The organism is Stenotrophomonas sp. STEN021 (assembly GCF_056760175.1).
This window is the reverse complement of record NZ_JBRREH010000005.1, coordinates 1-57,671: the sequence shown is the minus strand read 5'-3', so window position 1 is coordinate 57,671 and position 57,671 is coordinate 1. Positions and strand designations below refer to the sequence as shown.

42 protein-coding genes, 2 rRNA genes and 1 pseudogene (1 of these 45 running past the window's edge) are annotated in these 57,671 nt (G+C 64.4%); 28 read left to right on the top strand and 17 right to left on the bottom strand.

Going from position 1 to position 57,671, the window contains the following annotated elements:
- Nucleotides 1–246: the final stretch of an NAD-dependent epimerase/dehydratase family protein gene (locus ACVOL0_RS02025; RefSeq protein ID WP_481547671.1), read on the top strand. The gene continues 648 nt to the left of window position 1, outside the view; only the last 246 of its 894 coding nucleotides appear in the window; its start codon lies beyond the left edge, outside the window; it ends in the stop codon at nucleotides 244–246.
- A 111-nt stretch (nucleotides 247–357) separates the two neighbouring features.
- Here the strand turns inward: ACVOL0_RS02025 and ACVOL0_RS02020 are convergent, their stop codons facing one another.
- The 3 genes from ACVOL0_RS02020 to ACVOL0_RS02010 form a co-directional block, all read right to left on the bottom strand.
- Nucleotides 358–1,029, bottom strand: coding sequence for a hypothetical protein (locus ACVOL0_RS02020; protein ID WP_481547670.1), 672 nt, complete (start codon nucleotides 1,027–1,029; stop codon nucleotides 358–360).
- Nucleotides 1,030–1,176: 147 nt separating this feature from the next.
- Complete coding sequence (locus ACVOL0_RS02015) at nucleotides 1,177–1,443, bottom strand: hypothetical protein (RefSeq protein ID WP_481547669.1); 267 nt, start codon at nucleotides 1,441–1,443, stop codon at nucleotides 1,177–1,179.
- 559 nt (nucleotides 1,444–2,002) lie between these two features.
- A complete protein-coding gene (locus ACVOL0_RS02010; RefSeq protein ID WP_481547668.1) occupies nucleotides 2,003–2,956 on the bottom strand; it encodes a helix-turn-helix transcriptional regulator in 954 nt (317 codons plus the stop codon).
- A gap of 136 nt (nucleotides 2,957–3,092) precedes the next feature.
- Here ACVOL0_RS02010 and ACVOL0_RS02005 point away from each other — a divergent pair, with 136 nt between their 5' ends.
- The 3 genes from ACVOL0_RS02005 to ACVOL0_RS01995 are packed head-to-tail and all read left to right on the top strand — an operon-like array spanning nucleotide 3,093 to nucleotide 6,959.
- Nucleotides 3,093–3,479, top strand: coding sequence for a hypothetical protein (locus tag ACVOL0_RS02005; protein ID WP_481547667.1), 387 nt, complete (start codon nucleotides 3,093–3,095; stop codon nucleotides 3,477–3,479).
- Nucleotides 3,469–4,689 (top strand): MFS transporter, encoded by a 1,221-nt coding sequence (locus ACVOL0_RS02000; RefSeq protein ID WP_481547666.1) that lies wholly within the window; start codon nucleotides 3,469–3,471, stop codon nucleotides 4,687–4,689. Before ACVOL0_RS02005 ends, ACVOL0_RS02000 begins: the two co-directional genes overlap by 11 nt.
- Before the next feature lie 17 nt (nucleotides 4,690–4,706).
- The gene (locus ACVOL0_RS01995; RefSeq protein WP_481547665.1) at nucleotides 4,707–6,959 is read left to right on the top strand and encodes a TonB-dependent receptor; all 2,253 of its coding nucleotides are present in this window, start codon (nucleotides 4,707–4,709) and stop codon (nucleotides 6,957–6,959) included.
- 190 nt (nucleotides 6,960–7,149) lie between these two features.
- Here ACVOL0_RS01995 and ACVOL0_RS01990 read toward each other — a convergent pair whose 3' ends face one another.
- Together ACVOL0_RS01990 and ACVOL0_RS01985 are read right to left on the bottom strand one after the other, a co-directional pair.
- Complete coding sequence (locus tag ACVOL0_RS01990; protein WP_481547664.1) at nucleotides 7,150–9,051, bottom strand: M61 family metallopeptidase; 1,902 nt, start codon at nucleotides 9,049–9,051, stop codon at nucleotides 7,150–7,152.
- 48 nt (nucleotides 9,052–9,099) lie between these two features.
- Entirely contained in the window at nucleotides 9,100–9,735 is a 636-nt protein-coding gene (locus ACVOL0_RS01985) for a DUF938 domain-containing protein (protein WP_481547663.1), read from the bottom strand.
- A gap of 154 nt (nucleotides 9,736–9,889) precedes the next feature.
- Here ACVOL0_RS01985 and ACVOL0_RS01980 point away from each other — a divergent pair, with 154 nt between their 5' ends.
- Nucleotides 9,890–11,518 carry a TldD/PmbA family protein gene (locus ACVOL0_RS01980; RefSeq protein ID WP_481547662.1) on the top strand — a complete coding sequence of 543 codons (1,629 nt, stop codon included), beginning with the start codon at nucleotides 9,890–9,892 and terminating at the stop codon, nucleotides 11,516–11,518.
- Between the two features lie 215 nt (nucleotides 11,519–11,733).
- Here the strand turns inward: ACVOL0_RS01980 and ACVOL0_RS01975 are convergent, their stop codons facing one another.
- Nucleotides 11,734–12,507 carry an SDR family oxidoreductase gene (locus tag ACVOL0_RS01975; RefSeq protein ID WP_481547661.1) on the bottom strand — a complete coding sequence of 258 codons (774 nt, stop codon included), beginning with the start codon at nucleotides 12,505–12,507 and terminating at the stop codon, nucleotides 11,734–11,736.
- 106 nt (nucleotides 12,508–12,613) lie between these two features.
- Between ACVOL0_RS01975 and ACVOL0_RS01970 the strand changes: the two genes are divergently transcribed.
- The 10 genes from ACVOL0_RS01970 (at nucleotide 12,614) to ACVOL0_RS01925 (ending at nucleotide 26,886) form a co-directional block, all read left to right on the top strand.
- The gene (locus ACVOL0_RS01970) at nucleotides 12,614–13,513 is read left to right on the top strand and encodes a LysR family transcriptional regulator (RefSeq protein WP_481547660.1); all 900 of its coding nucleotides are present in this window, start codon (nucleotides 12,614–12,616) and stop codon (nucleotides 13,511–13,513) included.
- A 283-nt stretch (nucleotides 13,514–13,796) separates the two neighbouring features.
- Nucleotides 13,797–15,431: a TldD/PmbA family protein gene (locus ACVOL0_RS01965; protein WP_481547659.1), complete on the top strand. Its 1,635-nt coding sequence runs from the start codon at nucleotides 13,797–13,799 to the stop codon at nucleotides 15,429–15,431.
- 21 nt (nucleotides 15,432–15,452) lie between these two features.
- Complete coding sequence (locus tag ACVOL0_RS01960; protein ID WP_296249069.1) at nucleotides 15,453–16,787, top strand: TldD/PmbA family protein; 1,335 nt, start codon at nucleotides 15,453–15,455, stop codon at nucleotides 16,785–16,787.
- A gap of 169 nt (nucleotides 16,788–16,956) precedes the next feature.
- Nucleotides 16,957–17,658 carry a DUF4159 domain-containing protein gene (locus ACVOL0_RS01955; protein ID WP_481547688.1) on the top strand — a complete coding sequence of 234 codons (702 nt, stop codon included), beginning with the start codon at nucleotides 16,957–16,959 and terminating at the stop codon, nucleotides 17,656–17,658.
- Between the two features lie 16 nt (nucleotides 17,659–17,674).
- A complete protein-coding gene (locus ACVOL0_RS01950; protein WP_481547658.1) occupies nucleotides 17,675–18,658 on the top strand; it encodes an AAA family ATPase in 984 nt (327 codons plus the stop codon).
- Nucleotides 18,659–18,675: 17 nt separating this feature from the next.
- Nucleotides 18,676–19,578, top strand: a complete 903-nt coding sequence (locus ACVOL0_RS01945; protein ID WP_481547657.1) for a DUF58 domain-containing protein — start codon at nucleotides 18,676–18,678, stop codon at nucleotides 19,576–19,578.
- Nucleotides 19,575–20,723: a BatA domain-containing protein gene (locus ACVOL0_RS01940; RefSeq protein WP_481547656.1), complete on the top strand. Its 1,149-nt coding sequence runs from the start codon at nucleotides 19,575–19,577 to the stop codon at nucleotides 20,721–20,723. The genes ACVOL0_RS01945 and ACVOL0_RS01940 overlap by 4 nt, the downstream gene beginning before the upstream one ends.
- On the top strand, nucleotides 20,720–22,873 hold the full coding sequence (locus ACVOL0_RS01935) for a hypothetical protein (protein WP_481547655.1): 2,154 nt from the start codon (nucleotides 20,720–20,722) through the stop codon (nucleotides 22,871–22,873). The genes ACVOL0_RS01940 and ACVOL0_RS01935 overlap by 4 nt, the downstream gene beginning before the upstream one ends.
- Nucleotides 22,870–24,600, top strand: a complete 1,731-nt coding sequence (locus ACVOL0_RS01930) for a carboxypeptidase regulatory-like domain-containing protein (protein WP_481547654.1) — start codon at nucleotides 22,870–22,872, stop codon at nucleotides 24,598–24,600. The genes ACVOL0_RS01935 and ACVOL0_RS01930 overlap by 4 nt, the downstream gene beginning before the upstream one ends.
- Nucleotides 24,601–24,939: 339 nt before the next feature.
- Entirely contained in the window at nucleotides 24,940–26,886 is a 1,947-nt protein-coding gene (locus ACVOL0_RS01925) for an N-acetylmuramoyl-L-alanine amidase (RefSeq protein WP_481547653.1), read from the top strand.
- A 324-nt stretch (nucleotides 26,887–27,210) separates the two neighbouring features.
- On the opposite strand, the gene ACVOL0_RS01920 is transcribed toward ACVOL0_RS01925, so the two are convergent.
- The 3 genes from ACVOL0_RS01920 to ACVOL0_RS01910 form a co-directional block, all read right to left on the bottom strand.
- Nucleotides 27,211–29,130 carry a M61 family metallopeptidase gene (locus ACVOL0_RS01920; protein WP_481547652.1) on the bottom strand — a complete coding sequence of 640 codons (1,920 nt, stop codon included), beginning with the start codon at nucleotides 29,128–29,130 and terminating at the stop codon, nucleotides 27,211–27,213.
- A 352-nt stretch (nucleotides 29,131–29,482) separates the two neighbouring features.
- Nucleotides 29,483–30,667 (bottom strand): OmpA family protein, encoded by a 1,185-nt coding sequence (locus tag ACVOL0_RS01915; RefSeq protein ID WP_481547651.1) that lies wholly within the window; start codon nucleotides 30,665–30,667, stop codon nucleotides 29,483–29,485.
- Nucleotides 30,668–30,753: 86 nt separating this feature from the next.
- The gene (locus tag ACVOL0_RS01910) at nucleotides 30,754–31,659 is read right to left on the bottom strand and encodes a LysR family transcriptional regulator (protein ID WP_481547650.1); all 906 of its coding nucleotides are present in this window, start codon (nucleotides 31,657–31,659) and stop codon (nucleotides 30,754–30,756) included.
- 124 nt (nucleotides 31,660–31,783) lie between these two features.
- On the opposite strand from ACVOL0_RS01910, the gene ACVOL0_RS01905 reads away from it, so the two are divergent.
- From ACVOL0_RS01905 to ACVOL0_RS01880, 6 genes are all read left to right on the top strand, one after another.
- On the top strand, nucleotides 31,784–32,650 hold the full coding sequence (locus tag ACVOL0_RS01905; RefSeq protein WP_481547649.1) for a pirin family protein: 867 nt from the start codon (nucleotides 31,784–31,786) through the stop codon (nucleotides 32,648–32,650).
- Nucleotides 32,651–32,746: 96 nt separating this feature from the next.
- Nucleotides 32,747–33,436, top strand: coding sequence for an isochorismatase family protein (locus ACVOL0_RS01900; protein WP_481547648.1), 690 nt, complete (start codon nucleotides 32,747–32,749; stop codon nucleotides 33,434–33,436).
- A 258-nt stretch (nucleotides 33,437–33,694) separates the two neighbouring features.
- Complete coding sequence (locus ACVOL0_RS01895; protein ID WP_481547647.1) at nucleotides 33,695–34,336, top strand: hydrolase; 642 nt, start codon at nucleotides 33,695–33,697, stop codon at nucleotides 34,334–34,336.
- A 201-nt stretch (nucleotides 34,337–34,537) separates the two neighbouring features.
- Nucleotides 34,538–35,959 (top strand): short-chain fatty acid transporter, encoded by a 1,422-nt coding sequence (locus tag ACVOL0_RS01890; protein WP_481547646.1) that lies wholly within the window; start codon nucleotides 34,538–34,540, stop codon nucleotides 35,957–35,959.
- 306 nt (nucleotides 35,960–36,265) lie between these two features.
- On the top strand, nucleotides 36,266–36,715 hold the full coding sequence (locus tag ACVOL0_RS01885; RefSeq protein ID WP_481547645.1) for a nuclear transport factor 2 family protein: 450 nt from the start codon (nucleotides 36,266–36,268) through the stop codon (nucleotides 36,713–36,715).
- A gap of 204 nt (nucleotides 36,716–36,919) precedes the next feature.
- On the top strand, nucleotides 36,920–38,101 hold the full coding sequence (locus ACVOL0_RS01880; RefSeq protein WP_481547644.1) for a DUF3667 domain-containing protein: 1,182 nt from the start codon (nucleotides 36,920–36,922) through the stop codon (nucleotides 38,099–38,101).
- A 164-nt stretch (nucleotides 38,102–38,265) separates the two neighbouring features.
- On the opposite strand, the gene rlmF is transcribed toward ACVOL0_RS01880, so the two are convergent.
- The 3 genes from rlmF to ACVOL0_RS01865 all read right to left on the bottom strand — a co-directional run bounded on the left by rlmF (nucleotide 38,266) and on the right by ACVOL0_RS01865 (nucleotide 40,670).
- Complete coding sequence (gene rlmF / locus ACVOL0_RS01875) at nucleotides 38,266–39,249, bottom strand: 23S rRNA (adenine(1618)-N(6))-methyltransferase RlmF (RefSeq protein ID WP_481547643.1); 984 nt, start codon at nucleotides 39,247–39,249, stop codon at nucleotides 38,266–38,268.
- Nucleotides 39,250–39,430: 181 nt separating this feature from the next.
- Nucleotides 39,431–40,093 (bottom strand): dTMP kinase, encoded by a 663-nt coding sequence (tmk, locus tag ACVOL0_RS01870; protein ID WP_481531040.1) that lies wholly within the window; start codon nucleotides 40,091–40,093, stop codon nucleotides 39,431–39,433.
- An 88-nt stretch (nucleotides 40,094–40,181) separates the two neighbouring features.
- Nucleotides 40,182–40,670 (bottom strand): hypothetical protein, encoded by a 489-nt coding sequence (locus tag ACVOL0_RS01865; protein ID WP_481547687.1) that lies wholly within the window; start codon nucleotides 40,668–40,670, stop codon nucleotides 40,182–40,184.
- A 203-nt stretch (nucleotides 40,671–40,873) separates the two neighbouring features.
- Here ACVOL0_RS01865 and ACVOL0_RS01860 point away from each other — a divergent pair, with 203 nt between their 5' ends.
- Together ACVOL0_RS01860 and ACVOL0_RS01855 are read left to right on the top strand one after the other, a co-directional pair.
- Complete coding sequence (locus tag ACVOL0_RS01860) at nucleotides 40,874–43,357, top strand: DEAD/DEAH box helicase (RefSeq protein WP_481547642.1); 2,484 nt, start codon at nucleotides 40,874–40,876, stop codon at nucleotides 43,355–43,357.
- A pseudogene (locus ACVOL0_RS01855) lies at nucleotides 43,252–44,442 on the top strand (ribonuclease H-like domain-containing protein); the annotation flags it as partial. The gene ACVOL0_RS01860 and the pseudogene ACVOL0_RS01855, both read left to right, overlap by 106 nt.
- 187 nt (nucleotides 44,443–44,629) lie before the next feature.
- Here ACVOL0_RS01855 and ACVOL0_RS01850 read toward each other — a convergent pair.
- From ACVOL0_RS01850 to ACVOL0_RS01840, 3 genes are all read right to left on the bottom strand, one after another.
- The gene (locus ACVOL0_RS01850) at nucleotides 44,630–46,450 is read right to left on the bottom strand and encodes a M56 family metallopeptidase (protein ID WP_481547641.1); all 1,821 of its coding nucleotides are present in this window, start codon (nucleotides 46,448–46,450) and stop codon (nucleotides 44,630–44,632) included.
- A 3-nt stretch (nucleotides 46,451–46,453) separates the two neighbouring features.
- Nucleotides 46,454–46,840, bottom strand: coding sequence for a BlaI/MecI/CopY family transcriptional regulator (locus tag ACVOL0_RS01845; RefSeq protein WP_481547640.1), 387 nt, complete (start codon nucleotides 46,838–46,840; stop codon nucleotides 46,454–46,456).
- A 97-nt stretch (nucleotides 46,841–46,937) separates the two neighbouring features.
- On the bottom strand, nucleotides 46,938–48,053 hold the full coding sequence (locus ACVOL0_RS01840) for a saccharopine dehydrogenase family protein (RefSeq protein WP_481547639.1): 1,116 nt from the start codon (nucleotides 48,051–48,053) through the stop codon (nucleotides 46,938–46,940).
- A 416-nt stretch (nucleotides 48,054–48,469) separates the two neighbouring features.
- Between ACVOL0_RS01840 and ACVOL0_RS01835 the strand changes: the two genes are divergently transcribed.
- The 5 genes from ACVOL0_RS01835 (at nucleotide 48,470) to ACVOL0_RS01815 (ending at nucleotide 56,928) form a co-directional block, all read left to right on the top strand.
- Nucleotides 48,470–48,790, top strand: a complete 321-nt coding sequence (locus tag ACVOL0_RS01835) for a hypothetical protein (RefSeq protein ID WP_481547638.1) — start codon at nucleotides 48,470–48,472, stop codon at nucleotides 48,788–48,790.
- Between the two features lie 217 nt (nucleotides 48,791–49,007).
- Nucleotides 49,008–49,394: an I78 family peptidase inhibitor gene (locus tag ACVOL0_RS01830; protein ID WP_481547637.1), complete on the top strand. Its 387-nt coding sequence runs from the start codon at nucleotides 49,008–49,010 to the stop codon at nucleotides 49,392–49,394.
- 304 nt (nucleotides 49,395–49,698) lie between these two features.
- Entirely contained in the window at nucleotides 49,699–54,153 is a 4,455-nt protein-coding gene (gltB, locus tag ACVOL0_RS01825) for a glutamate synthase large subunit (protein ID WP_481547636.1), read from the top strand.
- A gap of 137 nt (nucleotides 54,154–54,290) precedes the next feature.
- On the top strand, nucleotides 54,291–55,736 hold the full coding sequence (locus tag ACVOL0_RS01820; protein ID WP_481547635.1) for an FAD-dependent oxidoreductase: 1,446 nt from the start codon (nucleotides 54,291–54,293) through the stop codon (nucleotides 55,734–55,736).
- A gap of 319 nt (nucleotides 55,737–56,055) precedes the next feature.
- Complete coding sequence (locus tag ACVOL0_RS01815; protein WP_481547634.1) at nucleotides 56,056–56,928, top strand: methylglyoxal synthase; 873 nt, start codon at nucleotides 56,056–56,058, stop codon at nucleotides 56,926–56,928.
- 335 nt (nucleotides 56,929–57,263) lie between these two features.
- On the opposite strand, the gene rrf (ACVOL0_RS01810) is transcribed toward ACVOL0_RS01815, so the two are convergent.
- Nucleotides 57,264–57,378 (bottom strand): 5S ribosomal RNA (gene rrf, locus ACVOL0_RS01810).
- A gap of 130 nt (nucleotides 57,379–57,508) precedes the next feature.
- Nucleotides 57,509–57,623, bottom strand: a 5S ribosomal RNA gene (rrf, locus tag ACVOL0_RS01805).
- Between the last annotated feature and the right edge of the window lie 48 nt (nucleotides 57,624–57,671).

Below are 57,671 nucleotides of genomic sequence, written 5' to 3'. Positions count from 1 at the left end.
GAGCAGTTGGGGCGTGATGCCGTTGGAGTGTTGCGCCTGCGTTGCCCGGCGCTGGTTGCCGAGCATGAGCGGCGTGGTTGGCCACTGCCTTCGGTCATTGATCGGGTCTACGACAATGCCGCTATGCGGAGGGCCTTGGCTTGGGAGCCTGCGTTTGGCTTCAGTGAAGTGTTGGCGCAGGTGGATCGGCGTAGTTTGGAGGTGTTGCCTTATACGCGTGGGTTCGTTGATAGGACTGTGGATTGATTCGGCTGCATTGGTAGGTCGGTAGGCGGTGCTTGCTTCGCGGCTTACGCCGCTCCTACAAAAGAAAATGCCTCTCGCTGCTGATGCGGATGTGCAGGCAGGGCACCTTCTTCAGCGCCCGGCGTGTTTGCCTTCGCTGTCTTTCCCGGCGGCGCGACTCTTTGCGAACTCCGGGAAGGTCGCTTCCAGGCTGTCCTTGTCCGGCAGGATGTAGAACAGGCCGCCGCGCTCGAATGTTGGGCTGACGATCTGTTCGTAGAAGTCCGGCGCGATGTTGATGCAGCCGTGGGTGACACGGTTGTCGTCCGGCGTTGGCGATGCGAGCCGCTCTGCGCGGCGCTCGGCAGGTACGCCGGTAGCGGTGGGATGGATGGAGACTGCGGAATCATAGTCCACCCACAGCACGCGGCCGGCGTCGAGCGAGGGGCCGAAGCCGCCGATGAAACGACCCGCAGGTGTGGTGCGGTCGCGGCCCGGAATCTCGCGCAGCGCGAGTCCGGCGACGCCGGGAGCTACGTGATCGCCAGTTGCCGAGCCAAACAGTCCAGGCGTGGCGCCACGCAGTCGGCCGTCGCCACTGAACACCAGGATCTGTGCAGCGGCCTTGTCCATGATCGCGAAGGGATAGCCCTGGTTGTCCTTGCTTGCGACAACCCAGCCGGCGAGTTCGATCACCGTGTCGGACACCTTCTGGTCGGGCGGAAGCTGATCGACGGCGCTTGCCGCTTGCTGCACGGTGGCGTCCTTGGCGCTGGCCGCGTCGATGCTCGCGAACGCCAGCACGCCAAGGGCGGCGAGGATTGCAGGGTATGTGTACGTACGGATGGGACGGTTCCTTGCAATGAAGACTGATCTAGGGGGGGAAACCAGTGGCCGGTAAAGGCCACCGGATCCTGAATTCAGGTATTCATCGTGAATCGAGCGGAGCGATCAGCCGCGCGGTGTGCGGCGTGGTGCCCTTTCAAGTTGCTGGACGCGACCTTCAATTTGATCCAGTCGTTGGTTGGCCTGCTGTGCGGACTGATTGGCGGACTCGGCGCTCTGTGCCGCGCCCTGTACCTTCGTGTCGAGTTGGTCGAGGCGTGAGTTGATCCCTGCAAACTCTTCTTTATAGGTTGCACAGGATGCCAGGCTCATGACGACGACTGCCACGCCGAGCGTACGCGCCATCACCATTTTTTGTTTGGTCATGAACATTCCACTTCCTCCTTCGCTTGGGGGATCTCGAATATAGCTACGTTTCTGCAGAGCAGCGTGATGCGCTTTCAGCTGAGGTTTGCACAGATAAATGAACTGTGAAGGTGTTTGAATGAGCACCGCTGTGACTTGAATTCAGCAAGCTCAATGAACACCGTTGAATTTGATGGACCAACGCGTGGCGTGCGCAGTCATCTATGCAGATGCGAGGTGAAAATATGCGGGTGAACAGGCGTTCTCTTCTGCGGTGATGGTCATGCAATGGGGTCTTCGACTTGCCAATTCATTGGTATGAATTGGCATCGTGGTCGGCTGCAAGACGTGCGCGAAGTCGGTTTGATCTCTGCATGCAGCATGCAACTACTGCGTCGCGCGGTGTGGTGGCTTTGAGCCACGAGCTGTCTATCGGAACGTTCGGTGCGATGATCAAGTTCTTCGCGGTTCTCTGGTCAGTTCGTTCGCTGCCAGCAGGCATCATTGGATGCACGGACCTTGCAGGCGTTTCGGTTTGGTGGCTTCGCGGCTTACACCGCTCCTACAAACAGCCAAACAGCGGGCGCTACTTCAGCTGCGAGGGTGATGTGCCGTAGCGGCGCTTGAACGCGGCGCTGAAGCTGCTGGTGTGTGCGTAGCCGGCGATGGTGGCGGCAACATCCACGGGCACGTGCTGGCGCAGCAGTGCCTGGCGGGCGCGTTCCAGCCGTAGCTCGCGCTGGTAGTTGGCGATGCTTTGGCCATGGCAATGCTGGAAACCACGCTGCAGGTCCACTGCGTTGGTGCCGAGTTGGCGAGCCATCTGCGCGATGCTCAGTGTGTCGGCCTCTCCACTTTGCAACCACTCGTGCAGGCGTGTGACGCAGCGCTGCAGGTGCGAACCCAAAGGCCGTTCGCCACCCTCGCTGGCCAGTGTCTGCAGCACATCCGCCGCCAGTTCCAGGGCAAAGCTTTCCTGCTGCAGGCGGCGCAGCAATGGCAGCGAAACGGCCTTGTTCTCCAGCAGTTGCGCTGCACGCTGCAGCAACGGCGCCGGTGGTCGCCATGCATGGTTGTCGGCATGGCCATTACAAACGCGTGCCAATCGGGCACTGCCACGGGAATCGGCCTGCAGCTGCCGCTGCAACCAGTCGCCGCTGAGGTGCAGGCTGACCTTGCCTTCCTGTCGCCCGGCCTGCCAATGGCGCTGGAAGCTGTCTTCCTCACGCAGGTGGACCAGCATGGTCGGCATGCGCCGATGGTTGCCCTCCAGCCGCAAGCGATGCGTGCCGATGGCAACGTCGGCCTCGCCATCCACCAGGAAGCCGGCAGTGATGCCCGGTGCCAGACGGTTGTGGCTGCAGCCGCCCACCATGTCGCGGCTACGGCTCAGGTAGAGCGACACGCCATCGTCCAGCGCGTGCACCTGCTGCCAGCCGGCCAGCACCGGCGTGGCGTCGGCCATGCCGGCATCGAAATCAACCTGCCCGCCCAGCGCGTGGGCTGCGGTCATCAGTTCGGCGCAGGTGAAAACCTGCATGCAGGGCATCCCGGAATGTGGTCCTGCCTAAATTTTCCTTCGCTGCGCCTAAACTTTCAATGGTATTGATAACTATTCTTATTTGAAGGGTCGCGTATGGGCGGCCCTGCCCCGTATTCAGTGAAGGTCAGTGGCAATGGGTTTGACGATCAAGCAGGCGGCTGTGGTCCGCGCCGTCTTCCACGGTGAGGTCAGCGCGGACGAGATCCGTGATTGGCTACAGCGCGTGGAAGCATTGATCGTGGCCGCCACGCCGTTCTACTTCATCGCCAGCACCGTGCCCGGTGCCAGCTTCAGTGACGATTACCGCGCCATCCAGGCGCTCTGGTACAAGCAGCACAAGCCCGCCTTCCGCATTTACTGCAAGGGCCTGGTGCGCATCGCCAGCAGCGTGGCCGAGCAGCAGCGGCTGGATACGCCGGCCCTGCACGCGGCCTGGGGCGTGCCCTACTACGTCACCACTGACGACGCCGATGGTATGCGCTGGGTCGGCCAACAGCTGGAGCAGGCCGATGCGCACTGAGCACGGCGCTGCCTCGCGTTTCGGCCTGGGCGTCATCGTGGTGCTGTACATGGCCCATGCGCTGCCGCTGTATTTCTACAACGTGGCGGTACCCGCCATCCTGCGCAGCCAGGGCGTGGACCTGCGCTGGATCGGCATGTTGTCGCTGCTCTACCTGCCGTGGGCGTTCAAGTTCCTGTGGGCGCCGCTGGTGGACCGCTGGCACCTGCCTGCCCTGGGCCGCCGCCGCAGCTGGTTGTGGCTGACCCAGTTGCTGTTGCTGGTCGGCATCCTGGTATTGGCCTTCACCGGGCTGGACCATGGGCTGACCGTCTTCGTGCTGGTGGGCATGTGGATTTCCACCATTGCCGCCACCCAGGACATCGCCATCGATGGCTATACGGTGGAAGCATTGGCGCCGGCCGAGCACCGTCTGGGCAGCATGGCGCAGAGTGTGGGCGTGGCGCTGGGCAGCATGGTCGGCGGCGCAGGCGTGCTGTGGCTGTACGAAACCCGCGGCTGGAACGTGGCCCTGCTGAGTCTGGCGGCGATGAGTGCCTTGACCCTGTTCGCCGTACAGCAGATCAACGAGGTGCCACGGCCGGCGGCCAGCCAGCGGCCGAGCGTGCTGCGTGCGCTGTGCCGGCCCGAGCTGCGCTGGGCGCTGCTGCTGATCGTCCTGTATCGCATGGTGGAAGCACCGGCGATGGCGATGGTCAATCCGCTGCTGGTCGACCAGAAGTGGAGTCTGACCGAGATCGGCCTGCTGATCTCAGTGGGCGGGGCCGGTGTTGGCATGTTGGCTGCAGTGGGGGCGGCCTGGCTGCTCAAGCAGCGCAGCGCCGAACAGCTGCTGATGCACGCCGGTTGGTGGCGCACGCTGCTGTATGTGCTGCTGGCCGCCCTGCTGTACAGCGGTGTGCTTGCCTCCTCCCAGTTTGGGCTGGGTGCGCTGGTGATCGCCCTGCTGGCCCTGCGCTATGTGGCGATGACCAGCCTGTATGCCTTGTTCATGCGGATCAGCTCGCGCGAGCAGGCCGGTACCGATTTCACCTTGCTGGTGTGCTTCGAACTGCTGATCTATTTCATCGGCGGTGCCTTGTCCGGCTTCCTCGCCAAGGGCCTGGGTTACCCCGCTTATTACGTGGCGCTGGCGATCGTCTCCGCGCTTGGGTTGCTGTTGTGCCGGCCGCTGCTGCGCCGCTTCGCGCCCTCTCCTTCTTCTCCCTGATACGTTCCGAGGACACCATGCGGCATACCGCAGCAACGCTTCCGCTCGCCCTGCTGAGCCTGGCCATCAGTGGCCAGCTGGCAGCACAGGCCAACACCACCAGCGGTACCCGCCAGCTGGATACCGTCAGCGTCACCGCCATACGCGGTGCGCGCAGCGTGGCCGAGATCGCCGGCACCGTATACGCCATCGAGCGCGAGCAGATCGCCCAGCAGACCGCAGCCGGCCGCAGCACCGCCGACATTCTCGGCCAGCTGGTGCCGTCGTTGGCACCGGCCAGTGGCACCACCAGCAACTACGGTATGACCATGCGTGGCCGCAGCGTGCAGGTGATGATCGATGGCGTGCCGCTGACCGGCGCACGCGATGGCTCGCGCCAGCTCAACAGCATCTCGCCGACGATGATCGAGCGCATCGAGGTGATCTCCGGTGCCACCGCGCTGTATGGCGCCGGTGCCAGCGGCGGCATCATCAACATCATCACCCTGCAGCCGGGCGACGCGCCGGTGCAGCTGGCCAGCCAGCTCGGCCTGCGCACGCCCTCGGATGTATCCAGCGACAACCTGGCGTGGAACGCCGCGCAGACCATGACCGTGCGTGGTGACCGCTTCAGCGGTGCCTTCGGTATCGCCTATGGCCGCCAGGGCGCGTCGCTGGATGCACATGGCCGCCGCATTGGCCCGGAGATCGCCCAGACCGACCGCCAGGACACCGAGACCAAGGAGCTCAACGCACGTCTTGAGTGGGCGCTTACCCCCGCCCAGCAGCTCAGCGTGGGTGTGCGTTGGTATGACGACCAGCAGGACAGCGACTACGGCCCGGACTACGGCCCGCGCCTGGCGGTGCTGTTCAATCCCGCATACCAGCCCAGCCACAACGCCGTCGATGGCCTGCAGTTGAACGCACAGCCACGCACCCGCCACCAGGGCATCAATGCGCAATACCGCAACCGCGATGTGTTCGGCGGCCAGGAGCTGAGCGTGGAAGCCTATTACCGCAATGAGCAGGGCCGCTGGTTCCCGTCGGTATCGACGCTGGTGCATCCGGCGCTGCCGGGTGGCTATGCCTATGTGGCCATGCAGTCCAATACCGACATCGACGTCTGGGGCCTGCGCAGCGCCCTGCACAAGGGCTTCGATATCGGCGGTCGCAGCCTGCAGCTGTCCTATGGTGTGGACCATGAGCGTGAAGAGGACAGCCAGCGCGGGCAGATGTACGACATCAATCGTTTCATCGCCAGCAACGGCCTGAACTACGTGCCGACTGCACAGTACGCGATGGGCCCGGATGTGCGCGTGGACACCACCGGCCTGTTCCTGCAGGCCGACCATGCGCTGAGCGAACGTTTCAGCGTGCAGGCCGGCGTGCGCCACCAGATCCTGCGCAACAACGTGGACGATTCGCTGCCCTACACCGAGGCGATCACTGCCGACGCGGTGGCCGGCTATCAACCGCAGCTGCTGGCCGGTGGCCGCGTGCGCCATTCGCAGACGCTGTTCAATGCCGGCGTGGTCTACAAGTTCAGCGATGCGCAGCAGCTGTTCGCCAACTTCTCGCAGGGCTTCAGCCTGCCCGATACGCAGCGCATGCTGCGTGACGTGCCGGCCAACTTCGTCATCGACAGCCGCAACATCGGCCCGATCAAGGTCGACAACTACGAGCTGGGCTGGCGCTTGAACAACACGCAGCTGCAGAGTGCGATGACCGCGTTCTACAACCGCTCGGACAAGACCGTGCAGTTCAACCGCAACTACAGCGTGTCAGTGGCCGATACCGACGAGCGCGTCTACGGCGTGGAGGCCAACCTGCGCTATACGCCTGGCGCGCAGCTGGAACTGGGTGCCAGCGTGGCCAGCACCCGCGGCCAGTACCGTGATGCGGCCGGGCAGTGGCGCGAGCTCAATGCATTCCGTGTATCGCCGTTGAAGGCAGGCGTGCATGGCCAGTGGCGCTTTGCCAACGATAGTTTGCTGCGCTTGCAGGGCCAGGCCGTCGGTGGCACCGATGATGCGTGGCGTGATGCGCAGCTGGCCTCGGTCAGCCCGACCATCCGCGCGACGCCGGCGGCGAAGATCCGTGGCTATGCGGTGTTCGATCTGATTGGTGAGCTGCCGCTGGCGGGTGGGCGTTTCAGCATGGGCGTCTACAACCTGGCTGATCGCGACTACAAGACGGTCTATGGCCAGCAGGCGGAAGCGACCTACGGCAAGCTCTCGAGCGTACCGGCGCAGGGGCGGACGTTTGGGGTTGGGTATCGGATCGGATACTGAGGCTGTTGCTTTCGCTCGAAGCCCCTCTCCTACGGGAGAGGGGTTGGGGTGAGGGTTGGGGTGAGGGTTGGGGTGAGGGTTGGGGTGAGGGTTGGGGCGAAGCCCGCGCGATACTTTTCACGAGGCTTCGCGCTTACCCTCATCCGCCCCGTTGGGGCACCTTCTCCCAAAGGGAGAAGGAGGCAGTTCCTTACCTCTGCGCAGCCAAAATTCGCGTCAACAGATCCGTCGTCCCTGCAATCCGCCGCAGATGCGGATAGCGCAGGCCTTCGCGGTAATCGATTCGCACGGTGCGGAAGCTGTCCGCCTGGCGCACGATCAACTCGATCGGTGTGCCGCTTTGCTTGCCATCGGTCAGCGCCTGCTTGATGCGGCCACCGCTATAGGCCAGGCCGTTCACGGCAACTATCGTCACGTCCTTGGCCAAACCTGCCTTGAAGGCCGGGCTGTCCCAGCCCACCGCCTGCAGCACGCCGTCACTGCCGATCTTCAGGCCCAGCGAGTACTGCAGATCCGTTGCGCCATCGGCCTCGCCGTCGGCAACCACCAGATTCGGCTGCTCGTCGAAGTACAGCTCCCAGCCCGCAGCGGCCAAACCATCCGGCGCCTTGCCATCGCGGGCATCCAGGCGGCTGCCGATGAACACATCCCAGTTGCCGGGCTGCACTGCTTCCAAGCCCTGCATCACATCGGCGCGCTCGTATAGGCGGATATCGCCCTGCTTGCCGCCCTGATGGAAGCGCTTGGCGAAATCGTCCAGCGTGACTTTGCCTTTCGACAAGCTGCGCAGGCGTGCATCCACGCCCAGCCATAGCAGCGTGCTCTCGTTATAGAACTCGAACGCTCGCTGCCAGTCGGCCCAGGCCTGCGGCTTGGAATTGAAGTCGAGGATGCCTTGGTGAACAGTGTCGTGCAGATCGCGCCACTGGCGACCGGGCTGGGTGGCGTAGTTGGCCTGCAACTGGGCCAGCATCGCCATCGCATAGTCCGGCTTCCACAGCCCGGAGCGCGCAGCCAATACCACCGCCCAGTACTGGGTCTGGCCTTCGTACATCCACAACTCGTCGTTGTGCATCGGCGCGTTGTAATGCGGCACCCAGGTTGGGCGTGGACGCCACGCCTTGCCCACCCAGGCGTGCGCGTATTCGTGCGGCAGCAGGTCGTTGTCGAGGAACGGCCGCTCACCACGCAGGTAGCCATCGTGCATGCCGTTCTCGCTGCTCTGCGCATGCTCAAGGCCGATGCCACTGAACACGTCCGATACCGCCAGCAGGAAGTTGTAGCGCGTGTAGGGGCGCGAGCCGAACACCGCGTCGGCCTCGCGCACCAGCGCGCGGTGTGCATCCAGCACCTTGGCATCGGCCTGCAGGCCCTGCGGGTTTTCGCCGACTACGTCCAGCCACACCGGTTGTTTGGATGTCTCGTCCAGCGCGAAGCGCTTGAAGTACTGGCCGGCGAATACCGGCGAATCAATCAAGGTCATCAACGAGACCGGCACGTACTGCTCGTTGCCGCCGCTGCGCTGTGCAACATCCAGCGCGGTGCCGCTCTGCCAACCGTCGGGCAGGCGCAGGCTGGGTTTGACCTGGATGCCGCGTGCGTCATAGCCGGCCGGGTACAACAACACGCGATGCCATTGCAGGTCGAGCATGTTCGGCGTCATCGCCACCCGGCCCTGGTCGCTGGCAGTCGGTGACAGGTACTGGAACTCGATATCCAGCACATCGACGCCTTCCGGCACCTGCAGCTTGAAGGCGTACATGTCGCCAGAGTCGCGCGTCCACTGCAGCACCTGGCCGTTGCCGCGGATGACCAGCCCGGCCATCTGGTTGATCGGGCCGGTCGGTGCATGATTGCCGGGTATCCACTGCGGGTACCACAGGGTCAGCGCACCGGCCGACACCGGAATGCGCTGGTGCACGCGCTGGATGCGACGCTGGATGTCGCTGGCATCCACCTCCAGTTCGATCACCCCCGGGTAGCTCGCCTGCACCTGCATCGCGGCTGCCCGCGCGTCCATTGGCTGCGCCTGCAGGCACGCCAGCGGAGCAAAGCCCAGCACCATCGCCACCAACCACTTACGTCCCTGCATCACGCCCCGCCCCTTGCCTGAAGTCTCCGCATCCTAGCCCGCCCGGCGTCAAACGCGCATCCGCTGCCATACCAGGCAACGGTTGTTGGCTGGCATCGCCGCGTCCTCGCGCAGCTCCAGCTGCTGCGCACGCGCGAGGGCATCAACCGCCTCGAAATCGCGGATGCCCGAGCGCGGGTCACGCGCCTTCAGCCAGCCGTCGAAGTTGCGGTTGCTGTCGCTGGTGAAGGCGCCGTTGTAGTTGAACGGGCCGTAGGCGATGAACAACGCTTCTGGCGCCATCAGCGCCGGCAACCCGGCGAACAGCGCCTGTACTTCCTCCCAGCCCATGATGTGCAGGGTGTTGGCGCTGAACACGGCATCGAAGCCGGCCACGCCGTCATGCACCGGCAGCGGCGGCAAGGGCTGCAGGCCTTCGCCAATCACTGCCTGCAGTTCCAGCGGCGCAGGCGTATTCGGCAGCGCCGCCTCGTCCAGCCACTGGCGCATCCCGGGCAGGTGGTCGCGGTGATCGCTGGCCTGCCAGCGTAGCCAGGGCATCGCGGCAGCGAAATGCACGGCGTGTTGACCGGTGCCGCTGCCGATTTCCAGGACAGTGCGGGCTTGGCCCAGATGCTGCTGCAGCACCTGCAGGATGGGTGCGCGGTTGCGCTCGCAGGATTCGGAGTAGGGCTTGCTGGTCATCGTTTTGGGGCCTTGGGGATGCGTGGCAGATTGTGCCGCAGTGCCTGTTTACCGCCATGCATGACCATGGTCACTTGTGCCTGAACCCCGCGCCGTCGAGATTCAAGGGTCTTGTGCGATGCACTGCATCGTTGGCTCTGGAGTTCCGCCCCTCATGCAACGCCGTCAGTTTCTTTCACTCTCCGGCCTCGGCCTCGCTGGTTTCATGCTGCCCAATGCCCAGCTGATTGCTGCCGAGGAGCTGCTTGCGCCGGCCGATGTGGCCAAGAAGAAGCTGCTGGCCGACACCGTGCTTGCCTTGGCCAAACAGGGCGGCGCCAGCTACTGCGATGTACGCATCGGCCGCTACCTCAACCAGGCCATCGTCACCCGCGAAGACAAGGTGCAGAACGTCACCAACAGCGAGTCGGCAGGCGTCGGTATCCGCGTGATCGTCAATGGCGCCTGGGGCTTTGCTGCCAGCAACCAGTCCACCACGCAGGGCGTGGCCGCCGCGGTAGCGCAGGCGATTGCCATTGCCAGGGCCAACGCGAAGATCCAGACCAAGCCGGTGCAGCTGGCACCCACGCCAGGCGTGGGCGAGGTGCAGTGGAAGACGCCGATCCGCCAGAACGCGATGGCGGTACCGGTCAAGGACAAGGTCGATCTGCTGCTGTCGATCAATGCGGCGGCGATCAATGCCGGTGCCAGCTTCATCAACTCGCAACTGTTCCTGGTCAACGAACAGAAGTACTTCGCCTCCAGCGACGGCTCCTGGATCGACCAGGACGTGCACCGCATCTGGCTGCCGTTCACCGCCACCGCCATCGACAAGGCCAGCGGCAAGTTCCGCACCCGCGCCGGGCTGTCGGCACCGGCCGGCATGGGTTGGGAGTTCCTCGACGGCAACGCCGCCGACAAGCACCAGCTGCCGGGCGGCGTGGTGGCCTACGGCCATTCCTATGATCCGGTGGAAGATGCCATCGCCGCCGCCAGACAGGCGCGCGCCAAGCTCACCGCGCCATCGGTGAAGCCGGGCAAGTACGACCTGGTACTGGACCCGTCCAACCTGTTCCTGACCATCCACGAGAACGTCGGCCATCCACTGGAGCTGGACCGCGTGCTCGGCTACGAAGCCAACTACGCAGGTACCAGCTTCGCCACGCTGGACAAGCGCGAGGCCGGTTTCCGCTGGGGCAGCGACATCGTCAACTTCACCGCCGACAAGACCGTGCCTTACAGCCTGGGCGCGGTGGGCTATGACGATGAAGGGGTGAAGACCAAGCAGTGGGATCTGGTCAAGGACGGCATCCTGGTCAACTACCAGGCCACCCGCGACGAGGTGCATATCCTGGGTGAGAACGCCTCGCATGGCTGCAGCTATGCGGATTCGTGGAAGAGCGTGCAGTTCCAGCGCATGGCCAATGTGTCGCTGGCACCGGGCAAGAACCCGTTGACTCCGGCGCAGATGGTCAAGGACGTCGAGAACGGCATCTACATCCACGGCCGCGGTTCGTATTCGATCGACCAGCAGCGTTACAACGCGCAGTTTGGTGGACAGCTCTGCTACCAGATCAAGAACGGCGAGATTGCTGGCATGGTCGAGGATGCGGCCTACCAGATCCGCACGCCGGAATTCTGGAATGCCTGCAGCGCGATCTGCGATGAGCGCGATTTCCGCATGGGCGGTTCGTTCTTTGACGGCAAGGGCCAGCCGGGGCAGGTGTCGGCGGTATCGCATGGTTCGGCCACCACGCGCTTTGATGGGGTGAACATCATCAATACGGCGCGCAGCCTCGGCTGATGCGGATAGCCCCTCTCCCATCGGGAGAGGGGTTGGGGTGAGGGTACGGGCGAAGCCGCGCTGCAGGGGGTTGCCAGCAATCGCGATGGGGACACCGGCGAATGCTCAAGCACGACGCAACCCGTTTGTCGTCTTTGATCCCGCCACCGGACTTCGCCCCTACCCTCATCCGCCCCTTCGGGGCACCTTCTCCCGAAGGGAGAAGGTCAGCAGCCTCAGCGCGTCGTATATCCACCATTGACCAGAATCGTCTGCCCAGTCATCCACCAGCCCTCGGATACCAGGAAACGCACCCACGGCACGATGTCCTCGATGTCGGTCAGCCCGGTCTTGGAGAACGGCGACAGCGCCGCTGCAGTCTTGTGGTAGGCCACCGCATCCGCGCCTTCGGCCGGGTAGAAGAACGAGGTGTCCATCGGTCCCGGGCCAATCGCCGTCACTGAAATCCCGCGTTCGCCAAATTCCTTGGCCGCCGCGCGGGTGTAGTGCTCCACCGGTGCCTTGGTGCCGGCATAGCTTGAATAGAACGGGGTGAAAGCGCCCAGCAAAGAGGTCACCAGCGTGCATACCTTGCCGTTGTCGGCGAGATTGCGACCGGCTTCTTTCAGGAAGAAGAACGCGGTCTTGTTGTTCACCGCATCCATGGCATCGAACTCCGCTTCGCTGATCTGCGTCATCTGCTTCTTCAACACCTTGCCGACCGTGTTGATGGCGATATCGATGCGGCCCATGGCCTGCCTGGCATCATCAAACAGCTGTTCCATCGCCGCAGCCGAGGTCAGGTCGGCCTGGAACAGATGGACGTTGGCACCGGCCGTGCGCACCGCCTCGGCGGTCGCTTCGGCCTCGGCACGCGCCGCGTCACTGTTGTAGTGGATGGCGATGGCGCTGGCGCCCTGGCGGGCGAAGTCGCGGGCCAACAGGCCGCCCAGGTTCTTGCCGCCGCCGGCAATGAGGGCCGTCTTGCCGTGGATGCGATGGTCGGTCATGGCTTGCTCTTATGGTTGAGAGGGTGTCAACAGAGCCTATCGACTTGGTTTTCCGGATAAAGCTGGTCATTCTGACTTCACTTGTCGGCCCATCCGGACAATCGCCATGGATCGTATCGAGCTGTACCGCGTCTTCGTCCGGGTGGTGGACTGCGCCGGCTTCACCCGCGCCGCCGACCAGCTCAATCTGCCGCGTTCCACCGTGTCCGAAGCAGTACGCACGCTGGAGCAGCGGCTGGGCACGCGGCTGCTCCACCGCACCACCCGCCAGGTCACGCCCACCCAGGATGGGTTGCTGTTCCACGCCCGCTGCCAGCAGTTGATCGGCGACGTGGACGAAGCCGAGCAGTTGTTCCGGCAATCACCGCAGGCGTTGAGTGGGCGGATCAAGGTGGATGTGCCCGGTCGCATAGGCCGCCTGATCATCGCCCCGGCATTGCCTGGTTTCCTGCAGGCGTTTCCGCAGATCGATGTTGAGCTGGGCATGACCGACCGCAGCATCGACCTGATCGAAGACGGCGTGGATTGCGCGCTGCGGGTAGGACCGTTGCAGGACTCACGGCTGGTGGCGCGCAGCATGGGCCAGTTGCCGCTGATCAATGTGGCCAGCCCTGCGTATGTGGAGCGACACGGCCTTCCAACGCATCCCTCGCAGCTGGGCACACATTGGGGCGTGCTGTACGCCTCGCCCGGCAACGGCCGGGTGGAGGCCTGGGAGTGGCGCGAGAACGGCGTCCTGCGCAGCCAACCCCTGGCCGGGCGTGTCACCGTCAACAGTGCCGAGGCCTATATCGCCTGCTGCATCGCCGGCCTGGGGATGATCCAGATTCCCGCCTACGACGTGCGTGCCGAGCTGGCAGCTGGCAGCCTGCTGGAGGTGATGCCCGCGTATCACGCCGATCCGATGCCGATGCATCTGCTGTTTCCGCACCGTCGCCATCCCTCGCAACGGCTGCGGGTGTTCGTGGACTGGATGCAGCAGGTGTTGATGGAGGTGGTTGGGTGATTGGATTGCGACAAGCGCAAGAGCTCACCCCTCCCCAGCCCTCCTCTTGGCCTATGGCCAAAGGGAGGGGGTGCGCTGCCTCCCTTTCGCGCAGCGAAGGGGAGGGCTGGGGAGGGGTGAGCTCTCCGCAGAAAACCCAAATAAATTGCTTTTCCATGCCTAAAGTCACTACCGCTGCAAACACCTGCCCGCAAAAATCGAACAGTTCGCAGATCACCGCGAAGCCACCGTCGTTTGTTGCCGTAGTGCCCGCCTCGCGGGCCTTGCCCCGTGGAGAGCAGCCTTGCAGAGACGTGACTTCCTAGCCCTGACCGGGCTTACCGCTGGCGGCCTGATGGTGCCGTCCTTCTTCGGCAAGGCCATCGCCGCCGAACAACTGTTGACCGCACTCGATCCGGCCATCAAGAAGCGCCTGGCCGATGACGCGCTCAATGCAGCACGCGCCGCCGGCGCCACCTATTGCGATGTACGCATCGGCCGCTACCTGCGCCAGTTCGTCATCACCCGCGAGGACAAGGTCCAGAACGTGGTGAACACCGAGTCCACTGGCACCGGCATCCGCGTGATCGTCAACGGTGCCTGGGGCTTTGCCGCCACCAATGACTTGAGCCCGGCCGGCGTGGTCAAGGCCGCGCAGCAGGCCGCCGCCATCGCCAAGGCCAATGCCAAGGTGCAGACCGCACCGGTGCAGTTCGCCAAGGCGCCGGGCTATGGCGAAGTCAGCTGGCGCACGCCGATCAAGAAGAACGCGATGGAAGTTCCGATCAAGGACAAGGCCGATCTGCTGCTGGGCGTGAACGCCGCAGCCATCGGCGCCGGCGCCAGCTTCGTCAACTCGATGCTGTTCCTGGTCAACGAGCAGAAGTACTTCGCTTCCACCGATGGCTCCTATATCGACCAGGACGTGCACCGCATCTGGGCACCGATGACGGTCACCGCCATCGACAAGGCCAGCGGCAAGTTCCGCACCCGTGCCGGTCTGTCCTCGCCGATGGGTCTGGGCTACGAATACCTGGATGGCGATGCCTCCGGCAAGACCGTGCTGCCCAATGGCGTCACCGTCTACGGCCAGTCCTATGACATGCGCGAAGACGCCATCGCCGCCGCCAAGCAAACACAGGAAAAGCTCAAGGCACCGTCGGTCAAACCGGGCAAGTACGACCTGATCCTGGACCCGTCGCACACCTGGCTGACCATCCACGAAGCCGTCGGCCATCCGCTGGAACTGGACCGCGTGCTTGGTTACGAAGCCAACTACGCCGGCACCAGCTTCGCCACCCTGGACAAGCGCGAGCAGCGCTTCCAGTACGGCAGCGACAAGGTCAACATCTTCGCTGACAAGACCCAGCCGGGTTCGCTCGGCGCCGTTGCCTACGACGACGAAGGTGTGAAAACCAAGCGCTGGCCGCTGATCAGCGACGGCAAGCTGGTCGACTACCAGACCATCCGTGACCAGGCGCATATCCTCGGAAAAACCGAGTCCGATGGCTGCTGCTACGCCGACTCCTGGTCCAGCGTGCAGTTCCAGCGCATGGCCAATGTGTCGCTGGCGCCGGGCAAGACCCCGCTGTCGGTAGCCGACATGATCAAGAACGTCGAGAACGGCATCTACATCATCGGTGACGGCTCGTTCTCCATCGACCAGCAGCGTTACAACGCGCAGTTCGGTGGCCAGCTGTTCTATGAAATCAAGAACGGCCAGATCACCCGCATGCTCGAGGACGTGGCCTACCAGATCCGCACGCCGGAGTTCTGGAACGCCTGCAGCGCCATCGCCGACGAACGCGACTACCGCCTGGGCGGCTCGTTCTTCGACGGCAAGGGCCAGCCAGGCCAGGTCTCGGCCGTGTCGCACGGCTCGTCCACCGCCCGTTTCGACGGCATCAACGTCATCAATACCGCGCGCAGCCTCGGCTGATCGTCAAGGAGCTTCTGAACCATGAGCATCTTCACCGAACAGGAAGCCAAGGCCATCCTGGACAAGGTCATCGCGCTGTCCAAGGCCGATGAATGCACCGCCACGCTGGCCGGCTCGGTCGACGGCAACATCCGTTTCGCGCTGAACAACGTCTCCACCAGCGGCATCGTCAGCAACGCCGAACTGGCCGTACAGGTCGCCTTCGGCAAGCGCGTTGGCACCGCGTCGATCAACGAGTTCGACGACGCTTCACTGGAGCGCGTGGTCCGTCGCGCCGAAGACCTGGCCAAGCTGGCACCGGAGAACCCGGAGTTCATGCCGGCCATTGGCAAGCAGCAATACCGTTCGAGCCCGACCTTCAGCGAATCGACTGCAGCCATCACCCCGGAATTCCGCGCCCAGGTGGCTGCTGACTCCATTACCCCCTGCCGTGGCCACGGCCTGATCGCTGCCGGCTTCCTGGAAGACGGCAACGGCTTCGTCGCCATCGCCAACAGCAATGGCAACTTCGGTTACCAGAAGACCACCAACTTCAACTACACCTGCACCGTGCGCACCGAAGATGGCCGCGGCTCGGGCTGGGTTGGCCGCAACCTCGCCAACGCTGCCGACTTCAAGGCCGACCAGGACATCGAGATCGCCAAGCGCAAGGCCACCGAATCGGCCGAAGCCAAGGCACTGGAGCCGGGCAAGTACACGGTGATCCTGGAGCCGGCGGCTGCTGCTGGCCTGATCAGCTTCATGATGAATTTCTTCAGTGCACGCTCCGCCGATGAAGGCCGCAGCTTCCTGTCCAAGAAAGGCGGCGGCAACAAGCTGGGCGAGCAGGTCTATGACAGCAAGGTCAACCTGTTCGCCGATCCGTGGCATCCCGACGCAGCAGTGCTGCCGTGGGACGGCGAAGGCATGCCGCGCGAGCGCATTGCCATCATCGAGGACGGCAAGGTCGCCAACCTGGATTACTCGCGCTACTGGGCACAGAAGCAGGGCAAGACCGCCAAGGCCAGCGCCGGCAACCTGCTGATGAGCGGCGGCACCAAGTCGATCGCCGAGCTGGTGCGTGGCACCGAGAAGGGCATCCTGGTCACCCGCACCTGGTACATCCGCATGGTCGACCCGCAGACCGTGCTGCTGACCGGCCTGACCCGCGACGGCACCTTCTACATCGAGAACGGCCAGATCAAGCACCCGGTGAAGAATTTCCGCTTCAACGAATCGCCGGTGATCATGCTCAACAACATCGACGAGCTGGGCAAGCCGGTGCGCGTGGCCGGTGACGAGTCCAGCTTCGTGATGATGATCCCGCCAATGAAGCTGCGTGACTTTACGTTCACCTCGTTGTCGGATGCGGTGTAACTGATGTCCCCTTCTCCCGTCGGGAGAAGGTGCCCGAAGGGCGGATGAGGGTCCGGCGCGAAGCGCTGCGGTAAGCAACCGCATCAGGCTTCGCCCTTACCCTCACCCCAACCCCTCTCCCGATGGGAGAGGGGCTTTATTCGAGTCCCCTGCTTTGTCCCCACCCCGTCTGACGCGAGCGCAATTCCTTCACCTGCTGCTGGGCGGCGCGGTGAGCGCTGCGTTGCCGGGCATCGCGCGGGCGCAGGCCAGCCGCTACGACTTCTGGTTCACCCGCCTGCGCTACGACTCCGGTGACTGGGACGTGGATGCGCGCATGCCGTCCAACCTGATCACATCGCTGGTCGACTACACCACACTGCGGGTGGACCCCAAGGAACACGTCATCGCGCTGTCCGACCCGAAGATGCTGGCCGCGCCCTTCTGCTATCTCGCCGGACACAAGCTGGTCGAGTTCAACCCGGAAGAACGCCGCAACTTCGAGCGCTACGTGCGCAACGGTGGCTTTGTCTTCGTCGACGACTGCAACCACGACATCGACGGCCTGTTCGCCACCTCCTTCGAAGCACAGATGCGCAGCATCTTCGGCGCCAGCGCGATGAAGAAACTGCCCAACACCCACGCCATCTACAACAGCTTCTTCAAGTTCCCCGAGGGCCCACCGGCCACCGGCTTCGAACTCAATGGCTGGGGTGATGACCTGGTCCACGACTACCTCAAGGGCATCGAGATCGATGGCCGGCTGGGCGTGCTCTACAGCAACAAGGACTACGGTTGCGAATGGGACTACGACTGGCGCAACAAACGCTTCCTGGCCGAAGACAACACCAAGTTCGGCGTGAACATCGTGATGTACGCACTGACGCATTGACCCCACAGGTGACCGCATGACTGCCCCCGATCTGGACTCCTTGCTGCCGCGCTTGAACGAGCTGCGCAGCGCGCTCGCACAGGCCGTGGTCGGCCAGCATGAGGTTGTCGAACAGCTGCTGATCGGCCTGCTGGCCGGCGGCCACTGCCTGTTGGAAGGCGCGCCCGGCCTCGGCAAGACCTTGCTGGTGCGCTCGCTCGGCCAGGCGCTTGAACTGCAGTTCCGGCGCGTGCAGTTCACCCCCGACCTGATGCCCAGCGACATCCTCGGCACCGAGCTGCTGGAAGAGGACCATGGCACCGGCAAGCGCGCGTTCCGCTTCCAGCAAGGGCCGATCTTCACCAACCTGCTGCTGGCTGATGAACTCAACCGCACACCACCCAAGACCCAGGCAGCCCTGCTGGAAGCGATGCAGGAACGCACCGTCAGCTACGCCGGCACCACCTACGCCCTGCCCTCGCCGTTCTTCGTGCTGGCCACGCAGAACCCGATCGAACAGGCCGGCACCTATCCGCTGCCGGAAGCGCAGCTCGACCGCTTCCTGCTGCATGTCCGCGTCGACTACCCCAGCGAAAGCGAAGAGCGCGACATCCTCGCCCAAACCACCGGCAGCCATAGCGGCGTGGTGCCCAAGGTGATGGATGCCGAAGCGGTGAAGGCCTTGCAGGCCGCCGTGCGCGATGTGCACATCAGCCCCGACCTGCTCAGCTGGATCACCCGCCTGGTCCGCGCCAGCCGCCCCGGCGATGGCGCACCTGCCGAGGTGAACAACTGGATCAAATGGGGCGCTGGCCCGCGCGCCGGTCAATCGCTGGTACTGGCGGCAAAGGCGCGTGCCCTGCTGCAGGGCCGCTTCGCCGCCACCCGTGAAGATGTGCAGGCATTGGCTGCACCGGTGATGCGTCATCGCCTGCTGCTGTCGTTCGCTGCCGAGGCCGAGCACAAGAGTGCCGATGACGTGATCGCCGCGTTGCTGCGCGCGGTGCCGTTCCCGGCCTGATCGACAAGACGTTCCACATGGCCGCTCCCACGCCACCGCTGATACCCGCCGATGTGCGCAGCCGCCTGCGCAGCCTGCGGCTGTGGCCGCAGCGGGCCAGCGGCAGCCGTGGCATTGGTGCACATGCCAGCCGCAGCCGCGGTGCTGGCTTGGAATTCGCGCAGTACCGCGCCTACGAGCCCGGCGACGAACTGCGCCAGATCGACTGGAAACTCTATGCGCGCTCGGACCGCTTCTTCGTGCGCGAGTCCGAACGCGAAAGCCCGATCACCGTCTGGCTGCTGCTCGATGCCAGCGCCTCGATGGCACAGGCCGATCAGGCACGGCCCGACTGGCAGCGCCTGGACGCGGCAAAGGCACTGGTCGCCTGCCTTGCCGAGCTGGCGATGCAGCAAGGCGATGCCTTCGGCTTGATCGCACTTGGCGGCGATGGCGTGCAGTTGCTGCCGGCCGGCAACGGTCTGCGCCAGCGCGATCGCCTGCATCTGCAATTGCATGCGCTGCAGGCCAAGGGGCAATGGCCACCGCAGCAGCGGCTATCACCGCTGTGGGAACGCATCGCCAGCAACGACCTGGTGGTGATGATCGGCGACGGCTTTGATGCCGCAGGTGTTGAACTGGCCGAGCGCCTGGCCAAGGCCGGGCGTGACGTGGTGCACCTGCAGCTGCTGACGGTGGAAGAGCGAGATTTTCCGTTCCGCGATGGCCACCGTTTCCGCGATCCGGAAACCGGCGAAGAGCTGCTCAGCGATGGCGCAACGGTGCGCGGCGAATACCTCGCCCGCTTCAAGGACGCACAGCGCGTGCTCGATGCACGGCTGCAGGCCGCCGGCATCCGCCATGACACTGCCTATCTCGATGAAGCCATCGATGCACCGTTGCAGCGCCTGTTCGGGCGCCGTGCCGGGAGCGGTGCATGAGCCTGCTATGGCTGTTCCCAGCCGGTTTCCTTGCATTGGCGGCACTATTGCTGCCGCTGCTGATCCACCTCGCACGCCGCAGCGAACAACGCATCATCGATTTCGCCGCACTGCGCTGGCTGTCGGCCAAGCCGCGCCCGCGTCGCCGCATCCGCTTCGACGAACGGCCGCTGCTGGTGCTGCGCTTGCTACTGCTTGCCTTGCTTGCCGCCCTGTTGGCGCGGCCAGCACTGACCGGAGTACTTGATAACCAGCCGCGCATCGCTGTAGTGCCCGGTGTTGACCTTGCCGCTGCCCAACGCACCGTGGGCAATGCCGATGCACAGTGGCTGTGGCTGGCGCCGGGCTTCCCGCGCATCGACAAGACCGCAGCGCCGCAGGGTGCACAGCCGCTATCCAGCCTGCTGCGTGAGTTGGATGCCTCGTTGCCTGCCGATGCAGCACTCACCGTGGTTGTTCCATCGGTACTCGATGGACTGGACGCGCAACGGCCACAGCTCTCGCGTGCAATGCGCTGGCAGGTGCTTGAGCAGAGCGTTGCCATCACCAAGCCCGTCGTCGTTGCCGCGCCTGAACTGCAGATCCGTCACGACGAAGCTGGCAAGCAAGGCCTGCGCTATCTCAATGCGGTTGCCAGCGCATGGCGTGGAACCAAACCAGACACAGCAGTCGACAACGTCGCCTTCAGCAATGACGGCACGCTGCACGTCTGGCTGTCGGCCAAGCCGCTACCGGCCGATACAAGCGCATGGCTGCAACGCGGCGGGCGCTTGCTGGTAGATGCACGCACGCCGGTACCCGCCGATGCGCAGCGCACGCCGCTATGGCGCGATGCCAACGGCGTGCTGGTCATTGAACAGATCAGCACGCCACAAGGCCGATGGCTGCGCTGGGCAGCGCCGCTGCAGCCGGCAAGCCTGCCGGTGCTGCTTGATGCGGATTTCCCAAGCGACCTGCGCGCTGTGCTGCAGACTGCGCCCACGCCACGGCGCGCGCCTGCAGCGATGATGCAACCGGGAGCCGGCGCTACGCCTTACCCGCAGCCCGCGACCGAGCTGAGCCATTGGCTGCTGTTGGCAATCGCCCTGCTGTTCCTGCTTGAGCGCTGGCTGGCCAGCGCACCGCGCCGACGGGGCCAGGCATGAACCCGCGCACCCCGCTGCGCGCCGCGCGTCGCCGCACACTGCTGATTGCGATGTGCGGCGGCCTGCCCCTGGCCCTGGCAGTCGGCTTGCTGGCCACGCGCGTGCTCGGCTTCGATGTCGGCTATATCGCCGGAACGCTTGCTTTGCTGGCTGTTGCCGGCATCGCGGTCTGGCGTGCGCGGCGGCTGGATGCACGCTGGCTGGTCGCACGTCTGAATGATCATCCGCGCTTTGAGGACAGCGCCGATCTGCTGTTCGCTGCAACGCCTACGCTCAACCCGCTGCAGCAACGTCAGCGCCGGCATGTCGAGCAGCGACTGCAAAACAATCCGCCTGACCTCCGCCCTCGCTGGCCTTGGCAACGACTACTGTTGTGCCTGTTGGCTGCCGTGGTGATGGCAGCAGCTGCGCTACTGTGGCCGCGTAGTACGACCAACGCACCAGCTGGCGCTGACGGTAGCCCGGTTGCCGGCGTTGAGGGGAACGGCGCGCCCGTAGTACGTGGCAGCTGGCTGCAGATCACGCCCCCGGCCTACAGCGGCCAGGCAGCAAGCTCCGGCGACAAGCTCGATGCACGCGCCCTGCAAGGCAGTCGCCTGCAGTGGCGTCTGCAGTTCGCACCGCAGCCGCAACAAGCGTGGCTGCAGTTCCATGATGGTCGTCGGGTAGCGTTGCAGCGTGACGGTGACTACTGGCAGGGCAGCGAAGTGTTGCAGCGTGCTGGCTTGTATCGCATCCATACCGCACCGGCAATGGCAGCCGCCGGACGCGCGTATCGCCTCGACGTGGTGGTGGACCGCCCGCCGCAGGTCAAGGTCATCGAGCCGGCACAGACGCTCAACCAGGCAGCACCGCGCCAGCGCTCGTGGCAGCTACGTTTTGAAGCCAGCGACGATTTCGGCGTGAGCAGCGCCGCGACGCTGGATATCACCACCGCAAAAGGCAGCGGCGAAAACATCAGCTTCCAGCAACGCCAGCTGACACTGAGCGGCAGCGGCCCTGCTACTGCGCGTCGTTTCGCTTACAGCGCCGACCTTGCCGCGCTAGGCCTGGAGCCAGGCGATGAAGTGGTCGCGCGCCTGAGCGTCCGCGACAACCGCAGCCCGCAGCCGCAGGAGGCACGCAGCGCCAGCCTGATCATGCGCCTGCCCAGCGAGCAGCAAGTGCAGGCCAGCGATCTGGAAGGCGCGATCAAGAAGGTAATGCCAGCCTACTTCCGCAGCCAGCGGCAGATCATCATCGACGCCGAAGCCCTGCTGAAGCAGCGTGGCAGCCTGGATGCCGACACCTTCATCAAGCGCGCCGATGCCATCGGTGTGGACCAGCGCATCCTGCGCCTGCGCTACGGCCAGTTCCTCGGCGAGGAAGCCGAAGGTGGCGCGAAGGCACCGCCGACCGGTGACTTGCCAACCGGTGATGCGGCCAACGCCGATGCACATGCCGATCACGCCGATGATGACGGCCATGACCACGGCAGCAGCAGCGCTGGCGATGCCACGGGCGCACCGGTGTTCGGCAGTGCAACCGACGTGCTGTCCGAGTACGGCCACACCCACGACCATGCCGAAGCAGCGACCCTGCTCGACCCGCAGACCCGCGCCATCCTCAAGTCCGCGCTCGACCAGATGTGGCAGTCCGAAGGCCACCTGCGTCAGGGCCATCCCGATCAGGCCCTGCCCTACGCCTACAAGGCGCTGGCTTTCATCAAACAGGTACAGCAGGCCGAGCGTATCTATCTGGCGCGGGTCGGCAGTGAATTGCCGCCCATCGACATGGCCCGCCGCATGACCGGCAAGCGCGAGGGTCTTGGCAATCGCGCTGTGCAGCTGGCGGCGCGTCCAGCGGGTGATGCCGTCGTCGCCAACGCGTGGCACGCATTGGCATCCACCGACGAGAACATCGATCTTGATGCCTTGTCGCGTTGGCTGGATGCCCATCCCAACGTCGTGCCCGATCCGCTGGACGTCGTCGCAGCGATAGACGCGCTGCGCCAGCAGCCCGATTGCCGCACATGCCGCAACGAACTGCGTGCGCAACTGTGGCCGGCCCTGCGTCGCGCTGAAGGCCCTCCCGCGCGCCGCAATGCAGCGGATGCCGCCGGTCGGCGCTATCTTGAAGCACTCTCGGCACCGCAGGAGCCAGCACGATGACGCCCTGGCTCCCGCTCGTCCTGATCGCACTGGCCGTCGTGCTGGGCAGCCTGCGCTTCGCGCTGTCGCCACGGCCGCGCATACCGCGTCTTGCCGCCTTGCTGTTGCTGCAGCTTGCTGCCGCTGTGTTGCTGTACTTCACCCTGCATCCACCATCACGCTCCGGTCGCGCGGAAACGCTTGTGGTTGCCACGGCAGGTGCAAGCACGGCGGAGGTTGCGGCCGTGCCGGCAGCAACCTATGTGCGCCTGCCGGAAGCAGCGGCGCTGGCGTCTGCGACGGCGGTACCGGATCTTGCCACCGCGCTACGCCAGCACCCAGGCACACGCGAACTGGTGATCGTCGGCCAGGGCCTGCCAGCACGTGATCGTGATATCGCGCTGCCGCCGCTGCGCTTCCTGCCCACCGCCGCACCGCGAGGGCTGGTGGAATTGCAGGCGCCGCCGTTGCTCGCGCCGGGTGCGGCCTTCACCGTGCACAGCCGCGTGCAGGGCATGCCTGAAGTACGCGTGGAACTGCTGGACCCTGCCGCTCATCGTGTCGATATCAGCGCCACTGACGCAGCAGGCCGGGCGAACCTGCGTGCCAGCGCGCGCGAACCCGGCGATGTGGCTTTCACGCTGCGCGTGTTGGATGCCGGCGGCAAGGTGCTGGACCAACTTCCGGTGCCCGTGCGTGTACGCGCAAGCACAGCTCCCAGCATCCGCGTGCTCGCCGGTGCCCCTGGCCCTGAACTGAAGTATCTGCAACGTTGGGGCAAGGATATCGGCGCAACACTGCAGGCCAGCATGTTGATCGGTGGCGGCCTGCAGATGGGTGATGCACCGGCCTCACTCGATGCTGCCAGTCTCGCCCGCCTGGACCTGCTGCTGCTTGATGAGCGCCGGCTTGCGGGCCTTTCACCCGCGCAGCGTGCGGCGATCACCGAGGCGATACGCGGCGGACTGGGTGTACTGGTCCGTACCAGCGGTGCCTTGGACGGCAGCGCTCGCCGCGCGTTGCGCGAATGGGGCCTGGAGGCTCGCGGCGGCGATCAGACCAAGCCAGTCACGCTGCGCAGCATTATCGATGCCGAACAGAACAAGGCTGTGATCGCGGTCGAGCGCTTCAATCTGGAATTCAGCAGCGCTGATGTAGTGCCCTTTTTGCACGCCGCGGACGGCAGCGCGATAGGTGGCTGGCGCGCACTTGGCCTGGGCAGGGTTGGCGTGCTGCCGATCACTGACAGCTATGCGCTGGTGCTCTCGGGCCATGCCGACATGCACGCGGAATTGTGGAACGCCGCCTTGGCGAGCGTGGCCCGATCGCTTCCAGATTCGCCCACGCTGCCATTGCCCGCCTGGGCCTGGAGTGGCGAACGCATCAGCCTTTGCGGACTGACCGCTCCGGCGCAGATGGTCGCCGAGGACGGCAACCGTGACGAACTGCTGCCCGATCCTTCAGCTGGCAACTGCGTTGCGGCATGGCCACAAACGGCCGGATGGCACCGCGTTGAAGCAGGCGAACAGCAGCAGAGCATGCTGCTCTTGGATCCGGAGAAAGCAGTCGCATTGCATGCGCAACAGATGCGCGATGCGACGTTTGCATTGAGCGGTGCTGCTGCGCGCTCGGAGCCGCTACCTATCCCGGGACCACGCTGGCCCTGGCTGCTGGGGTTTGTGCTGGTCACCTCCTTGCTTTGGTGGTTGGAGCGCAGGCGAATAGGTGGACCGGCAACACAAGACTGAAGTGATTGATGGCTTGAAAAGAGCAACATCAACTGCGCCGCCTTCCGCCCCCTCCTTCGCGGGGGAAGGCTCTTCGGGCACCTTCCCCCGGATACGGGGGAAGCCAAGTCAGCAGCAGATAGTGCGTCGGGGCGCATGATCTGCCCCCTCCCTTTGCCGTAGGCAAGGGGAGGGTTGGGGAGGGGTGCCTTTCGCATTGGATTGCGGCCACACCCACATGCAATCCATCCAGCAACACCTTGAACCCCATCACTGATTGACCACGGCCTTCACCCACACGCAAAACCGCTGCGGTAGAACCACACACGCAGGGGGTTCCAAGCTTTGGGGGTCCTACCGATGATGCACCGTCATACCGCCGTGCTGCTGTCTGCCGTCATCACCAGTGCCGTAGTTGTTCCCGCACTTGCCCAAACCACAATCAAGGCGCCCGTTGCCAACAACGAGCAGGTGCTGGACATGCAGTTGAAGATGGAAGAAGCCCGCATGCTGCCCTTGCGGGCGATGTACGCGCGCTACTTCCAGCAAGCGTATCGCCGCTATCCCGGCATCCCGCGCGGCACGCTGGAGTCGCTGGCGTTCGTGCAGAGCCGCTGGTCGCCATTGCAACCCGATGCACCCGACCAGGATCAAGCGCATCTGCGCATGCCACCCGCGTGGGGCGTGATGGGGTTGTATGCCGGTGGCGGCTTCGAGGACCAGGTTGGCGAAGCCGCCAAGTTGCTTGGCGTGTCCACAACTGCCGTGCGCAACGACGCGGCAACCAATATCCTCGCGGCCGCTGCGTTGTTGGATGCGCAGATCCGCCTGGACCATCCCGAAGCCGGCGCTGGCAGCGCGCTGGCACCTGAAGCAATCCGTTCCGCGTTGATGCGCTACGCGGGCTATGCGCCTCGCGGTAGCGGCCTGGCTGCACGCAGCGCCGTCGACGACTATGCGCGCACCAGCTTTGCCTACGATGTGCTGCTGGCGCAGGACCGCGGCGTCAATGATCGCGGCATCGTCGTACCCGAGCGTGCAATCGCCTGGGAGCTGGCCTTCGACGCGCCGCAGCTGGTGACCTTGCGCGCACCGATGGTGCGCCTGGATGTGAGCAGGGATCGCGTCGAGACCGATGCATTCCGTATCGACCCGATCAGCGAAACCCTGCAGGCAGGCAACGCTGCCGCCGGAGACACCGCCGTCAGCCCTGCGCTGGATGCCAGCATCCAGAGTACCGACTACGGCCCCGCGATCTGGAGCGCCGCCTCAACCTCCAACTACGCGGCATCGCGCTCGGCAGCGATCAGTGCAGTGACCATCCACACCACGCAGGGCAGCTACGCCGGCACCATCTCCTGGTTCAAGAATGCCTCCGCGCAGGTCAGCGCGCACTATGTCATCCGTTCCTCCGATGGCCAGGTGACACAGATGGTGCGCAACGCCGATACCGCCTGGCACGTCGGCAGCCAGAACAGCTACACCCTGGGCATCGAGCACGAGGGCTACGTCGACAACAGCTCCTGGTACACCAATGCCATGTATGACGCTTCGGCGGCGCTGGTGCGCAGCTTCTGCGCCACGTATAGCGCGATCAGTTGTGCCAGTGCGTATAACGGGGCATCCAGCAGCGGCATCAACGTGCTGGCCACCAGCGTCAAGATCAAGGGTCACCAGCATTACAGCGGGCAGACGCATACCGATCCGGGCATCAACTGGAACTGGTCCAAGTACTACGCGCTGCTGAATCCGGGCAGCGGTGGTGGCACCGGTACGGTCACCTATCTGGATCGCTTCGAGAGCAGCGTTGGTCATTTCGATACCAGCCCCAGCTATTCGGGTAGCGCTACCGGCATCAGCACCGCCTCGACAGCGACACGCGACTGCACCACGCAAAAGAACGGCAGCTGCTCGTTGCGGGTGCTGTTGAAGGACGACACCGCCAGTGCAGGCGATTGGGCCGTGCGCTTGTTGTCGGGAAGTGGTGCCCCTGCAAGCAATACCGTGCTGACCCGGGCCAATGGTGTCGTCGGGTTCTGGGTGTGGAGTGGTGGCACAGGTACCAGCGTTGGTATCGGCGTGGATGACAGCGATGGCACCGAGCGTTCAAGCAGCAAAGCCATCGCCGCCAACACCTGGACCTATGTGTCGTGGTCATTGAACGACGCGGCGCAGTGGAATGCCTGGGTGAATGGCAATGGCGCGATCACCGGCAGCAGCGTCACGCTGGATGCGATATGGCTGTATCACGCCAATACTGCGTATGACCTCAATGTGTATATCGATGATGTGCAGATAGCGAATTGATCTGCCCTGGGGCCGACGGCCCTACCTGTAGAGCGCAGTCATGCTGTGCTGTGGCTTTCCTTGCAAGGCCCCTGCCGAGCATGGCTCGGCACTACAGGTGCCGGCTGGCTTTGGCTTTGGCTTTGGCTTTGGCTTCAGCTTTAGCCCTTCTCCCGCTTGCGGGGTGAGAAGGGCAGCTTGCGAACCACAGGTTCGCTGCCCGTCGAACGCCCTTGCGCCAGCGCAAGGGCCGGGGCGCGGAGCGGGGGTTGGGATGACGGGAAGCTCTTGATCTTGCTGGTCAAGCCCCTGCCGAGCATGGCTCGGCACTACAGCTGCTTTGCTTTATTTGCGGGCGGTGAAGATCGGGGTCAGGTAGTCGGCCTTGCCATCGATACGCTCCAGCGTTGGGTAACGCAGGCCGTCGTGGTAGTCGATGCTCAGCGTGCGGTAGACATCCACTTCCTTCACCAGCAGGCGCACCGGTTGCTTGCCGTCCTTGGCTGCACGCACGGCTTCCTCCAACTCGTCGGCGCTGTACTGCAGGTCGTTCACTGCCAGCACCTGCATGCCGGTGCCAACGCCCGCATTGAACGCGGCGCTGTCCCAGCGCACTTCATTGACAAAACCGGCCGGGCTCAGGGACACGCCCAATGAATAAATGAAGTTGGCACCGCGACCTTTCATCATCGACTTGAAGTAGGCACTGGGCTTGTCCTTGTAGACCAGCTTCCAGCCAGCCGCTTCGATGCCGCCGACCAGGCCGGTCCTGCGTTCGAGGCGATCACGCAGGAACTGCGACCAGTCACCGGTCGGCTGCACCTGCTCCAGGGTCGCGGCGACATCGTCGTAGGTATAGGTGTCCGGGCGTTCCCATTGGCCATCGTTCTGGCCGAAGAAGGCCTTGGCGAAATCGTCCAGGCTGCGCTTGCCGCCGCTGAGCGCGCGCAGGCGCACGTCGGCTTCCAGCCACAGCATCTGCCCGCCCTGGTAGTAATCCTCGCTCATCTGGTAGCCGCGATAGGGCTTGGGCTTGCGGCGGGCGATCACCGGATCGTTGGTGGTATCGCCCAGCGAGCGCCACTCCAGGCCGGGGCGGTTGTCGGCGTAGGTGGCCGCCACCATCGCCAGCGCATCACGCGAGGCTTCCAGCGGACGGATACCAGCGCGCGCGGTCAGCACATTGCCCCAGTACTGGGTCTGCCCTTCGTAGACCCACAGCAGGCTGCCCTGCATCGGCACGTTGTAGTTGAGCGTGGCCAGGTCGGCCGGACGACGGTACTTGCCGTCCCAGGAATGGGTGTACTCATGGCCAAGCAGATCACTGCTGCCGACCTTGGCATCCCAACCGCTGAAGTAGTCGCGGTCTTCGCTGTTCTCGCTGGAACGCTGGTGCTCCAGGCCGATGCCACCAAGCTGGTTGGTCACGGCGAACAGGAAATCGTAGTGGTCGTAGTGCTCGGCGCCGAACAGCTTGCGTGCCTGCGTCACCAGCGCGCGGTGCTGCTCGATGTGCTCGGGCTTGGCTTCCAGATCCTTTGCGCGGTCGGCAAACACGTTCAAACGCACCGGGCGGGTACCGGCCGGGGCCAGATCGAACATGCGGTGATAGCGGCCGGCGAACACCGGCGAGTCGACCAGGATTTCCAGGTTGGTCGGTGCATAGTTGACGGTGTCGCCATTGCGACTTGCCACCGTCAACGCGCTGGCCGCCTCCCAGCCCTGCGGGTAACGCGCACTGGCCTGGTAATTGATGGCATATGCGGCGTGGCCGGCCGGGTATAGCAGCATCGCGTTCCACTGCAGGTTGAGCATGTTCGGCGTCATCACCGTGCGGCCCTGCGCCGAATCGGTGGGGCTGAGGAACTGGAAGTCCATGCGCAACTCATTGACGCCTTCGGGCACCTGCACGTTGAAGGTGTAGACGTCGAGCGGGTCGCGCACCCATTCCAGGCGCTGGCCGTTGGCGTTGATCACCAGCCCGGCCAGCTTTTCGATCTGGCCGCTGGGCGAATGGCTGCCCGGCAGCCAGGCCGGGTAATGGAAGCGCTGCAGGCCCGGCTGCACCGGGACAGTCTGCCGTACCTTGAACACGCGCTGGCCGAGGTCGGTGGCGTCGACTTCGAGGCGGATGGTGCCCGGATAGGCAACCTCGCTGATCTTCACCCCGCGTGCGTCCACGCCAGCCACCGCCGGCGCCGCGCTGGCCAAACCCATGGCGGCCATCAGGGCCAACCCCAGTACTGCTGGACGGAACACATGCATCACCAACCTCTCGCTTGTCTGAGAAGGCCATGATGCGGCAAGCCTGCGCTGCGTTACACGGGCCGATGGTCATCAAGGCACCATCGGTAGTGCCGAGCCATGCTCGGCAGGGGCTTTCCAAGCCAACGTCAAAAGCACCCCTCCCCAGCCCTCCCCTTGGCCTGTGGCCAAAGGGAGGGGGTGTAGTGCCGAGCCGTGCTCGGCAGGAGCGACGTAAGCCGAGAAGCCACGAATGCCCACGGGGATGGCATTCGTGGCGATTGCAGTTGGCTGGGTTGGATTTGGCTGTCTGCTGCTTCGGTTGGTTCAGTGGCTTCGCGGCTTACGCCGCTCCCACAAACAAAGCGCTGGTTTACGTGCGGACAAATATCTCCACACGCCGATTGAGCTGCCTGCCGCTGGGGTTGTCCTTGCCATCCACCTCATTCGGCGCAACCGGCTGCGATTCACCGTAGCCATGTGCCGCCGCGTCAGTGGCACTGCCACGCTGGCGCAATGCGGCGAGCACGGCCTGGGCACGGCGTTCAGACAGATCCTGGTTGTAGGCGTCACTGCCCTTGGCATCTGTATGGCCGCGGATCTCCATCGCGCTGGACGGCACTTTACCCAGCGCCGTCGCCAGCACATCCAACACCTTGCCGGCATCGGGACGGATCACGTCCTTGTCGAAATCGAACAGCACCTTGTCGTTGAGGGTGATGACGTAGCCACACGGCGCACCGGATGGCTTGAATTTGTCCAGCAGCGGAAACTTCCCGGCGGGCGGCAACGGCGGCAGCGGCGCCATCTTCACTTCGCGCGGTACCGCACCGATGGTGCCGGTGCCGTCACCGTGATTTTCGACGATACCTTCCGGGCCGCCTATCCACTTGCCGGAGCCATCGGCGTTGATCTCGATGTTGCCATCGCTGCCAACCCAACTGCCCGAACCATCGCCGTGGTTCTCGATGGTCCCGAAGCCACCTACCCAGCTGCCGGCGCCCTTGCCGTCCAGCTCGATATTGCCGTGCGCGCCCACATAGGTGCCGGAGCCATCGGCATTCACCTCGAACGTGCCTGCCCCGTTGACCACGCTACCGCTGCCGTCCGGCTTCACTTCCACCACGCCATCGCCGGTCACCGCCTGGCCGCTGCCATCGACGCCGATGTTGAACACACCGTGCCCACCGACGCGTTCCAGGTTGCCTTGCGTATCGACATTGGTGAAGCCGCTTTCATTGACCAGCCCGCCATCGGTGGCGCAGTTGGCCGGTCGCACGCTGATGCCGGCGACCGGATCGATCAGCGATTGCATCGATAGTTCAAGCCGCTTCTGCGCCGGACCGCTGCCGATGATGCTGGGCACCATGATGGTCGGTATCACCGGGAACTCGATGCTGCCAGCGGTGAGCACTTCCGTGCCGGACTGCGTCTGCGCAGGGGCCGCTGCAGTTGCGGACTCAGCCCGTGCCGCAGCAGTTTGACCGTTTGGTGCGTCGCGCCCGCAGGCGGCGACCAGAACGCTGAGACAAGCCAGTGACACGACAGCAACACGCATGCAGCAACTCCGTTTGTGCGAAGTACTCATTCTTGCCAACATGCCGTTCAAATTCCGTGACCAGCACATCGCCGCCGGTGCTGCGCTCAGGATTCATCCAGCGCAGCGAAGGACGCCGCAAGGTGATCGATGAACAAGCGCACCGACGGCAGCAAGCCGCGCCTGGACGGAAACACCGCGTGGATGATTTCCTTCGGCGGCGCCCAGTCCGGGGCGACGTTGACCAATTGCCCTGCATCCAGCGCATCACGCACGATCATCGTCGGCAGCTGCGCCACGCCGACGCCCGCCAGTGCCGCAGCACGCAACGCCATCATGCCGCGGGTGATCAAACGCGGATGATGCGGTACTTCGGCGCTCGCGCCATCCGGGCCGATCAAGCGCCAGACATGCTCACCTTGCGGCACACCCAGGGCAACGCTGGGCAATAGATGCAGATCGGCGGGGCCGTGCGAATGGCCATGCGTTTCCAGCAATGACGGTGCAGCCACCAGGCACTGGGTACGCTCTGCCAAGACCTTCAGCACCAGTTCGCTGTCCTCCAGCGGTGGCGGGCGCACGCGGATGGCCACATCCACGCCTTCGGCGATGACGTCGACGCGACGATTGGTGGCATCCAGATGCACTTCCACGTCCGGGCAGTGCGCCATGAAATCGGCCACCATCGCCGCCACCCTGAAATCCAGCAGCATGGTCGGGCAGCTGACCCGCACCACGCCGCGCGGCTGTGAGCGGGTCAGCTCGATGGATTCGGCCGCGGCCTCGGCCTCCACCAGCATCGCCCGGCAATGCGCGTAGAAGGTCTGGCCGACCTCGGTGACCGAGAAGCGGCGGGTGGAACGCTGGATCAGGCGCACCCCCAGCCGTTCCTCCAGCAGAGCAATACGCCGGCTCAGCTTGGACTTGGGCTCGCCCAGCGCGCGTCCGGCCGGGGCAAAGCCGCCGTGCTCGACCACCTTGGCAAAGTAGTACAGGTCGTTCAGGTCCTGCATTGCGGCTCCAGCGTTCACCAAATAGGACTATCAGACCACTTTTTGCCGCCTACCGGGATGATTGTCCCGAATCTAAGCTTTGCTCAAACGCTGGCGCACCCCGCGCCGCCCAAGGAGCAGACAGATGAAGAAGATCAGTGGCCTGTACAGCGCGCCCCGCCCGCACTGGGTTGGTGATGGCTTCCCGGTCCGTTCGTTGTTTTCGTACAACACCCACGGCCGCCAGCTCAGCCCCTTCCTGCTGCTGGACCATGCCGGCCCGGCCGAGTTCAGCCCCACCACCAGCCCGCGCGGCGTCGGCCAGCATCCGCACCGTGGTTTCGAGACCGTCACCATCGTCTATGAAGGCGAAGTGGCGCACCGCGATTCCACCGGCGCCGGTGGCGAGATCGGCCCGGGTGACGTGCAGTGGATGACCGCTGCCTCGGGCATCCTGCATGAGGAATTCCACTCCGAAGCCTTCACCCAACGCGGTGGCAAGCTGGAGATGGTGCAGCTGTGGGTCAACCTGCCGGCCAAGGACAAGATGTCGGCACCTGGCTACCAGAACATCAGCAATGCCGACATTCCGGTGGTGCCGCTGGCCGATGACGCCGGCAAGGTACGGGTGATCGCCGGTGAGTTCGGCGGTCAGCGTGGACCGGCCCGTACGCATACGCCGATGGACGTGTGGGACCTGCGCCTGTCGCGTGACAAGCACACCATGCTGCAGTTCGCCGAAGGCCACACCGTGGCGATGGTGATCCTGCACGGGACTGTGCTGCTCAACGGCAGCCAGCTCGCCCGCGAAGGCCAGCTGGTGCTGTTCGACCGCGCTGCCGGTGAGGTGGAACTGGAAGCCAATGCCGACGCCACCGTGCTGGTACTGGCCGGTGAACCGATCGACGAGCCCATCGCCGGCTACGGCCCGTTCGTGATGAACACGCAGGAAGAAATCCGTCAGGCGATGGATGACTTCAACTCCGGCCGCTTCGGCCAGATCGCAGCGTAATCCACCGATGACCGGGTTTAACCGCCCGGTCATCTTTCTCTCGCGCTGGCGTTACCCCGTCGGCGCGACCCTGCCCCTCCCCGTGATGAGATAGCCATGTATACCTTCCCTCATGTTGCCAACTTCAACGGTGCAAAACCCGTCATCGATCCGACCAACGTCGCGATGCTGTTGATCGATCACCAGAGCGGCCTGTTCCAGACCGTGCACGACATGCCATTCACCACGCTGCGGCGCTTGGCATCGACGTTGGCCAAACTTGCCTCGCTGGCGAACATCCCGGTGATCACCACCGCCTCGGTGCCGCAGGGCCCGAATGGACCGCTGATTCCGGAGATCCACCAGAACGCACCACATGCGAAATACGTGGCACGCAAAGGCGAAATCAACGCCTGGGACAACCCGGACTTCGTGCAGGCAGTGAAGGACACCGGCAAGCAGCAACTGATCATCGCCGGCACCATCACCAGCGTGTGCATGGCGTTCCCATCGATTGCGGCGGTGGCCGACGGCTACCAGGTGTTCGCGGTGATTGATGCCTCCGGCACCTATTCCAAGCAGGCGCAGGAAATCACCCTGGCGCGGATGATGCAGGCCGGCGTCGTCGTCATCGATGTGGCTGCGGTCGCCTCGGAACTGCAGAAGACCTGGAACCGCGAAGACGCCGCCGAATGGGCGCAGGCGTACACCAACATCTTCCCCAACTACCAGTTGCTGATCGAGAGCTACAGCAAGGCACAGGAAGTGGTAAGCAACCACGAGCAGCTGGATTCGCAGCGCAGCTGAGCCGGATCGCGACCAGGCAGACCCACGCCGCTTCATCTTCGTCGAGCACTGGGCCAGCCATGAGCTGCGCGAAAAGCACCATCACCACGGCCCGCACATCAAGTATTTCGAAACGCACCACGCCGACGCCGTCGAGCGCATGGAAGCGGCGTACTTCATGGACCTCGTCAAGTAAGTCCCCCGTTTGCCCCGCCGCCATATGCGGCGCGATGCCCAAGCGCGTGCTGCGCCTTCAGCACCCCAGAAAGGAAACTCGCCATGACCAGTGAAACCAAGCGTGACCCCAAGCGTGACGATCTGCTGACCCCGGAAAACTCGGCTTTGATCGTCATCGACTACCAGCCGGTACAGGTGAACTCCATCGCCTCGATGGACCGCCAGCTGCTGGTCAACAACATCGTCGGCGTGGCCAAGGCCGGCAAGGTCTACGGCCTGCCGATCGTGCACTCCACGGTCAACGTGAAGACCGGCCTGAACCACCCGCCGATCCCGCAACTGCGCCGCGTGCTGAAGGACGAGCCCACCTACGATCGCACCACCATCAACTCCTGGGAGGACGTGGAGTTCCGCAAAGCCGTGGAAGCCACCGGCCGCAAGAAGCTGATCATGACCGCACTGTGGACCGAGGCCTGCCTCACCTTCCCGGCGCTGGACGCACTGCGCGAAGGCTATGAGGTCTATGTACCGGTGGATGCCGTGGGTGGCACCTCGCTGGCCGCGCACGATGCGGCATTGCGCCGGATCGAGCAGGCCGGCGGCAAGCTGATCAGCGTGCCGCAGCTGTTCTGCGAACTGCAGCGCGACTGGAACCGCGCCGACACCGCCAAGCAGTTCATGGAGCTGTTCATCAGCACCGGCGGTACCGCTGGCATCCAGTTCTCCTACGACGCTGCCGAGTAAGCAGATAGCGCCCCTCTCCCTCTCCGGCAAACGGAGAGGGAGAGACGCGAGGGCTTCTTGTTGCGGCATCCAGGAAATCAACAGGCATCGCGCCGGCTGTGACTTCCTGCATGAATACGCATCACTAACCAAAGGTCCAGTTCCACCCATCCCCGCTGCCGCGCTACCGTCGCCCGGTTGTTTCCCCACGGTATCCGCCCCATGCAGCCCACCACCCAAGACACCGCCTCGGCACGCTTTGCGATCCGCTGTGCGAACTTCGCTGAACGCTGGTTCCCCGATTCCTGGGTGTTCGCCGCCCTCGCCCTAGCCGCCGTCTCATTGGCGGCGTTGTCCATCGGCGCCGCGCCTACCGACACCGCCAAGGCCTTCGGTGACGGCTTCTGGAGCCTGATCCCCTTCACCATGCAGATGGCCTTCGTCGTGATCGGCGGCTATGTGGTTGCGTCTTCGGGTCCGGCCTCGCGCTTGATCGATCGGTTGGCCCGCGTGCCGAAGAACGGCCGCAGCGCGGTCGCACTGGTCGCCATCGTGTCGATGACCGCATCGTTGTTGAACTGGGGCCTGAGCCTGGTGTTTGCCGGCCTGCTGGTGCGTGCATTGGCTCGCCGCAGCGAGTTGAAGATGGATTACCGCGCTGCTGGTGCGGCGGCGTATCTCGGCCTCGGTGCGGTATGGGCCTTGGGCCTTTCCTCCTCGGCCGCGCAGCTGCAGGCCAACCCGGCCAGCCTGCCGCCGTCGATCCTGTCGATCACCGGCGTCATCCCGTTCACCGAAACCATCTTCCTGTGGCAGTCCGGCGTGTTGCTGGCCGCGTTGGTGGTGGTATCGCTGATCATTGCCTACGTCACCGCACCGGCCGCCAATTCCGCGCGCGATGCCGCTGATTGCGGTGTGGATGTAAGCGCCGATGCGGCACCGGCAAAATCCAAGCCGACCCGCCCCGGCGAATGGCTGGAGCACAGCCCGCTGCTGATCCTGCTGCTGGTGGCGCTGGCTGCAGGCTGGTTGATCCACGAGTTCAGCACCAAGCCGGCGATCCAGGCGATCTCCGGCCTGAACACCTACAACCTGCTGTTCCTGATGGCCGGCGCGCTGCTGCACTGGCGCCCGCGCAGCTTCCTCGATGCGGTATCGCGTGCCGTGCCCTCGACCACCGGCGTGCTGATCCAGTTCCCGCTGTACGGCTCCATCGCCGCCATCATGACCACGGTCAACGGCAGCGAAGGCCATAGCGTGGCCCACATCATCTCCACCTTCTTCACCCAGATCGCCAGCCATGACACCTACGCGTTGCTGATGGGCAGCTACTCGGCGGTGCTGGGCTTCTTCATCCCCTCCGGCGGTGGCAAGTGGATCATCGAAGCCCCCTACGTGATGCAGGTGGCCAATGAATTGCATTACCACCTCGGCTGGTCGGTGCAGATCTACAACGCCGCCGAAGCACTGCCCAACCTGATCAACCCGTTCTACATGCTGCCGCTGCTCGGCGTGCTAGGCCTGAAGGCCCGCGACCTGATCGGCTTCACCTTCGTGCAGCTGCTGGTGCACACACCGCTGGTGCTGCTGCTGTTGTGGGCGCTGGGTGCGACGTTGGCGTATACGCCACCCGTAATGCCTTGATAGCTCGCCGCACCGATTGAAAGCAGAACGCCACGCATTGCGTGGCGTTCTGCTTTCTTGCAACTGGATGGATGAAATCAAAATCAAGGGCATACAAGCACCCCCTCCCAACCTCCCCCTTGGCTTCGCCAAAGGGGAGGAGCAAAGCAGCGCAGCCTTCCGCCCCCTCCCTTTCGCCGGAGGCGAAGGGGAGGGTTGGGGAGGGGTAGCTCTTGATCTCCGCCGACACCCATATGACTTCCCACCCATTGCATCCCCACCAGTAACTGCCACGATTCCACAGCCACCACCCGTCAGGAACCGGCCATGCTGTCAGCTGCACTACGCGTGCTTGTTGTGGGAATGCTCTGCTTTGCCGGCAACGCCGTCGCGGCGCCACCGGATGCGGCCACCTTGCAGGCTATCGAGGCCACCGCCTACGACTACATGGATGGCCAGCTGGAAGGCGATGTCGCGCGGGTGACGCGGGCGCTACATCCGGATCTGGCCAAGCGCAATCTGGTTGCCAACGCGAATGAAACCCTGGGCCTGGGCCGGATGAGCTCGGATGAGCTGATCCGCTTCACCCGCGAAGGCGCGCTGAAGACGCCCCGCGAGCAATGGCAGCGCACGGTGACGGTGCTGCAGGTGGACGAGGACATCGCCACGGTGCGGCTGGAGAGCCCGTGGTTCATAGATCATCTGCAGATGGGTCGGTTTGACGGGCGCTGGGTGATCGTCAATGCGCTGTGGCATCGGAAGGTGCGGGGCGGTTGAGGGCTTCGTGGTTTTACTTTCGGGCCCGCGCCAAGAGCTTCCCTCCACCCCCAACCCCTCCCCCGTAAACGGGAGAGGGGCTTTGCTCGACTCTGGCTTTTCCTTGATTTGCTTCGTTTTGAATTTTTCTTGAACTGATACTGAACGGAACCACCAAACCCCGTTATCGTATGCGGCTTCCAACCGTTGCCCGCCGCGCCAGCCATGAGCCAGACCGAAGTCGTGCATTCCACTTCCGAACACGGTGCCTGCGAGAACTGCCGCACACCGCTGCAGGGCCACTACTGCCACGGCTGCGGGCAGTCGGCGCATAACCCGCTGAAGAACTTCGGGCATGCGGTCGAGGAGGTGTTCGAATCGTTCTGGCATCTGGATGGGCGCATCTTCCGCACCCTGCGCGATCTGCTGGTGCCGGGCCGGATCGCCGTCAACTTCCTCAAGGGCCAGCGCGTCGGCTATGTGCAGCCGTTGCGGCTGTTCGTGATCCTCACCCTGTTCACCTTCTTCGTCGGCAAACTGACCCTGCACAGCGACGACTTCGGCACCGGCAGCAACGCCGACCCGGCCTTTGCAAAAGCGCAGACCGTAGCCGAGGTGGAAGCTGTGCGCGCCGCCCAGGTGGCGCAGATGGAACAGCAGCAGAAGGCGACTCCCGCTGCTGCGGCTGCATTCGCCATGGCCATGGCAGCAATCAATACATCAGCTGCCCAGCGCACCGCAGAACTCGAAGCAAACGCACAGCCGCCGACAGGCACTGCAACCGATGCGGCACTGGCACGTGCCAACGAAGCTGCCGAACGCGCACGGGCGGAGAACAAGGCTGTCTTCATCAATGTCCCGGTCAACGGCAAGCCCTGGGATGCAGAGACCAACCCCATCGTGCTCGAGGGCTGGCCAAAATTCATCAGCAACTGGCTCAACCATCGGCTGGCCAATGGTCAAGCCAACGTCGAGCGCATGGGCAGCAAGACCGATCTGTATGTCCAGGCGATCCTGACCTCACTACCCGGTGCGCTGTTCTTCCTGATGCCAGTGTTCGCGCTGGTGTTGCGCGTCGCCTATATCCGGCAGCGGCAGATGGGCTACCTCGAACACCTGGTAGTGGCCTTGTACAGCCACTGTTGGTTGATGCTGGTGTTGCTGACCACCTTCCTCATCGCCGGTATCAGTGGTGCGATCAGCAGCGCGGCGGTCAGCACGCTCTGTGGTTGGCTGTACGCGCTGTTGTGGTTGTCGGTGCCGATCTACCTGTTCTGGATGCAGCAGCGCGTATATGGCGGCAACCCGATCCTGACGCTGCTGCGTTACAGCTTCATCGGCTTCATCTATTTCTTCCTGGTCACCTTCGTGGTGATGTACGCGGTACTGGCCGGCGTGTCGGCCTGAAACCGGTTTGAAGCCCGGGCGCCATGTCCCTGAGAAGAACCTGATCGGCCCCCTGTAGCCCGGGCATGCGCAGCGCGCCCGGGGCTGTTGGCGCGTGGCCAGACGGACTTTGTGTTCCCTGCTTCCCGGGTGCGCTGCGCTTACCCGGGCTACGGCCTGATGGTTCAGGCCTGCGTTGCCTGCAACCAAGTCTTGCGCGCAGCCGCTGAGTGGAAGCTCCAGGCAACAAAGCGGCTCTGCTTGTTGCCCTGTGCCATCGCCACCTCGCGCACTTCAGCAGCACCTACCTTGGCCAACTGCTTGTGGATATCGGCCAGATGCTCGCTCTTGGCCACCAGCGAACTGAACCACAACACCTGCGGCTGGATGTCCACGCTTTCGCGGATCATCCGTCGCAGGAATGAAGCCTCGCCACCGGTGCACCACAGTTCGTTGGCCTGACCACCGAAGTTGAGCGCGGGCTCCTTGCTTGTACGTGCCCGCACGCCGCCAAGATTGCGCAGCTTGCGCTGGCTGCCCTGTGCAGCCTCCTTGGCCGAAGCATGGAACGGCGGGTTGCACAGCGTCAGATGGAACCGTTCATCAGCCTGCAGCAGGCCTGCGAAAAGATTGCCGCGCGCATGCTGTTGACGCAGTTCGATGAGGTGCCCGAGGCCATTGGCCTGCACATTGGCATTGGCGGCCTGCAACGCACCTGCATCGATATCACTGCCAAGGAAACGCCAGCCGTACTCGGCCTGCCCCAGCAAGGGATAGATGCAGTTGGCGCCAACCCCGATGTCCAGCGCACGCACCGCGGGTCCTCGCGGAATTCCGCCGTCATTGTCTGCAGCCAGCAGATCCGCCAGGCCGTGCACATAGTCAACACGCCCCGGTACCGGCGGGCACAGATAACCATCCGGGATATCCCAGTGCCGGATGCCGTAGTCGCTGGAGAGCAGCGCGCGGTTGAGTTCACGCACGGCTGCCGGATTGCTGAAGTCGATGCTGTCAGTACCGGCCGGGGTGCGGATCAGGTGCGCACGCAAGGCAGGATTCGCCGCGACCAGCCGCACCAGATCATAGCGGCCCTGGTGGCGGTTACGGGGATGCAGCAGCGGCTGTGCGGCTTTGGGCGTGGGGCGTGGGCGTTGCGGCGAAGAAGTCATGTGCTTGTTGGATGCCGAGAGCGACACGCGGAGGCTCTCGTTGTTTGTGGGAGCGGCCTAAGCCGCGAAGCACGTACATCAACAGATGGCACACGCTGCCTGCGCTTCAACAGCCTCAGCTTCGCGGCTTACGCCGCATCCCACAAGGCGGGATGCGGGCACCGCCAGCTGCAACAGCCTTCTACAGCTCCAGACCCTGCACGTTCTGCAGCAACTGCGCGCCATGTTCACCCACACGCAGCGCGAGCGCTGCGGCAATCGCCGCATGCGCATCCCGCAACACCTCGGCTTCGTTCTGGCTGGCGTCGATTACCTGCTTGTTGGGCAGCTCCAGCTGCTGGAAGATCAGCCGGCAACGTTCCAGGTTCTGCGCGGTCTCGAAATGGTTGGGCTTGTCGCCACGGGCGCGGATGCGCTCCAGGCCCTGCTCCGGCTGCAGATCCAGCAACAGCAGCAGGTTCGGGCGCGGGGCGAAATCGTTGGCCTGCAGCATCTCGTCCAACGGCAGGCCGGCGGCACCCTGGTAGGCCACCATCGACGGGAAGTAGCGGTCGAGGATGACGACCTCGCCACGGGCCAGGGCCGGGACGATGACCTCTTCCACGTGCTGGCGGCGGTCGTGCAGCAGGTATTCCACCTCCTGCTCCGGGCTCAGCCGGCCGGTGGCGGCGGTGGCGCGCAGACGCGTGCCCCAGGGGCCGTTGGTCGGTTCCTTGCCCAGTACCACCTGTGCCCCTGCAGCACGCAGGTGCTGGGCCAAGGTGTGGGCGAGCGTGGTCTTGCCAGCGCCATCAATGCCTTCGATGGCAATGAGCAGGCCGCCGGGAATCTGTTGGTTATCCATGGGCGCTACTTTAATCGGAACCGGCTGATATCGCTCGGCTTGACACCGTTCCAATGCAGCCAACCGCCACGTCGGGAACAGTCCGGCTTCAGCGTGCGGGCGCGGTGCAGCCGTTGGCAACGCAGTACTCGACAGCCCGCTGCCGCTCCTGCTCGGTCAGCTCCGGCGGTGGTCGGGCAATGGCGGACTGGATCTGATCCGGGCCGCCGGTGAGCTTGTTCAGCCCCTGCCCGGCCTTCATCAAGCCGTAGCCGATGCCCATCATCAGGTAACCGCCACTCATGCCGACCTGCTCGGGCGTCGGCGGCTCGCTCCAGTTCTTGCTGAAGCGGTTGGGCGCGGCCTGCACCGGGTTCTTGAAGCGGTACAGGTCCAACGGCTCGTCATCTTCAGGCTTGATCGCGCGTACTTCGCCCAGCGTGGTGACGTTGCCTTGTGCTGGCACTTCAACGACGTCGCCTGGCTCGGCCTGCGCGGTGGCGGCAGGTTCTGGTTCGACGGCTGCCGCCCCGGGAGGCGCGGCAGGAGTACCGGCCGGTGCGGCTTGCTGCGCCTGTGCCATCCCCGCCAGCATCATGCCGACCAACACTGTGCTCCATTTTGCCGGTAATGCCACAGCCACCCACCCTGCCTGTTGCGTGTCGCCGCCAGCATACGCAGGCGCTGCTTCAGTTTTTGTTGGAACGATTCCGCTCGTTCAGCATGTCGTAATCCCATTGGGTCTCACGGCGTGAGACACCACTATGCTTCCATAAGATTCTTTGATCGGCAGTTGCGTGCATGGCGTTTTCCCTCGCTCCCCGCACCGAAGCCAGCGAACGGGCGCTGGCAACCACCGATGGCCTGCCTTCGCGTGACGGCTCGCTGCTCGGCCAGCGCCTGGCCCGGCGCTACAAGGACCGGGTCACCGGCAGCTTCACCATTCCCGGCCGCGAAGGCAGCTACGCACCCATCCCCGATGACGTGCCCGAGGCGCTGAAAGCCGCGCTGAAAGCACGCGGCATCGAGCAGCTGTATTCGCACCAGGCCGAGGCCTGGGACGCCAGCCAGCGCGGCGAGCACGTCGCCATCGTCACCCCCACCGCCTCCGGCAAGTCGCTGTGCTACACCTTGCCGGTGGTGAGCGCGGCGATGCAGGGCAACGCCAAGGCCTTGTACCTGTTCCCGACCAAGGCGCTGGCACAGGACCAGGTAGCCGAGCTGCTGGAGCTCAACCGCGCCGGTGATCTGGGCGTCAAGGCGTTCACCTTCGATGGCGATACCCCTGGCGATGCGCGGCAGGCGATCCGTCTGCACGGCGATATCGTGGTCAGCAACCCCGACATGCTGCACCAGGCGATCCTGCCGCACCACACCAAGTGGGCGCAGTTCTTCGAGAACCTGCGCTATGTGGTGATCGACGAGATCCATACCTACCGCGGCGTGTTCGGCAGCCACGTCACCAATGTGCTGCGCCGGCTCAAGCGCATCTGCGCGTTCTATGGCGTGCAACCACAGTTCATCCTGTGCTCGGCCACCATCGGCAATCCGCATGCACACGCCGAGGCGCTGGTGGAAGAGCGCGTGCATGCGATCACCGAATCCGGCGCACCCACCGGGCCCAAGCACGTGCTGCTGTGGAACCCGCCGGTCATCAACCCGGACCTTGGCCTGCGCGCCTCGGCGCGTTCGCAGGCCAACCGCATCGCCCGCATCGCGATCAAGAGCGGGCTGAAGACACTGGTGTTCGCGCAGACGCGCTTGATGGTGGAGGTGCTGACCAAATACCTGAAGGACATCTTCGACAACGACCCGCGCAAGCCGGCACGCATCCGCGCCTATCGTGGTGGCTATCTGCCGACCGAGCGCCGCGAGGTGGAGCGGGCGATGCGTGCCGGCAACATCGACGGCATCGTCAGCACCTCGGCCTTGGAGCTGGGCGTGGATATCGGCGCGCTCGACGTGGTCATCCTCAACGGCTACCCCGGCAGCGTCGCGGCAACGTGGCAGCGCTTCGGTCGTGCCGGCCGGCGCCAACAGGCCGCATTGGGCGTGATGGTGGCCAGCAGCCAGCCGCTGGACCAGTACGTGGTACGGCATCCGGATTTCTTCGCCAATGCCACGCCCGAGCATGCACGCATTTCGCCCGACCAGCCGCTGATCCTGTTCGATCACATCCGCTGCGCTGCCTTCGAGCTGCCATTCCTCGCAGGCGAACCGTTCGGGCCAATCGATCCGCTGGTATTCCTGCAGGCGTTGGCCGAGACCGAAGTGGTGCATCAGGAAGGCGACCGCTGGGAGTGGATCGCCGACAGTTACCCCGCCAATGCGGTGAGCCTGCGCGCGGTGGCCGATGGCAACTTCGTGGTGGTGGACCGCAGCGACGGCAAGCAGCAGATCATCGCCGAGGTGGACTATTCCGCCGCTGCGCTGACCTTGTACGAAGGCGCCATCCACATGGTGCAGAGCACGCCGTACCAGGTGGAACGGCTGGACTGGGACGGCCGCAAGGCCTACGTCACCCGTACCCATGTCGACTACTACACCGACAGCATCGACTACACCAAGCTCAAAGTGCTGGACCGCTTTGATGGCAACGGCGCCGGCCGTGGTGATTCGCATCACGGCGAAGTGCACGTGGTGCGGCGCGTCGCCGGCTACAAGAAGATCCGCTACTACACGCACGAGAATATCGGCTACGGCCCGGTCAACCTGCCCGATCAGGAACTGCATACCACCGCGGTGTGGTGGCAGTTGCCGCAGGCCACCTTGCTGCGCAGTTTCGCGCAGAAGCAGGATGCGCTGGATGGGTTCCTTGGTGCCGCCTATGCGCTGCACATCGTTGCGACCGTGGCAGTGATGGCCGATGCGCGCGATCTGCAGAAAGCAGTGGGCAATGGCGATGGTGCCTGGTTTGCGGTGGCCGACCAGACCGGCCGCGGCCAGCTGCGCGGCAACGAAGCCGGCGAAGGCGCGGTGGAGCTGATGCAAAGCTTCGTGCCGACGGTATACCTTTACGACAACTTCCCCGGCGGCGTGGGCCTGAGCGAGCCGCTATGGCAGCGCCAGGGCGAGCTGGTGCAGCGCGCCCTGGAGCTGGTGGAGCGCTGCGACTGCAATGCCGGCTGCCCGGCCTGCGTTGGGCCGGTGCTGGCGGCGCAGGAAGAGGACAAGGGCGAGACGCCGCGCTCGCTGGCCTTGAAGGTGTTGTCGCTGCTGTCGGCCGAGCGTTGCGATCAGGTGCCAACCATCGTCATGGACGAGGCCGTCGACCTGCTGCCATGAGCATCAGCCTGGACAAATTGAAGGCCCTGCGTAAACAGGCGGGGCTGGTGACGGCAGCACCTGCGGGATCAGCGGAGCCCGCAGCTGTTGTAGGAGCGGCGTCAGCCGCGAAGCCACAGCTGGTGGAAGCCGCAGCAGAGCCGGTTGCTCCGGATGCATCTGGTTCTTCGTCGGCTGCGGAAACTGCATCGGCTTCGCGGCTGACGCCGCTCCTACAACAGCCGAGGACGGAATCTTCGGTGTTTGGCTGGGTCGATCAGATCCAGCACAAACCAGCGGCCCCGCAGGATGGCGCTGCATTGCGACGCTTGCTGGCGACACGCAACCGCGCCATCGCTCCTGCACAAGCCGTCGAACGTGGCCCGGTTGATCGCGATCTACCCGGCACCGAAATCGCACCCGGCTTGCACCTGATCGAGGCCTTCATTCCGCAGGCGATTCCAACGCAGCCGCTGTCACTGGCTTTCAGCAAGCGCCCTGAAGAAACCGTCGCGCCGCAGGACCTGTTGTTCTTCGACACCGAAACGACCGGCCTGGCCGGCGGCACCGGCACCCGCGCCTTCATGATTGGCGCCGCCGATTGGCATCACGATGCAGCGCGCGGCGAAGGCCTGCGCGTTCGCCAGCTGCTGATGTCAACGATGGGTGCGGAGAGCGCGATGCTGGAGTTGTTCGCCAGCTGGCTGTCACCAGGCACCGTGCTTTCCAGTTACAACGGCCGCTGCTATGACGCGCCGTTGTTGAAGACACGCTATCGATTGGCGCGGCGCGGCGATCCGATCTCCGCGCTGGATCATGTGGATCTACTGTTCCCAACCCGCCGTCGCTATCGCGGCACCTGGGAAAACTGCCGGCTGGCGACCATCGAGCGGCAGTTGCTGCTGATCGCCCGCGAAGATGACTTACCGGGTTCGGAAGCGCCTGCGGCGTGGTTGAGCTATCTGCGCGGTGGCAGCGCGCGCAACCTGCGCCGTGTTGGTGAACACAATCACCAGGACGTGGTGACTTTGGCGCTATTGTTCCTGCGCCTGGTACAGGCGGAAGCGGATGAGCGGGCGGAACTGGCGTTGGAGGCTGAGGGCTGAGTTTTGGTTGCTCGTCAGGCTTTGCTTGTAGAGCCTACCCCTCCCCAGCCCTCCCCTTGGCTGCGCCAAAGGGAGGGAGTAAAGCTTTGCCCCCTCCCTTGCGCGAAGCGCAGGGGAGGGTTGGGGAGGGGTGCTTCTGCTCTGCTTTTGTTCTGCTTCGCAGCTGCACCGCCACCCCCCTCAAACATCAACCACCAAGCGGCTGCGCGATCCCACTGCTGATCGCTTCGCGGATCAGCTGCTCCGCATCACGATTGGCCTTGGCGCTGGCCGCTGCCTGCTGCCTGCCCAGCTCGGCCTGCTGCTTGCCCAGTTCCCTCTGCTGCGCAGCCAGGCTTTCCATCTCCGCACGCATCGCCGGGTTTTCCATTTCCTCGCGGGCCTGATCAAGCTTGCGCCGTGCCTCTTCAGACGCGCGGCGTTGCGCGGCGGTACGTTCACCCGAACTCAATGCCAGCTGCGCCTGCTCACTCGCCAGCTCACCCATCCGTGCGCCGATCTCGCCCATGCGCTCACCGATCTGCCCCTGGCGGTCGCCCAACGCTCCCTGCCGGTCACCCAGCCGACCCTGCGCATCAGCCAGACGCACGGTCTCGGCATGTAGCTGCTCAAAGCGCGACAAAGTTGCCGCATCACGCACCACATAGCGCTTGCCATCACGGCGCACCAGCAGCACGCCCTTGCCGTCGTCCAGTTGCTTGGCTTCGCGCAGGTCGGCGACGCTGCCATTCATGACGTTGTGGTTGCCTCTGATCAGCACATAACCATCAGCGTTCTGGTTGCTGGAGAGGTGGATCACGCCTTGCGTGCTTAGCGGTGCAGCGGGTGCTGGCGGGGCCGCAAGCGGTGCGGGTGGCACCACCAGCGCTGGTGGTGCTGGCGGCGCTGCGGGTACCGCAGCCGCGGCAACTACCGTGCGTGTCGCCGAACGTGCAACCGGCGCAGTTGGCGCTACCGGCGCGGCGGGTGCGGCCACAGGCACCGGCGGTGCCGGCGGTGCCGGCGGCGCGGGCGGTACCGGCATCGCCACCAGCCGCAACGGCGCCACGCCGACCAGCGCAACCGCAGCAATGATCAAGGCCGCACCGACGCGCGGGAAGGAAGAAGTGTCCTGCAACATGAGCAATCTCCGCTTGAGGCTCAGGAAGGTCGGCGATGCGCTGGCCAAACCAGCGCCGGGCCGGGGAGCGACGCCCAGCTGCAACAACAGGCGTCCGTAGTGTTGGCGACAGTGCCGGTCACCGGCGACCACCGCGGCATCCACCGCTGCTTCGCGGGCAATGCCGTATTCGCGGGCGGCCAGATGCACCACCGGATGGAAGAAGAACAGGTGCTGGGCCAGTGCAGGCACCAGGCCCAGCCACAGGTCATGGCGTTGCAGGTGCACCAGTTCATGGGTCAAGGCCATGTCCAGCTGGTCATCGCCCATGCGCTGCAGGCCGCGCGCCGGCAGCAGCAACACCGGACGCCATGGGCCAATCAGCTGCGGCGAGTCGATCGCAGTGCTGAGCATCAAGCGCGGCGCGCGGTGCAGGCCATGTGCTTCCGCAGCCAGCGCAAGCGCGGCGTTGAGCTTGTGATCGCGGCAGGGCTGCGCGGCACGCAGCAGGACACGGCTGGCGCGATATGCCAGCGCGGTGCGCAATGCCATCACCAGTACACCGACGGCCCACATCGCCATCAGCACCAGGCTCCACGACCAACTGCTGTCCGCAGGCAATGGCTGCATCACGATGATCGGTGCGACTGCTGCTGGTGCTGTCGTGGTCGCGGCCTGCGCTACCACTGGCGCCGCATCCAGGACCGGCAACAAGGGCAACTCCAGCGGCGAGGCCCAGAACACGCCTACCACCGCCTGCAGTGCCACCAACCACCACAGCGCGCATTGGGTACTGGCCGGCAGTCGGCGCACGTAACGGCATAGCAGCCACACCACCCCGGCCAGCAACGCGGTCTGCACGCTGGTCGCCAACAGGCGGCTGCCCAACAACTCAAGCGTCATCGACATGGCTCAATCCTCCCGGCGCTGCGATTGCAGCTTGCTGACCAACGCTTCCAGTTCGGCCAGTTCGTTGTCGCTGACCTCGGCCTTCTCCGACATCCACGCCACGAACGGCGAGATCGAGCCCTGCAGGGTCTTCTCGACGAAGCTGCCAACCGCGCCGTTGACCACTTCCTGCTGTTCGGCCGTGGTGCGGTAGCGGTACACGCCCTCGTCCTGCTCGCGCTGTAGATAGCCTTTGGTACGCAGGCGCTCCATCATCGTCAGCACGGTGGAGCGGGCCAGCCCGCGGGCCTCACCAAAGCGTGCGGCAACCTCGCCGACGCTGGTGGGTTCGTTCTCTCCGATGTACTGCAGCAGGGCCAGTTCCTGGTCCCCGATGGTCTTGCGGCGCATGGCCGTCTCCGTGACTACATTTGTCGCCACGGTAGATCTGCCTACATTTGTAGTCAATAGCCCGGATGGCACCCTGACCGCTGCCGGGCTGAATGATTCAGCTGACTGCGCTGTCGATCTGCCAGCGCACGAACTCGCTTTCAAACTCCGCCAGCGACAGCAGGCCTAAACAGGCATGGGCGCCGATAGGCAGCGCTTCGCCACGGGCAAACCTGCGCGCCAGCAGCACAGCGGCGAAAGTGGGAATCTCCGGACCGTGCAGCATTGGAGCGGTCAGATCCCAATGCACGGTGTGCTGCAGACCCCCGCGTTGGCCACGCAGGGTGATGCGCATGCCGCCCAGGTCGGTGCCGAAGCGATCGAACCAACGCCCGGCACGGGCAAACACGCCGGCCAGCATTTCCATCGGCACTGGCAGGCCATGTCGGCGCAGCCAGGCCAGCGTCGCCAGGCAACGCGACAGGAACGTCAATTCCAGCGCCGCGCGAAAGCGCACCGTCGCCACACCCGGATAACGCTGCAGCAGCAGCGTGTGATCGGGTACATCGCAGGGCGAGGCCAGGCGCGGACCGATGCGGGCGAATCGTACCGGCTGTGGCTCGGCCCAGCCGATCACCGTCTGCCAGCGCCCATCCACCCAGCACTCGAACGGCTTGCCGCAATACGACAACACCGCGCGCACCGTGGCCATGCCCAGCGGCGTGGCCTGTGCGGGTGCGATCACCATGTCGATGCTGTGCAGCTGATCGAACTGCGGGGCGAGTGCATCCACGACCGCACTTGAGAGCGCAGGCAAGGTACTGGCGCCGCTGATCGCACTTCGTTGTGTCTGTTCGGCCAAGGCCTGCAATTGCTGCGGGAAATCCGCGACGAAATCGCGACCGTCGGCCAGATCGATGTAGTGCATGCCAGCGCGCAGGCAAGCCTGTGCCACGTCGTAACCCTGGCCCTGGAAGGGTCCGGCGGTGTGGATGACCAGTGCCGCTCGCGTAGCTGCAAGCTGCGCTTCGAAATCAGCTGCGGCGGTATCCAGCCGGCACAGTTCGATGGTCGCCAGATCCACGCCCGGCAGATTGGCTGCCGCCTGCGCAGGATTGCGGCCGGCAGCGATCACCTTGATACCCGGCGTGATCGCGAGCGCACGCACGATGCGCGCGCCGAAATGACCGTAACCGCCCAACACCAGAACACGACAGCTTTCCTGCTGCGACATTGGATCATCCTGCGTTGATTGCTGGGTGGATTATCAGCGAGGAATGAACTGTTTTTGCCCCTCCCCTTTGGCATAGCCAAGGGGGAGGTTGGGAGGGGGTGGCGTTGGCCGTTGCTTGTGCTCGTTGCTTGGATTTCCTGCGAACAGCCCCCCTCCCCAACCCTCCCCTGCGCGTTGCGCAAGGGAGGGAGCTTTGGCCCCTCCCCTTTGGCGCAGCCAAGGGGGAGGCTGGGAGGGGGTGGCTTTGGCCGTTGCTTGTGCTCGTTGCTTGGCTTTCCTGCGAACAGCACCCCTCCCCAACCCTCCCCTGCACTTCGTGCAAGGGAGGGAGCAGATCCGCTGCAGGCGGGGCCCTTCATCACGCTCTTACACCTGCGGCAGCACCCTGCATGCACGCCCCTGCTTTGGAGTCCGCCATGTATCGGATGTTGGTCACCGCAAGTTTCAGCGTCATCGTCGCCACTGCCTGCAGCACCGCCCAGGTCAGCCAGGTGCAGCCCATCGATGGCGTCATCTCCGGCCAATGCCATACCGACATGGTGCGCGGCGCGGTCGGTCTGGCGGCCGCGTCAGGAACGGTGGAACGTGCGCGGGTGGACAGCGACAGCCTGCAGGTGAACGTGGTGCGCACAAGCGCAGCCACCGCTACCGGCGCTACCCCAGCCAGCAGCGGCGGGGAGCGCCTGACCATCGAGGTGGGCCGCTACAACAACATCACTGCCCTGCGTTGTAGTTGAGGCTGCAGGCATCGAGACGCGCTCAGCGGTCCATGCCCCCACTGGGCAGCACAGCACTGGAATGACGTGCGGCAAGCCTGCCGATGCGGAGCCAGCGCATTGCCGTTTCCAATGGATAAAGCTCCGCACCAGCATGGCGTAATGTGGTGCGACGCAGCGTCAACACTTCCTCACTTGGCGATATGCTTGGGCTGACCCTCAATAGCTTGGAGTTCCGATGCAATTCCCGTCGACGCCGCGCGCCCTGCGCCGCCCCGCCGCCCTGATTGCCACCGCTGCACTGCTGCTGGCGCTGAGCGCCTGCACAAAGCCGGCCCCGGAAGAACAGGATGAGGCACTGAACCAATCCCAGCAGGCCGCACAGGCCGCCGCTGCACCCGCTGAAGCCACGCCGCCGCCGGGTGCCTGCGACGCCAGCCAGGTGCAGGGTCTGGTCGGCCAGACCTATACCGACGCGATGCAGGCCCAGGCCAAGGAAGATGCCGGCGCCACCGATGTGCGCGTGCTCAAGCCGAACCAGCCGGTCACGATGGAGTTCATCGGTGAGCGCCTGAACATCGAACTCGATGAGAAGGGTACGGTCAGCGGTGTACGCTGCGGCTGAATTTTGTATAGCCAAAGCCTTGCCGAGCAAGGCTTTGGTTGCGCTCGCAACGATGTATTGCGGCGCTGCAACAACTGTGATTTAGTCGAACCATCCGGTGACCTCAAGGTGCGCTCCTGAAGGAGCACGTTGCGTCATCGGGTGGGCGCGAGGGCGCTTGGATCAGGCGAATACGCCGCAACGGCGTGCGTCGGGTCTTACCCCAACGGCACGTGCGGCAGCACGGCGCGATCCATCCGATGCATGACGTGCTCAGCGAGCGGGCGGGAGTGTCGCCGCTCACCTGAATCGCATCGAGGCACAGATGGCAGTCCGCACTCCGCAAGGCCTTTACGACCCGCAAGACGAACGCGATGCCTGTGGTTTCGGCATGGTCGCCCAGCTCGACGACCAACCCTCGCGTCTGCTGGTGGATACCGCCATCGCCGCGCTGTCGCGCATGACCCACCGCGGTGGTGTTGCTGCCGACGGGCTGACCGGCGACGGCTGCGGCCTGCTGCTGCGCAAACCCAGCGTGTTCCTGCGCCAACTGGCCGAAGAGGCTGGCATCGTGCTCGGCCCCAACTTCGCCGCAGGTGTGGTGTTCCTGCCGCACGATGCTGACGCTGCGCAGCGATGTCGCGCCGAACTGGATGCACAGCTGCGCAGCGCCGGCTGCCATCCGCGTGGCTGGCGTGAAGTGCCAACCGATGACAGCGTCTGTGGCCAGCTGGCGCGCGACACACTACCGAAGATCGAACAGGTGTTCGTCGATGCCGACATCGAGCAGAGCGCCGAGCAATTCGCACTGGCGCTGTTCATGGCCCGCCGCCGCAGCGAACAGACCCTGCGCGATGTCGCCGACTACTACGTCACCACGCTCAGCGCCGAGGCCATCAGCTACAAGGGCATGGTGCTGCCGGACAAGCTGAGCACCTTCTACCCGGACCTGCAGCGTCACGAACTGGCATCCAGCGTGGTGGTGTTCCACCAGCGCTTCTCCACCAACACCATGCCGCGCTGGCCGCTTGCGCACCCGTTCCGCATGCTCGCCCACAACGGCGAGATCAACACCATCGAAGGCAATCGCCACTGGGCGCAGGCGCGCAGCAAGGTGTGGAAGACGCCGAAGTTCGACATCGCCGAGCTCGACCCGGTGATCTCGATGCACGGTTCCGATTCGCAGAGCATGGACAACATGCTGGAGCTGATGGTGGCCGGTGGCATGGAGCTGATCCAGGCGCTGCGCATCCTGGTGCCGCCGGCAACCCAGTCGCTGGAATTCAAGGACGCCGACCTCGCTGCGTTCTATGAGTTCTATGGTTTGAACAGCGAGCCGTGGGACGGCCCGGCCGGCATCGTTGCCTGCGACGGCCGCTACGCCGCCTGCACCCTGGACCGCAACGGCCTGCGCCCGGCGCGCTGGATGCTGACCTCCGATCGCCACTTCCTGGTCGCTTCCGAAGCCGGCGTCTGGGAAGTGCCGACCGAACGCGTGGTGCGCAAGGGCAAGCTCGGCCCGGGCCAGATGATGGCCATCGACCTCAAGCGTGGTGATCTGCTCGATTCCGAAGCCATCGACCGCATCAACCGTGCACGTGCGCCGTACAAGCAATGGCTGCACCAGGGTGTGACCTACCTGCAGACCGAGTTGATCGATCCCTCGCTGGCCGAGGAGCCGTTCGACGAAGCGACGCTGCGCAGTTACCACAAGCTGTTCCAGCTCACGACCGAGGAACTGGAGCAGGTGCTGCGGCCGCTGGCCGAAACCGGACAGGAAGCCACCGGTTCGATGGGCGATGACACCCCCATCGCCGTGCTCAGCCGCCACACCCGCCCGCTGTATGACTACTTCCGCCAGGCCTTCGCGCAGGTCACCAACCCGCCGATCGATCCGCTGCGCGAAGAATGTGCGATGTCGCTGACCACCCAGCTCGGCAAGGAGACCAACATCTTCCACGCCGGCGCGGAGACGGTGAACCACGTCATCCTCAACTCGCCGGTGCTGAGCCAGCGCAAGCTGCGCCAGTTGCTGAAGATGGAGCAGTACGTCGAGCGCAATCGTCTGATCGACCTGTCCTACAGCGTCGAGGAAGGCTTGAAGGCCGGCATCGAGCGCATCTGCGCCGAGTGCGAACAGGCTGCACGCGATGGCGTGGTGATGCTGTTGCTGTCCGACCGTTACCCGGTCGCCGACCGCCCGATGGTGCATGCGTTGCTGGCTACCAGCGCCGTGCACCACCATCTGTCCAAGGTTGGCCTGCGCTGCGACGTCAATCTGATTCTTGAAACCGGCACCGCGCGCGATGCACACCATATGGCCTGCCTGCTGGGCTTTGGTGCGACTGCGGTGTATCCGTACCTGGCCTACCAGACGCTGTTCGACCTGGGCCGGCGCGGCATCCTGCAGTTGAAGAAGGGTGGTGAGGTTTCGCAGATCGGCCGCAGCTACCGCAAGGGCATCTACAAGGGCCTGAGCAAGATCATCTCCAAGATGGGCATCTGCACCATTGCGAGTTATCGCGGCGCGCAGTTGTTCGAGATCGTCGGTCTCGACCCGGACGTGGTTGAACTGTGCTTCCCGGATACCGCTGCCCGCATTGGCGGCGTGGGTCTTGCACGCCTGGATACCGAAGCACGCGAGCTCACCGTGCGTGCCTGGAACGATCTGGCGCAGCCGGAAGTCGGCGGCCTGCTCAAGTATGTGCATGGCGGCGAATACCACATGTACAACCCGGACGTGGTGATGACGCTGCAGCGCGCCTCGCGCACCGGCGATGCCGCCGATTGGCGCAAGTACATGGACGCAGTGCATTCGCGCCCGACCTCGGCGCTGCGCGACCTGCTGCAGCTCAAGCCGGCAGCAACGCCGGTGCCGCTGGACGAGGTGGAACCGGCCGAAGCGCTGTTCAAGCGCTTCGACACGGCTGCGATTTCCTTGGGCGCACTGTCGCCGGAAGCGCACGAAGCGCTGGCCATCGCGATGAACCGCCTTGGCGGCCGCTCCAACTCCGGCGAAGGCGGCGAAGATCCCGCCCGCTATGGCACCGAGAAGCGTTCCAAGATCAAGCAGGTCGCCTCCGGTCGCTTTGGCGTCACCGCCGAATACCTGGTCAATGCCGAAGTGCTGCAGATCAAGGTTGCGCAGGGCGCCAAGCCCGGCGAAGGCGGCCAGCTGCCCGGCCACAAGGTCAACGAGCTGATCGCACGTCTGCGCTACGCCAAGCCCGGCATCGGCCTGATCTCGCCGCCGCCGCACCACGACATCTATTCGATCGAAGATCTGGCGCAGCTCATCTACGACCTGAAGCAGGTCAATCCGGATGCGCTGGTGTCGGTGAAGCTGGTTTCGCATGCCGGCGTCGGCACCATTGCCGCGGGCGTGGTGAAAGCAGGTGCCGATCTGATCACCGTGTCCGGCCACGACGGCGGCACCGGTGCCTCGCCAATCAGTTCGATCCGCTATGCCGGCGTGCCGTGGGAACTGGGCGTGGCCGAATCGCACCAGGCCCTGGTCGGCAACGACCTGCGCAGCCGCACCATCCTGCAGACGGATGGCGGCCTGAAGACCGGCCTGGATGTGGTCAAGGCCGCACTGCTGGGCGCCGACAGTTTCGGCTTCGGCACCGGACCGATGATCGTGCTCGGCTGCAAGTACCTGCGCATCTGCCACCTCAACAACTGCGCCACCGGCGTGGCCACCCAGGACGAGCGCCTGCGCGCCGGCTACTTCACCGGCCTGCCGGAACGCGTGGAGAACTTCTTCCGCCTGCTGGCCGAGGAAGTGCGCGAGTGGCTGTCGTACCTCGGCGTGCGTTCGCTGGATGAAATCGTCGGCCGTACCGATCTGCTGCAACAGCTGGAAGTGTCGCCGCGCGAAGGCGTCAAGGTCGATCTGTCGCGCCTGCTCGCACCTGCGCATTACGACGGCGCGCACTGCGCCGCGCAGCGCCTGTACCAGTCGCCGGACAGCCTGGCCACGCAGATGGACAACCTGCTCGCCGATGCCATCGCCAACAAGCAGGGCGGCGAGCACCGCTTCCTGATCCACAACACCGACCGCTCGGTTGGCACGCGCCTGTCCGGCACCATCGCCCGCGCGCATGGCAACCACGGCATGAGCGAAACACCGTTGAACCTGCGCTTCCGCGGCACTGCCGGGCAGAGCTTCGGCGCCTTCAACGTTGGCGGCCTGAACCTGGAAGTGGAAGGCGAAGCCAACGACTACGTCGGCAAGGGCATGGCTGGCGGCCGCCTGGTGGTACGTCCACCGCGCGGCGCCCGCTTCGAGGCGCGCAACACCGCCATCATCGGCAACACCTGCCTGTACGGCGCAACCGGCGGCGAGCTGTTTGCCGCAGGACGCGCGGGCGAACGCTTCGGTGTGCGCAACTCCGGCGCACTGGCGGTGATTGAAGGTGCCGGTGACCACTGCTGCGAGTACATGACCGACGGCGTGGTCGCGGTGCTCGGCAAGGTCGGCCTGAACTTCGGTGCCGGCTTCACCGGTGGCCTGGCCTATGTGCTCGACGTCGACCGCGATTTCGTCGACCGCTACAACCACGAGCTGATCGACATTCATCGCATCTCGACCGAAGGCTTCGAGAACCATCGCCAGCACCTGCACACCTTGATCAGCCGCCACCGCGAGTTGACCGGCAGCATCTGGGCGCAGCAGATCATCGACGAGTTCCGCGATTACGTCGGCAAGTTCTGGCTGGTCAAACCCAAGGCCGCCAGCATTGAATCGCTGGCCGAGTCGCTGCGCCGCGCCGCTTGACGGCTTGAGCCCCTCTCCCGCCCGCGGGAGAGGGGTTGGGGGGAGGGCGCTCCAACCGCCTTCCCTCATCCGCCCCTTCGGGGCACCTTCTCCCGCCTGCGGGAGAAGGGCTCCTTCCCAGACATCACGAGTCGCCCATGAGCCGCAAGCAAGCCTTCCAGTTCCTCGATCTGCCCCGCACCATGCCGCAGCGCATTCCGGTGGAATTGCGCACGTCCGGCGATTGGGGCGAGCTCTACGGCAAGTTCGACAAGGGCGATGCGCAATACCAGGCTGGTCGCTGCCTGGATTGCGGCAATCCGTACTGCAGCTGGAAGTGCCCGGTGCACAACGCCATCCCGCAGTGGCTGCAGCTGGTGCAGGAAGACCGCATCCACGAAGCGGCAACGCTCTGCCATTCGACCAACCCGCTGCCGGAAGTCTGCGGCCGCGTCTGCCCGCAGGATCGCCTGTGCGAAGGCAGCTGCACGCTGGAAGAGTTCGGTGCGGTCACCATCGGTGCGGTCGAGAAGTACATCGTCGACACTGCGCTGGCCACTGGCTGGAAGCCTGATCTGCATGCCGTTCAGAGCACCGGCAAGCGCGTGGCCGTCGTTGGTGCAGGCCCTGCAGGTTTGGCCTGCGCTGATCGTCTGGCACATGCCGGTGTGCAGGCGGTGGTGTTCGATCGCTACGAACAGATTGGTGGCCTGCTGCAGTTCGGCATCCCCAGCTTCAAGCTGGACAAGAGCGTGATCGATCGCCGCCGCGAGATCCTCGAAGGCATGGGCGTGCAGTTCCGCCTGGGTGTGGAGATCGGCCGCGATATCAGCATCGAGCAACTGCAGGCCGACTACGACGCGGTGTTCCTCGGCACCGGTGCCTACCGTTACACCGATGGTGGCCTGATCGGGCAGGACCTGAAGAATGTGCTGCCTGCGCTGCCCTTCTTGGTGCAGAACAGCCGCATTGTCAGTGGCAACGACCCGAAGGGTCGACCGATTGCTGGCTGGGAAGATCAAATCGCGTTGCCTGACCTCAACGGCAAGCGCGTGGTGGTGCTGGGTGGCGGTGACACTGGCATGGACTGCGTGCGCAGCGCGATCCGCCTGGGCGCGGCCAAGGTGACCTGCGCCTACCGCCGGGACGAGGCCAATATGCCGGGCTCGGTACGCGAAGTCGCCAATGCCCGCGAGGAGGGCGTGCGCTTCCTGTTCAACCGCCAGCCGCTGGCGATTGAAGCCGGTGCCGATGATGAAGTGATCGGCGTGACCGTGGTCGAGACCGAGCTGAGCGCACCGGATGCCAATGGCCGTCGCAATGCAGTGGCTATTGAAGGCAGCGAATCATTGCTGGAAGCCGATGTGGTGATCATCGCGTTTGGTTTCTCGCCGACCTTGCCGGAATGGCTTTCGTCGCAGGGCGTTGAGGCCAGCAACAATGGCCGCATCATTGCCGGTGGTGCTGCCCGTCTTCCCTTCCAGACCCACAACGCCAAGCTGTTTGCCGGTGGTGATGCGGTTCGCGGCGCGGACCTGGTAGTGACGGCAGTTGCTGAAGGCCGTGATGCTGCTGAGAGCATCGTTGCGTTGTTGAAGCGGTGATAGCAGGACCGCGCCAAGAGCGCCCTCACCCCTACCCCTCTCCCGTTGAAACGGGAGAGGGGATTACTTCGGCATTGTTTGTCTAACAGCCGCTGAGTTCGCTGCTTCGGCTATGGCTGTTGCTGCGGCTCTGAACTACCAGTTCCCACAGTAGCGACCTGCTCCCTTCTCCCGCTTGCGGGAGAAGGTGCACGAACGGGCGGATGAGGGGAGCTCCAGCTCTTACTCCGGTATGGGCCCTGGTGTTGGCTCCAAGGCCACCAACCAACCGACACCCGGCTGCCCTACACTCAAGAACTCCGCACAAAGAGAAGTCGCAATGCGCATTGGTCTGGCCGCAAACCGTCTCCATCACGAAAGCGCCGACGCTGCGCTGTTCCGTTGGCTCCGTGCCAGCGAGGGCGGCATCCGCGAACTGGGCGTCGAATTGCACGCCGTTGGCCGCACCTACGATGCCATTGCCGCCACTCAACCGCTGCAGGATTACCCAGCACTTCAGCGCTACCCAAACGGACGCGAAGGCGGCTTGATGAAGCTGGTTGCCGAAGTCGTAGGCATGGGCACGCCCGAGCGCACTCTCGATGGCGCGATCTACTTCATCGACCCGGTCGATCCCTCGTCGGTGTTCCCGGAAGCCATCGCGCTCAAGCGCCAATGCGTCATCCACGGCAAGCCCTTCATCTCTACAGTGGCCACCGCACGAGACTGGATTGAAATGGAGCGCATCCACGCAGGCTTCGCTCAGGATCCAGGCGCCGATGATCTGCACGCCTTCAGCAAGCAGACCCTGGCACTGATCGCCCACGACGCCCGCAAGCCACAGATGCTCGCATTCGCCGCTGAATACTTCGACCTGTTGTCGCAGTTCGAACAGCGTATCGGCACCGGCACCACCGGTCAGCGCTTGAACGAGATGGCCTGGAGCCGTGGCTGGCCACGTGACCAGGAATGGATTCACCGCTTCCAGAGCGGTCCACTTGGTGGCGACGCGCAGATTGCCGATCGTGTTCTTGAGCACCGCTGCCAACGCGCGATCTTCTTTGAAGACCCGCATGTAGCGCGCCAGCATGAAGCCGATATCCAGTTGTTGGAGCGTGCGGTAACCACCGTCACTGATGAAGCGGTGTGCATCACCGCGCCGAACATCGCAGCCCGCTGGGCAACTGCCGCGCAGATACGCCAGAACGCCTGACTGTAGTGCCGAGCCATGCTCGGCATGGGCATTCCACGCGATACCAGTAGGGCCCCAACGCTTTGGCTTTGGCTTTGGCTTTGGCTTTGGCTTTGGCTTTGGCTTCTGCTCTTTCTTTCCCTTCTCCCGCCTGCGGGGGAAGGTGCCCGAAGGGCGGATGGGGGGCGCTTCTCGCTTCTAGCTTCTAGCTTCTAGCTTCTAGCTTCGCTCAAGCCCTTCCGCGTCGTTGTTTCTACGAGCTTCGCGGCTGACGCCACTCCTACAAGTGCGTGTGCGCCGCTGTGCCGCATAAAGAAAAACCCCGCTGCTTCTGGCAGCGGGGTTTTGTTTTTAAATCCTGACGATGACCTACTCTCGCACAGCTTAGGCTGCACTACCATCGGCGCAGCTACGTTTCACTTCCGAGTTCGGGATGGGATCGGGTGGTTCCATAGCGCTGTGTTCATCAGGAAGACGGTTTGAGCAGCGCGTTGCGCCGGCTCCAATGCGTTTCCTTGCGGAACTAACCCAGGCTGTAAAACACCTGGCTTACATAAAAAGACAAACCCCGCTGCGTGAGCAGCGGGGTTCTTAGATAAAACCCTGACGATGACCTACTCTCGCACAGCTTAGGCTGCACTACCATCGGCGCGGCTACGTTTCACTTCCGAGTTCGGGATGGGATCGGGTGGTTCCATAGCGCTAATTTCATCAGGGAGACGGTTGGAGCGTCGCCATCCAAAGTACGGATTTAGGCGCCTGCC

What these genes read in the sequence shown, in the direction of transcription:
- ACVOL0_RS01935 (WP_481547655.1), top strand. Translation starts at nt 20,720, where the DNA reads ATGAACCCGCGCACCCCGCTGCGCGCCGCGCGTCGCCGCACACTGCTG.
- ACVOL0_RS01970 (WP_481547660.1), top strand. Translation starts at nt 12,614, where the DNA reads ATGGATCGTATCGAGCTGTACCGCGTCTTCGTCCGGGTGGTGGACTGC.
- ACVOL0_RS01930 (WP_481547654.1), top strand. Translation starts at nt 22,870, where the DNA reads ATGACGCCCTGGCTCCCGCTCGTCCTGATCGCACTGGCCGTCGTGCTG.
- ACVOL0_RS01980 (WP_481547662.1), top strand. Translation starts at nt 9,890, where the DNA reads ATGCAACGCCGTCAGTTTCTTTCACTCTCCGGCCTCGGCCTCGCTGGT.
- ACVOL0_RS01940 (WP_481547656.1), top strand. Translation starts at nt 19,575, where the DNA reads ATGAGCCTGCTATGGCTGTTCCCAGCCGGTTTCCTTGCATTGGCGGCA.
- ACVOL0_RS01820 (WP_481547635.1), top strand. Translation starts at nt 54,291, where the DNA reads ATGAGCCGCAAGCAAGCCTTCCAGTTCCTCGATCTGCCCCGCACCATG.
- ACVOL0_RS01860 (WP_481547642.1), top strand. Translation starts at nt 40,874, where the DNA reads ATGGCGTTTTCCCTCGCTCCCCGCACCGAAGCCAGCGAACGGGCGCTG.
- ACVOL0_RS01865 (WP_481547687.1), bottom strand. Translation starts at nt 40,670, where the DNA reads ATGATGCTGGCGGGGATGGCACAGGCGCAGCAAGCCGCACCGGCCGGT.
- ACVOL0_RS02010 (WP_481547668.1), bottom strand. Translation starts at nt 2,956, where the DNA reads ATGCAGGTTTTCACCTGCGCCGAACTGATGACCGCAGCCCACGCGCTG.
- ACVOL0_RS01840 (WP_481547639.1), bottom strand. Translation starts at nt 48,053, where the DNA reads ATGTCGCAGCAGGAAAGCTGTCGTGTTCTGGTGTTGGGCGGTTACGGT.
- ACVOL0_RS01815 (WP_481547634.1), top strand. Translation starts at nt 56,056, where the DNA reads ATGCGCATTGGTCTGGCCGCAAACCGTCTCCATCACGAAAGCGCCGAC.
- tmk (WP_481531040.1), bottom strand. Translation starts at nt 40,093, where the DNA reads ATGGATAACCAACAGATTCCCGGCGGCCTGCTCATTGCCATCGAAGGC.
- ACVOL0_RS01895 (WP_481547647.1), top strand. Translation starts at nt 33,695, where the DNA reads ATGACCAGTGAAACCAAGCGTGACCCCAAGCGTGACGATCTGCTGACC.
- ACVOL0_RS01830 (WP_481547637.1), top strand. Translation starts at nt 49,008, where the DNA reads ATGCAATTCCCGTCGACGCCGCGCGCCCTGCGCCGCCCCGCCGCCCTG.
- ACVOL0_RS01950 (WP_481547658.1), top strand. Translation starts at nt 17,675, where the DNA reads ATGACTGCCCCCGATCTGGACTCCTTGCTGCCGCGCTTGAACGAGCTG.
- ACVOL0_RS01885 (WP_481547645.1), top strand. Translation starts at nt 36,266, where the DNA reads ATGCTGTCAGCTGCACTACGCGTGCTTGTTGTGGGAATGCTCTGCTTT.
- ACVOL0_RS01835 (WP_481547638.1), top strand. Translation starts at nt 48,470, where the DNA reads ATGTATCGGATGTTGGTCACCGCAAGTTTCAGCGTCATCGTCGCCACT.
- ACVOL0_RS01990 (WP_481547664.1), bottom strand. Translation starts at nt 9,051, where the DNA reads ATGCAGGGACGTAAGTGGTTGGTGGCGATGGTGCTGGGCTTTGCTCCG.
- ACVOL0_RS01960 (WP_296249069.1), top strand. Translation starts at nt 15,453, where the DNA reads ATGAGCATCTTCACCGAACAGGAAGCCAAGGCCATCCTGGACAAGGTC.
- ACVOL0_RS02000 (WP_481547666.1), top strand. Translation starts at nt 3,469, where the DNA reads ATGCGCACTGAGCACGGCGCTGCCTCGCGTTTCGGCCTGGGCGTCATC.
- ACVOL0_RS02015 (WP_481547669.1), bottom strand. Translation starts at nt 1,443, where the DNA reads ATGTTCATGACCAAACAAAAAATGGTGATGGCGCGTACGCTCGGCGTG.
- ACVOL0_RS01945 (WP_481547657.1), top strand. Translation starts at nt 18,676, where the DNA reads ATGGCCGCTCCCACGCCACCGCTGATACCCGCCGATGTGCGCAGCCGC.
- ACVOL0_RS02005 (WP_481547667.1), top strand. Translation starts at nt 3,093, where the DNA reads ATGGGTTTGACGATCAAGCAGGCGGCTGTGGTCCGCGCCGTCTTCCAC.
- ACVOL0_RS01845 (WP_481547640.1), bottom strand. Translation starts at nt 46,840, where the DNA reads ATGCGCCGCAAGACCATCGGGGACCAGGAACTGGCCCTGCTGCAGTAC.
- ACVOL0_RS01850 (WP_481547641.1), bottom strand. Translation starts at nt 46,450, where the DNA reads ATGTCGATGACGCTTGAGTTGTTGGGCAGCCGCCTGTTGGCGACCAGC.
- ACVOL0_RS01880 (WP_481547644.1), top strand. Translation starts at nt 36,920, where the DNA reads ATGAGCCAGACCGAAGTCGTGCATTCCACTTCCGAACACGGTGCCTGC.
- ACVOL0_RS01915 (WP_481547651.1), bottom strand. Translation starts at nt 30,667, where the DNA reads ATGCGTGTTGCTGTCGTGTCACTGGCTTGTCTCAGCGTTCTGGTCGCC.
- ACVOL0_RS01890 (WP_481547646.1), top strand. Translation starts at nt 34,538, where the DNA reads ATGCAGCCCACCACCCAAGACACCGCCTCGGCACGCTTTGCGATCCGC.
- gltB (WP_481547636.1), top strand. Translation starts at nt 49,699, where the DNA reads ATGGCAGTCCGCACTCCGCAAGGCCTTTACGACCCGCAAGACGAACGC.
- rlmF (WP_481547643.1), bottom strand. Translation starts at nt 39,249, where the DNA reads ATGACTTCTTCGCCGCAACGCCCACGCCCCACGCCCAAAGCCGCACAG.
- ACVOL0_RS01975 (WP_481547661.1), bottom strand. Translation starts at nt 12,507, where the DNA reads ATGACCGACCATCGCATCCACGGCAAGACGGCCCTCATTGCCGGCGGC.
- ACVOL0_RS01905 (WP_481547649.1), top strand. Translation starts at nt 31,784, where the DNA reads ATGAAGAAGATCAGTGGCCTGTACAGCGCGCCCCGCCCGCACTGGGTT.
- ACVOL0_RS01920 (WP_481547652.1), bottom strand. Translation starts at nt 29,130, where the DNA reads ATGCATGTGTTCCGTCCAGCAGTACTGGGGTTGGCCCTGATGGCCGCC.
- ACVOL0_RS01985 (WP_481547663.1), bottom strand. Translation starts at nt 9,735, where the DNA reads ATGACCAGCAAGCCCTACTCCGAATCCTGCGAGCGCAACCGCGCACCC.
- ACVOL0_RS01995 (WP_481547665.1), top strand. Translation starts at nt 4,707, where the DNA reads ATGCGGCATACCGCAGCAACGCTTCCGCTCGCCCTGCTGAGCCTGGCC.
- ACVOL0_RS01925 (WP_481547653.1), top strand. Translation starts at nt 24,940, where the DNA reads ATGATGCACCGTCATACCGCCGTGCTGCTGTCTGCCGTCATCACCAGT.
- ACVOL0_RS01900 (WP_481547648.1), top strand. Translation starts at nt 32,747, where the DNA reads ATGTATACCTTCCCTCATGTTGCCAACTTCAACGGTGCAAAACCCGTC.
- ACVOL0_RS01910 (WP_481547650.1), bottom strand. Translation starts at nt 31,659, where the DNA reads ATGCAGGACCTGAACGACCTGTACTACTTTGCCAAGGTGGTCGAGCAC.